The sequence below is a fragment of the Stenotrophomonas sp. YJH_SMC_106-19 genome (assembly GCF_059368375.1).
In genome coordinates, this window is the sequence record NZ_JCAFRQ010000001.1 from 1,093,480 (window position 1) to 1,149,129 (window position 55,650).

General features: G+C 67.1%; 51 protein-coding genes (1 of these 51 only partly in view). 16 read left to right on the forward strand and 35 right to left on the reverse strand.

Going from position 1 to position 55,650, the window contains the following annotated elements; all coding sequences use genetic code 11:
• Nucleotides 1-220: 220 nt before the first annotated feature.
• Complete coding sequence (locus AC5P5M_RS04830) at nt 221-628, reverse strand: ExbD/TolR family protein (protein ID WP_065181749.1); 408 nt, start codon at nt 626-628, stop codon at nt 221-223.
• Between the two features lie 163 nt (nt 629-791).
• Here AC5P5M_RS04830 and AC5P5M_RS04835 point away from each other — a divergent pair, with 163 nt between their 5' ends.
• Together AC5P5M_RS04835 and AC5P5M_RS04840 are read left to right on the forward strand one after the other, a co-directional pair.
• On the forward strand, nt 792-2,765 hold the full coding sequence (locus tag AC5P5M_RS04835) for a transglycosylase SLT domain-containing protein (RefSeq protein ID WP_065181802.1): 1,974 nt from the start codon (nt 792-794) through the stop codon (nt 2,763-2,765).
• Nucleotides 2,766-2,802: 37 nt separating this feature from the next.
• Nucleotides 2,803-4,023, forward strand: a complete 1,221-nt coding sequence (locus AC5P5M_RS04840) for a multifunctional CCA addition/repair protein (protein WP_495205619.1) — start codon at nt 2,803-2,805, stop codon at nt 4,021-4,023.
• Between the two features lie 208 nt (nt 4,024-4,231).
• Here AC5P5M_RS04840 and AC5P5M_RS04845 read toward each other — a convergent pair whose 3' ends face one another.
• Together AC5P5M_RS04845 and AC5P5M_RS04850 are read right to left on the reverse strand one after the other, a co-directional pair.
• Nucleotides 4,232-4,666, reverse strand: a complete 435-nt coding sequence (locus tag AC5P5M_RS04845; RefSeq protein ID WP_005411035.1) for an SseB family protein — start codon at nt 4,664-4,666, stop codon at nt 4,232-4,234.
• A gap of 106 nt (nt 4,667-4,772) precedes the next feature.
• Nucleotides 4,773-5,816, reverse strand: coding sequence for a S41 family peptidase (locus AC5P5M_RS04850; RefSeq protein ID WP_065181751.1), 1,044 nt, complete (start codon nt 5,814-5,816; stop codon nt 4,773-4,775).
• A 448-nt stretch (nt 5,817-6,264) separates the two neighbouring features.
• Here AC5P5M_RS04850 and AC5P5M_RS04855 point away from each other — a divergent pair, with 448 nt between their 5' ends.
• Entirely contained in the window at nt 6,265-6,702 is a 438-nt protein-coding gene (locus AC5P5M_RS04855) for a hypothetical protein (RefSeq protein WP_065181752.1), read from the forward strand.
• A 48-nt stretch (nt 6,703-6,750) separates the two neighbouring features.
• Here AC5P5M_RS04855 and AC5P5M_RS04860 read toward each other — a convergent pair whose 3' ends face one another.
• The 5 genes from AC5P5M_RS04860 to AC5P5M_RS04880 are packed head-to-tail and all read right to left on the reverse strand — an operon-like array spanning nt 6,751 to nt 12,395.
• The gene (locus AC5P5M_RS04860) at nt 6,751-7,818 is read right to left on the reverse strand and encodes an acyltransferase family protein (RefSeq protein WP_065181753.1); all 1,068 of its coding nucleotides are present in this window, start codon (nt 7,816-7,818) and stop codon (nt 6,751-6,753) included.
• Nucleotides 7,818-8,966, reverse strand: a complete 1,149-nt coding sequence (gene nagA, locus AC5P5M_RS04865) for an N-acetylglucosamine-6-phosphate deacetylase (RefSeq protein WP_065181754.1) — start codon at nt 8,964-8,966, stop codon at nt 7,818-7,820. Before nagA ends, AC5P5M_RS04860 begins: the two co-directional genes overlap by 1 nt.
• Nucleotides 8,966-9,994, reverse strand: coding sequence for an SIS domain-containing protein (locus AC5P5M_RS04870; protein WP_053519280.1), 1,029 nt, complete (start codon nt 9,992-9,994; stop codon nt 8,966-8,968). The genes nagA and AC5P5M_RS04870 overlap by 1 nt, the downstream gene beginning before the upstream one ends.
• Before the next feature lie 7 nt (nt 9,995-10,001).
• Nucleotides 10,002-11,069, reverse strand: coding sequence for a LacI family DNA-binding transcriptional regulator (locus tag AC5P5M_RS04875; protein WP_049466708.1), 1,068 nt, complete (start codon nt 11,067-11,069; stop codon nt 10,002-10,004).
• A 39-nt stretch (nt 11,070-11,108) separates the two neighbouring features.
• Complete coding sequence (locus tag AC5P5M_RS04880) at nt 11,109-12,395, reverse strand: sugar MFS transporter (protein WP_495205620.1); 1,287 nt, start codon at nt 12,393-12,395, stop codon at nt 11,109-11,111.
• A 375-nt stretch (nt 12,396-12,770) separates the two neighbouring features.
• Here AC5P5M_RS04880 and AC5P5M_RS04885 point away from each other — a divergent pair, with 375 nt between their 5' ends.
• From AC5P5M_RS04885 to AC5P5M_RS04895, 3 genes are all read left to right on the forward strand, one after another.
• Nucleotides 12,771-13,787 (forward strand): glucokinase family protein, encoded by a 1,017-nt coding sequence (locus AC5P5M_RS04885; RefSeq protein WP_053519284.1) that lies wholly within the window; start codon nt 12,771-12,773, stop codon nt 13,785-13,787.
• A gap of 143 nt (nt 13,788-13,930) precedes the next feature.
• Nucleotides 13,931-16,591 carry a TonB-dependent receptor gene (locus AC5P5M_RS04890; protein ID WP_053519286.1) on the forward strand — a complete coding sequence of 887 codons (2,661 nt, stop codon included), beginning with the start codon at nt 13,931-13,933 and terminating at the stop codon, nt 16,589-16,591.
• Between the two features lie 111 nt (nt 16,592-16,702).
• Nucleotides 16,703-19,060: a family 20 glycosylhydrolase gene (locus tag AC5P5M_RS04895; protein ID WP_495205621.1), complete on the forward strand. Its 2,358-nt coding sequence runs from the start codon at nt 16,703-16,705 to the stop codon at nt 19,058-19,060.
• A gap of 56 nt (nt 19,061-19,116) precedes the next feature.
• Here AC5P5M_RS04895 and AC5P5M_RS04900 read toward each other — a convergent pair whose 3' ends face one another.
• Together AC5P5M_RS04900 and AC5P5M_RS04905 are read right to left on the reverse strand one after the other, a co-directional pair.
• A complete protein-coding gene (locus tag AC5P5M_RS04900) occupies nt 19,117-19,491 on the reverse strand; it encodes a VanZ family protein (RefSeq protein ID WP_065175153.1) in 375 nt (124 codons plus the stop codon).
• A 14-nt stretch (nt 19,492-19,505) separates the two neighbouring features.
• A complete protein-coding gene (locus AC5P5M_RS04905) occupies nt 19,506-20,690 on the reverse strand; it encodes a class I SAM-dependent methyltransferase (protein WP_495205622.1) in 1,185 nt (394 codons plus the stop codon).
• Between the two features lie 59 nt (nt 20,691-20,749).
• Between AC5P5M_RS04905 and AC5P5M_RS04910 the strand changes: the two genes are divergently transcribed.
• A complete protein-coding gene (locus AC5P5M_RS04910; protein ID WP_481526527.1) occupies nt 20,750-21,487 on the forward strand; it encodes a pteridine reductase in 738 nt (245 codons plus the stop codon).
• A gap of 55 nt (nt 21,488-21,542) precedes the next feature.
• Here AC5P5M_RS04910 and folK read toward each other — a convergent pair whose 3' ends face one another.
• Nucleotides 21,543-22,028, reverse strand: a complete 486-nt coding sequence (gene folK, locus AC5P5M_RS04915) for a 2-amino-4-hydroxy-6-hydroxymethyldihydropteridine diphosphokinase (RefSeq protein WP_065175155.1) — start codon at nt 22,026-22,028, stop codon at nt 21,543-21,545.
• A 90-nt stretch (nt 22,029-22,118) separates the two neighbouring features.
• Here folK and AC5P5M_RS04920 point away from each other — a divergent pair, with 90 nt between their 5' ends.
• On the forward strand, nt 22,119-22,868 hold the full coding sequence (locus AC5P5M_RS04920; RefSeq protein WP_476340410.1) for a proteasome-type protease: 750 nt from the start codon (nt 22,119-22,121) through the stop codon (nt 22,866-22,868).
• Nucleotides 22,869-22,900: 32 nt separating this feature from the next.
• Here AC5P5M_RS04920 and AC5P5M_RS04925 read toward each other — a convergent pair whose 3' ends face one another.
• The 4 genes from AC5P5M_RS04925 to AC5P5M_RS04940 all read right to left on the reverse strand — a co-directional run bounded on the left by AC5P5M_RS04925 (nt 22,901) and on the right by AC5P5M_RS04940 (nt 27,266).
• Nucleotides 22,901-24,412 (reverse strand): ATP-binding response regulator, encoded by a 1,512-nt coding sequence (locus AC5P5M_RS04925; protein WP_065175156.1) that lies wholly within the window; start codon nt 24,410-24,412, stop codon nt 22,901-22,903.
• 4 nt (nt 24,413-24,416) lie between these two features.
• Nucleotides 24,417-24,857 (reverse strand): response regulator, encoded by a 441-nt coding sequence (locus AC5P5M_RS04930; protein ID WP_053519303.1) that lies wholly within the window; start codon nt 24,855-24,857, stop codon nt 24,417-24,419.
• The gene (locus AC5P5M_RS04935) at nt 24,854-26,671 is read right to left on the reverse strand and encodes a sensor histidine kinase (protein ID WP_495205623.1); all 1,818 of its coding nucleotides are present in this window, start codon (nt 26,669-26,671) and stop codon (nt 24,854-24,856) included. The genes AC5P5M_RS04930 and AC5P5M_RS04935 overlap by 4 nt, the downstream gene beginning before the upstream one ends.
• 208 nt (nt 26,672-26,879) lie before the next feature.
• On the reverse strand, nt 26,880-27,266 hold the full coding sequence (locus AC5P5M_RS04940) for a BON domain-containing protein (RefSeq protein WP_053519307.1): 387 nt from the start codon (nt 27,264-27,266) through the stop codon (nt 26,880-26,882).
• Nucleotides 27,267-27,440: 174 nt separating this feature from the next.
• Here AC5P5M_RS04940 and AC5P5M_RS04945 point away from each other — a divergent pair, with 174 nt between their 5' ends.
• Nucleotides 27,441-28,484: an oxidoreductase gene (locus AC5P5M_RS04945; RefSeq protein ID WP_495205624.1), complete on the forward strand. Its 1,044-nt coding sequence runs from the start codon at nt 27,441-27,443 to the stop codon at nt 28,482-28,484.
• A 56-nt stretch (nt 28,485-28,540) separates the two neighbouring features.
• On the opposite strand, the gene gnd is transcribed toward AC5P5M_RS04945, so the two are convergent.
• The 7 genes from gnd to AC5P5M_RS04980 all read right to left on the reverse strand — a co-directional run bounded on the left by gnd (nt 28,541) and on the right by AC5P5M_RS04980 (nt 35,962).
• Nucleotides 28,541-29,446: a phosphogluconate dehydrogenase (NAD(+)-dependent, decarboxylating) gene (gene gnd, locus AC5P5M_RS04950; protein WP_053519312.1), complete on the reverse strand. Its 906-nt coding sequence runs from the start codon at nt 29,444-29,446 to the stop codon at nt 28,541-28,543.
• Nucleotides 29,447-29,456: 10 nt separating this feature from the next.
• A complete protein-coding gene (locus AC5P5M_RS04955; protein WP_414487952.1) occupies nt 29,457-30,695 on the reverse strand; it encodes a hypothetical protein in 1,239 nt (412 codons plus the stop codon).
• Nucleotides 30,696-30,712: 17 nt separating this feature from the next.
• Nucleotides 30,713-31,315: a DUF2242 domain-containing protein gene (locus AC5P5M_RS04960; protein WP_414487947.1), complete on the reverse strand. Its 603-nt coding sequence runs from the start codon at nt 31,313-31,315 to the stop codon at nt 30,713-30,715.
• A 194-nt stretch (nt 31,316-31,509) separates the two neighbouring features.
• Nucleotides 31,510-33,687, reverse strand: a complete 2,178-nt coding sequence (locus AC5P5M_RS04965) for a carboxy terminal-processing peptidase (RefSeq protein WP_053519630.1) — start codon at nt 33,685-33,687, stop codon at nt 31,510-31,512.
• Nucleotides 33,688-33,956: 269 nt separating this feature from the next.
• The gene (gene lipA, locus AC5P5M_RS04970) at nt 33,957-34,967 is read right to left on the reverse strand and encodes a lipoyl synthase (protein ID WP_262101461.1); all 1,011 of its coding nucleotides are present in this window, start codon (nt 34,965-34,967) and stop codon (nt 33,957-33,959) included.
• An 18-nt stretch (nt 34,968-34,985) separates the two neighbouring features.
• Nucleotides 34,986-35,696 (reverse strand): lipoyl(octanoyl) transferase LipB, encoded by a 711-nt coding sequence (gene lipB, locus AC5P5M_RS04975; protein ID WP_053519632.1) that lies wholly within the window; start codon nt 35,694-35,696, stop codon nt 34,986-34,988.
• A complete protein-coding gene (locus AC5P5M_RS04980; RefSeq protein ID WP_053519645.1) occupies nt 35,684-35,962 on the reverse strand; it encodes a YbeD family protein in 279 nt (92 codons plus the stop codon). The genes lipB and AC5P5M_RS04980 overlap by 13 nt, the downstream gene beginning before the upstream one ends.
• Before the next feature lie 274 nt (nt 35,963-36,236).
• Here AC5P5M_RS04980 and AC5P5M_RS04985 point away from each other — a divergent pair, with 274 nt between their 5' ends.
• On the forward strand, nt 36,237-37,295 hold the full coding sequence (locus AC5P5M_RS04985; protein WP_181452106.1) for a lipid A deacylase LpxR family protein: 1,059 nt from the start codon (nt 36,237-36,239) through the stop codon (nt 37,293-37,295).
• A 95-nt stretch (nt 37,296-37,390) separates the two neighbouring features.
• Here the strand turns inward: AC5P5M_RS04985 and AC5P5M_RS04990 are convergent, their stop codons facing one another.
• From AC5P5M_RS04990 to AC5P5M_RS05030, 9 genes are all read right to left on the reverse strand, one after another.
• Complete coding sequence (locus AC5P5M_RS04990) at nt 37,391-38,608, reverse strand: D-alanyl-D-alanine carboxypeptidase family protein (RefSeq protein ID WP_053519634.1); 1,218 nt, start codon at nt 38,606-38,608, stop codon at nt 37,391-37,393.
• A 98-nt stretch (nt 38,609-38,706) separates the two neighbouring features.
• The gene (locus AC5P5M_RS04995) at nt 38,707-39,969 is read right to left on the reverse strand and encodes a septal ring lytic transglycosylase RlpA family protein (protein ID WP_253120110.1); all 1,263 of its coding nucleotides are present in this window, start codon (nt 39,967-39,969) and stop codon (nt 38,707-38,709) included.
• Nucleotides 39,966-41,111: a lytic murein transglycosylase B gene (gene mltB, locus AC5P5M_RS05000; RefSeq protein ID WP_053519636.1), complete on the reverse strand. Its 1,146-nt coding sequence runs from the start codon at nt 41,109-41,111 to the stop codon at nt 39,966-39,968. The genes AC5P5M_RS04995 and mltB overlap by 4 nt, the downstream gene beginning before the upstream one ends.
• A gap of 235 nt (nt 41,112-41,346) precedes the next feature.
• Nucleotides 41,347-41,535 (reverse strand): hypothetical protein, encoded by a 189-nt coding sequence (locus AC5P5M_RS05005; protein ID WP_197572726.1) that lies wholly within the window; start codon nt 41,533-41,535, stop codon nt 41,347-41,349.
• Between the two features lie 105 nt (nt 41,536-41,640).
• On the reverse strand, nt 41,641-42,753 hold the full coding sequence (gene rodA, locus AC5P5M_RS05010; protein WP_053519637.1) for a rod shape-determining protein RodA: 1,113 nt from the start codon (nt 42,751-42,753) through the stop codon (nt 41,641-41,643).
• The gene (gene mrdA, locus AC5P5M_RS05015) at nt 42,750-44,828 is read right to left on the reverse strand and encodes a penicillin-binding protein 2 (RefSeq protein ID WP_065175165.1); all 2,079 of its coding nucleotides are present in this window, start codon (nt 44,826-44,828) and stop codon (nt 42,750-42,752) included. The genes rodA and mrdA overlap by 4 nt, the downstream gene beginning before the upstream one ends.
• 3 nt (nt 44,829-44,831) lie before the next feature.
• Entirely contained in the window at nt 44,832-45,317 is a 486-nt protein-coding gene (mreD, locus tag AC5P5M_RS05020) for a rod shape-determining protein MreD (RefSeq protein WP_053519639.1), read from the reverse strand.
• On the reverse strand, nt 45,314-46,381 hold the full coding sequence (gene mreC, locus AC5P5M_RS05025; protein WP_197600924.1) for a rod shape-determining protein MreC: 1,068 nt from the start codon (nt 46,379-46,381) through the stop codon (nt 45,314-45,316). The genes mreD and mreC overlap by 4 nt, the downstream gene beginning before the upstream one ends.
• Before the next feature lie 121 nt (nt 46,382-46,502).
• Nucleotides 46,503-47,549 (reverse strand): rod shape-determining protein, encoded by a 1,047-nt coding sequence (locus AC5P5M_RS05030; RefSeq protein ID WP_005411077.1) that lies wholly within the window; start codon nt 47,547-47,549, stop codon nt 46,503-46,505.
• 283 nt (nt 47,550-47,832) lie between these two features.
• Between AC5P5M_RS05030 and AC5P5M_RS05035 the strand changes: the two genes are divergently transcribed.
• Entirely contained in the window at nt 47,833-48,771 is a 939-nt protein-coding gene (locus AC5P5M_RS05035; RefSeq protein ID WP_128989981.1) for a carbohydrate kinase family protein, read from the forward strand.
• A 188-nt stretch (nt 48,772-48,959) separates the two neighbouring features.
• On the opposite strand, the gene AC5P5M_RS05040 is transcribed toward AC5P5M_RS05035, so the two are convergent.
• From AC5P5M_RS05040 to ubiE, 4 genes are all read right to left on the reverse strand, one after another.
• Nucleotides 48,960-49,580: an HAD family hydrolase gene (locus tag AC5P5M_RS05040; protein ID WP_164150710.1), complete on the reverse strand. Its 621-nt coding sequence runs from the start codon at nt 49,578-49,580 to the stop codon at nt 48,960-48,962.
• The gene (locus AC5P5M_RS05045; RefSeq protein WP_164150675.1) at nt 49,580-50,311 is read right to left on the reverse strand and encodes a hypothetical protein; all 732 of its coding nucleotides are present in this window, start codon (nt 50,309-50,311) and stop codon (nt 49,580-49,582) included. Before AC5P5M_RS05045 ends, AC5P5M_RS05040 begins: the two co-directional genes overlap by 1 nt.
• A gap of 92 nt (nt 50,312-50,403) precedes the next feature.
• Nucleotides 50,404-52,332, reverse strand: coding sequence for a M1 family metallopeptidase (locus AC5P5M_RS05050; RefSeq protein ID WP_111186200.1), 1,929 nt, complete (start codon nt 52,330-52,332; stop codon nt 50,404-50,406).
• A 247-nt stretch (nt 52,333-52,579) separates the two neighbouring features.
• A complete protein-coding gene (ubiE, locus tag AC5P5M_RS05055; RefSeq protein WP_053520441.1) occupies nt 52,580-53,341 on the reverse strand; it encodes a bifunctional demethylmenaquinone methyltransferase/2-methoxy-6-polyprenyl-1,4-benzoquinol methylase UbiE in 762 nt (253 codons plus the stop codon).
• Nucleotides 53,342-53,421: 80 nt separating this feature from the next.
• Here ubiE and AC5P5M_RS05060 point away from each other — a divergent pair, with 80 nt between their 5' ends.
• The 5 genes from AC5P5M_RS05060 to AC5P5M_RS05080 all read left to right on the forward strand — a co-directional run.
• Nucleotides 53,422-53,874, forward strand: coding sequence for a nucleoside deaminase (locus AC5P5M_RS05060; protein WP_065175170.1), 453 nt, complete (start codon nt 53,422-53,424; stop codon nt 53,872-53,874).
• Nucleotides 53,875-54,071: 197 nt separating this feature from the next.
• A complete protein-coding gene (locus tag AC5P5M_RS05065; protein WP_065175171.1) occupies nt 54,072-54,332 on the forward strand; it encodes a hypothetical protein in 261 nt (86 codons plus the stop codon).
• Between the two features lie 74 nt (nt 54,333-54,406).
• Nucleotides 54,407-54,733, forward strand: coding sequence for a hypothetical protein (locus tag AC5P5M_RS05070; protein ID WP_065175172.1), 327 nt, complete (start codon nt 54,407-54,409; stop codon nt 54,731-54,733).
• Between the two features lie 69 nt (nt 54,734-54,802).
• Complete coding sequence (locus AC5P5M_RS05075) at nt 54,803-55,225, forward strand: low affinity iron permease family protein (RefSeq protein WP_053520445.1); 423 nt, start codon at nt 54,803-54,805, stop codon at nt 55,223-55,225.
• Nucleotides 55,226-55,434: 209 nt separating this feature from the next.
• Nucleotides 55,435-55,650: the 5' portion of an REP-associated tyrosine transposase gene (locus AC5P5M_RS05080; protein ID WP_197572522.1), read on the forward strand. The gene runs 237 nt beyond the window's last position; 216 of the gene's 453 nt are visible here — the first part of the coding sequence; the start codon lies at nt 55,435-55,437; the stop codon falls past the right edge of the window.

A 55,650-nucleotide genomic window follows, 5' to 3' on the forward strand; every position in this document is an offset into this window, starting at 1 on the left:
AAACAAGTAGTCAAAATCACGGCGTGATGACCGACACCCTTTCACGCGGGCTTGACGCGATTGACGGGCAATCGCATCAGATAGCGACAGATTGTGTGTCGTGTTCCAGCCTTGGCGCGCTGACCACGCGCCTGTTGCGACAGCAGGTGCCGGCATCCGCGGAGTGCTCCAAAGCACTCTTGGTGGAGGGGCTGTCCATCGACAGCCCCTCATCCGCTGCTCAGCGCACGAAGGCAATGCGCTCCATGCCGGTGGCCTCGGCCGCCGCCAGGATCCGTGCCATCCCTTCGTACTCGGCCGCCGGATCGGTCGCGATGCGCAGCTCCGGCAGGTTGCCGGCGTACTTACCCGCCTGCGCCTGCAGGCGCGACTGCAGATCGGCAATGGCCAGAGGCTGGCCGTTCCAGCTGAGCTGGTTGGCTGCATCCAGACGCAGTTCGATCGGCGGCGGCGGGTCCGGCCGGGCGACCATGCGATCGGTCGCCTGCGGCAACTGCACTGCGATCGGCCGGGCCACGATCGGTGCGGTCACGATGAAGATGATCAACAGCACCAGCATCACATCCACCAATGGCGTGACATTGATCTCCGCCAGCGGGCCATTCCTTCCTGCGCTACTGAACGCCATGTGCCGCTCCCTGCAGCCGGGCGGTTCGCCCGGCTCTGACGTTACGCCGGCATCCCGCCGTTGCGGCAGAGGCTGCATGCACCTGCATTCAGCCGCCGTTGCCTTTGTCTGGCGTGCACGCGATGCGAAACTGAATTCAGCCAGTGCCCGCTATGCTGGCGCCATGACCCGACGCTCTTCGACCGCCCTGTCCCTGCTCCCGCTGGCCTCCCTGCTGCTGATCGGCTGCGCCGGTGCCCAGTCCCTCGATGCCCAGAACGCGCAGCTCAAAGCCGCCATCGCAGCTGCCGAACGCGGCCAGTTCGATCCCGGCCAGGCCGCCGCGCTCAGCCGCCATCCGGCCTATGGCTGGCTGGAGTACGCCAATCTGCGGCGCAACATCGACACGGTCGACACTGCGCAGGCGCAGGCCTTCCTCAAGCGTTACGAGGGCCAGGCCGTGGCCACCACCTTCCGCAGCGTGTGGCTGCCTTCGGTGGCACGCCGGCAGGACTGGCCCACCCTGCTCGCCAACTGGGCGCCTACCGACAATCTGGGCCTGCGCTGCGCGCAGTTGACCGCGCGACAGGTGACCAGCGGTGTGGATCCGCAATGGATCAGCGACGCCCAGGAGCTGTGGCGCCGGAACGGCAAGTCACTGCCCGACGGCTGCGATGCGGTGTTCGCCGTGCTGCAGGCCCAGGGGGGCCTGAGCGACGCACTGCGCTGGGAGCGCATCGACGCGGCCGCCGACGCGCAGCAGCCGGCGGTGATGCGCAGCGCCGCGCGCGGACTGCCGGCTGCCGACCTGGCGCTGGCCAACACCTATGCTGCGTTCGTCGACAAGCCCAATGCCAGCGCACTGAACTGGCCGCGCAATGATCGCAGCCGGCGCATCGCCACCGATGGCCTGGTCAAGCTGGCCAAGGCCGATCCGGATGCCACCGAGCAGCAGCTGCCGCAGTACGCGCAGGCCCTGGGCCTGAGTGCCGAGCAGCAGGCCCAGGTGCGCTACCAGATCGCGCTGTGGACGGTTGCCTCCTACCTGCCTGATTCCGCGCGGCGCCTCAATGCAGTCCCCGACGCCGCCTACGACGAGCGCCTGCATGAATGGCGCGTGCGCGAAGCGATGTCGCGTGGCGACTGGCCGGCGACCCTGGCGGCCATCCGCAAGATGGGGCCGAAACAGCGCAATGATCCACGCTGGCGCTATTACGAAGGACGCATGCTGGAGAAGACCGGGCAGGCACAGCAGGCACAGTCGCTGTTCCGGGAGGCCGCGCGCACGCCCACCTTCCACGGCTTCCTCGCGGCCGACAAGCTGCAGCAGGGCTACACGCTGTGCCCCTGGAAACCCAACGACAGCGAACAAGCCAAGGCCGCAGTGGCTCGCGATCCTGCCATCCAGCGCGCAGTGGCGTTGTTCCAGATCGATCGCGCCGGCTGGGCGGTGGCCGAATGGAACAGCGCGCTGTCGCGCTTCGATGACACCCAGCGCCGACTGGCGGTGCGGGTGGCCCAGGACAATGGCTGGTTCGACCGCGCGGTGTTCTCCCTCGGCAAGCAGCCGCAGGAGCAGCGCCTGTATGACCTGCGCTTCCCCCTGCACCATGACGCCACGATCCGCCGCGAATCGGCGCGCAATGCCATCGACCCGGCCTGGGTCGCTGCGGAAATCCGCGCCGAAAGCATCTTCACTCCGCGCGCGCGCTCGCCTGCCAATGCGATGGGCCTGATGCAGGTGCTGCCGGCCACCGGTGCCGCCGTGGCGAAGTCCATCGGCCTGACCGGCTACGGCGGTGCCGACAGCCTCTACGACCCCGACACCAACATCGCCATCGGCACCGCCTACCTGCGCCAGCTGATGAACAAGTACGACGGCCTGCCCTATGTGACCATCGCCGCCTACAACGCCGGTCCGACGCCTACGGCACGCTGGCAGAGCCAGCGCCCCGGTTTCGATCCCGACCTGTGGATCGAGACGATCAGCTACAAGGAAACGCGCGAGTACGTCGCGCGCGTGCTGGCCTTCAGCGTGATCTACGACTGGCGCCTCAACGGTGACGCCCTGCCGCTGAGCGACCGCCTGATGGGACGCCTGGTCGACAAGCGCAAGAGCTTCAGCTGTCCGGCGGACGCGGGTCAGGGCGGCGACTGATTCGGCTCTGCGCGCCGGGCATGCCATCATCCCCGCCATGAAGATCTATCTTGTCGGCGGCGCCGTGCGCGACCGCCTGCTGCAGCGTCCCGCCGGCGACCGCGACTGGGTGGTGGTCGGTGCCACGCCCGCGCAGATGGAAGCGCAGGGCTTCAGCGCCGTGGGGCGGGACTTCCCGGTGTTCCTGCATCCGCAGACCGGTGAGGAATACGCTCTGGCCCGCACCGAGCGCAAATCTGGCCGCGGTTATCGCGGTTTCGTGGTCGATGCCGATCCGGCGGTCACGCTGGAAGAGGACCTGCAGCGCCGCGACTTCACCATCAATGCCATTGCCTGCGACGAAGACAGCGGTGCGCTGGTCGATCCTTACGGCGGCGTGCGTGACATCGAGCAGCGCGTGCTGCGCCACGTCGGTCCTGCCTTCGTTGAAGATCCATTGCGCGTGCTGCGCGCGGCCCGCTTCATGGCCCGCTTTGCCCCGCTGGGGTTCACCGTTGCCCCCGAAACCATGGCGCTGATGCGCGAGGTCGCTGCCAGCAGTGAGCTCGACGCGCTGGTACCAGAGCGCGTCTGGCAGGAACTACGAAGGGCGCTGGCAAGCGAACGGCCTTCGGCGTTCCTGCGCACCCTGCACGAGGCGCACGCACTGGGCCCGGTCCTGCCCGAGCTGGAAGCGCTGTATGGCGTTCCGCAGCGTGCCGAGTTCCACCCGGAAATCGACACCGGCCTGCACCAGGAGATGGTCAGCGACATGGCAGCGGCACTGGCCCCGGGCGATGACCTGGTCGGCTTCGCCGCGCTCACCCACGATCTCGGCAAGGGCCTCACCCCGCCAGAGGAATGGCCGCGCCACATCATGCACGAGCAGCGCGGCATCACGCCATTGAAGGCGCTGTGCGCCCGCTTGAAGGTCCCCATCGAACACCAGCAGCTGGCAGAAGCGGTCTGCCGCGAGCACTTGAACGTGCACCGCATCGACGAGCTCCGCGATGCCACCGTGCTGGAACTGCTCGGTCGCTGCGACGCGCTGCGCCGGCCCGAACGCATCGCGCGCATCGCAGTGTGCTGCGAGGCCGACAAGCGCGGACGGCTGGGATTCGAGGACAGTGACTACCCGCAGGGCGAAACGCTCAAGCGCCTGCATCAGGCGGCGCTATCGGTACAGGCACGGGATCTGGATACGACGCACTTGAAAGGCCCGGCGATTGGTGAAGCATTGGCCAGGGCGCGGGTGAAGGCGATTGCGGCGGCACGCTGACGCTGGAGTGGGGGCTGAGGTGCCTTGAAGCTGGTCCATGCCAGGCGTTTGGCTGGAAGACCCCACGCCGAGACTCACGCACAGCAATGCCAATTCTCTGTCGATGAAAACCTCAAAGTGATCGTCGAATCACTTCTCAGCGGCAAACCCGGTCCTTATGCGACACCACATGTGAGCGCATCCGGATCTACCACCGGCATCGGTGTGGTCAGTGCGCCATGCCCCGCGTGATCGCAGCAGCGCGCTGCTTCAACTGCGCCACGGCATCGGGAATCATCTCCATGCCCACGTCCAGGCCGGGGTTCAGCACCAGGCCGACACCGTCGCCGATTCCGGCCAGCAGCGCATGCACCGCGATCGGCATGGCATGCGCGAACTGCGGCAGCTGTTCGTGCCACAGGCCGGCACGCTCGGGGGCGGTGAACACCGCGAACATCGGCTCGCCACTCTCGCTGGTCAGCACCAGGGGCGAGATGCTCTCATCCCATGCGCCGTCTTCGCCGATGGCCTTGTCCAGCAGCACGAACGCCGTCGAGGTCAGCAGCCCATCGAGGAACTGCGACGCGGTCAGCGTGCCATCCTGGGCCTGCAGCAGGCGCACCTCGAGGTCGTTGAGGGGTTCGAACGGGGTGTCGTGGTCCATGGTCGCTTCCGCTACGTGATTGCAGGAGAGACTTTAACAGGCCGGGCCCTCGAGCGATGAACCGGTGTCAGCGGCGCCTCCCACGGCTCACCTTCCTGCGTGCAGATCAACGCCCCGAGCAGGCGGGCTGGGCCAGCAGCCAGTCCTGCGCGGCCTGCAGACCGGACGCTCCGGGGGCGGTGGGCTGATCCGGCTGCAGCTGGCGACCGTCACCCTGCCCCTGGCGGTCGGTCATGATATTGACGGTCAGCAGCAGCATGCTGCCATCCACCAGGGGCACGGGTTGATTGCCGGTGGAATAGCCTGCACTGGGCTGGCCGAAACTGCGGCTGCCGGGCTGGCCGCGGAAGGCCAGCGCCACGGCCTCGCCCGAACTGGCGGTACGGGGGCCGAACACCACCGCAACCGGTGCGGAACCGCCGCGCAGCACATAGGCCGCCTGGCGCGAGCGAAGCCGCGAATTCGCGCCATCCAGGACCTCTCCGTCGCGTTGTCGCCACGGCCGTTGCCCTTCGGCGCTGCGGAAGCCGCCGATCACGGCCCCTTCCTTATCCGGGGTGCCCTGCAACAACGGCAGCAGGCCCAGCAGCATGGGCCACATGTTGCCGCCGCCATTGCCGGACAGATCCACCACCCAGCCGCACCGCGTGCCGTCATCCAGGGTCACGATGCGGTGCTGCAGCGCCAGCGCGTAGGTTCTGCGAGCGTCATACCGTGCTTGCTCGCCCGCCTGAGGATCGTCCAGGAACGGGCTCACCTGCAGTACACCGACGCGCGCATCTGCCTGCCACGGCATTGGCGACGCCGCATCCTGGCCGGCCTTCAAGCGTTGCGCACGCCCGGAACGCTGGCGTTGCAGGCTGGGCGGAATCCAGCGGCCATGGCCGCCCGTGCTGCGGGTAGCGGCGTCATCCAGCAATTGGCGCCGGCCAGCATCATCGGTTGCGGCGGCCAGCGTCGCGCGTACACCGGCCCAATCGACACGGTCGCGATACAGCGCGCGCGCCTCCAGCAGCTGCAGCATCTGCACCTGCGCCTCCGGTGAGGGCAGTTCAACCGCGGATGCCGAGGCCGTTGCGGCCATCGTCTGCGCAGCCCAAAGCACGACCACCGTCGCACCCGCGCGCCGCACTCCGTTGCAGATCTGCATACGACGTTCCTTGCCGTTGAGTCAGGCGCCCAGCATAGCGGGTTGATGATCGGCACGGCCATCGCGCAGGTTGTCGCATCTGGACTGGCTGGCAGCGCAGGCATTGCGCGATGCCGACACAGCGCTCCGGGCGCGAGGAAGGCAGCCGATACGAACACACACATTGCAACTTTGCCCATGTCATCGCGCTGTAGACCGCGCGACGGTGGCATCTGCCAGCGCCCCCGTGCTGGCCGGGATTGGCGTCCCGAATGAAGCTTTTCAGCGGCGGGCTTGCGACAACATCGCGGGCCCGAATAGTGCACCCTCCGTCGTTCTGCGGCGGGCGGTGCGTGGGGATCTCCGGATCCGCCGGCTTTTTCTCCGTTGAAAAGCTTCACCGGCACGCCAACCCGCACCGCCCGCCACCTTGCGTCCTGCAGGTGGACTTGCCTGAGAGGTTGCTGCCATGACCCTGCCCCATCCCACCCATCCCCGCCTGCACGCGCTGCTGGGCGACGCCCTGCCTGGGCTGCGGCTGCCCGCCGCTGCCGCCGACATCCTGGAAGATGCGCTGGCCGCAGCCCACGAGAACGTGCCGCAGCCTGCATTCTTCGCCCGGTTACGCAGCATCGCGCGCGGCGACGGTGCCAACGGCCAACCTTGGCCCGAAACGCGGATCACGGAAGCGAGGGCGCGTGATCTGGCCGGCGCTACGCGCTGCCTGGCCGCAGTGTCTTCCTGCGCAGGACTGCTGCTGGCCGCGCAGGCGGCGCGGGAGATGGACGATGCCCGAGCGCACTGCCCGCCGCAGGTGGAAGAAGGGCTGCTGCACGCGGTACAGGTGCTGGCCGATCACGCGGGGGCGCTGGTGGAGCCCGCAGCGGCAGTCCCCGGCCAGCAATGAGCCGAGCTGGCCCTGCTCCACCGCAGGTGCGTCCATACCCCGGCGCTGTCAGATCTTGAGATAGATCCTGCGCCGGTCCAGCCACCACGCGACGCCCCACCACAGGGTGACGAAGGCCAGGGCCTGCAGCATCGACGCCAGCTCCAGCGCACCCGGCATCGCCGCCGCCAGCTGCTGCCAGACCCAGCCCCAGGCGCCGGTTGCCAACAATGCCACCGACATCACTGAGGCCCCCAGGTACGCGGTGATCGCGTTGACCCCAAAACGACGGCCCCACGCGGGCCAGCCCTTCTGGTCGATCAGCACATGCGCCAGCCACAGGGCCAGCGCCGCAAGACCTCCGGTCCACAGCACGTAGCTGGGCGTCCACAGCTGCTTGTTCAACGGCAGCACAATGGCAAGCAGCAGGCCCAGCACTGCCGTTGCGGCGCCCAATCCTGCCAGCGCCACAGCGCGACCTCTGCGCAGCAGTGCGCCGGCCAGCAGGCCCAGGGTGGTGCTGGCCAGCGCGCCCAGCGTGCTCAGCAGCCCTTCCGGGTCATGCCCAAGCCCGGTATCGGCGTGCCACTGGTAGATCCACGGGGCGAACAGAGCGGTATCCAGACGGCTGGCCGGGTTGGTCCATGGCGACAGATCACCGAGGCCGAGCAGCAGCACTGTATAGCCCACCAGCAGCCCGACAAGCACTCCGACCTGCACGTGCAGCCGCGCATACACCGCCAGCAGGCCAACCAGCGCCGCACACACCGCGATGCGTTGCAGCACGCCCCAGATGCGGAAGTGATGCGTATCCAGCGCCCACCAGATCAGCAGATGCAACAACGCGCCGGCTACCAGGATGCGCAGCGCGCGCTCCAGCACGCCACGCGCCAGTGTGGGTCGCACCGACGCATCGAGCGCGCGCGGTGCCACGCTGAAGGCCATCGACACGCCGACCAGGAACAGGAAGAACGGGAACACCAGATCGGTGGGCGTGCAGCCATGCCAGTCCGAATGACGCAGCGGTGCGAACACCGCACTCCAGTCGCCCGGGTTGTTGACCAGCAGCATCGCCGCCACGGTGATGCCGCGCAGGGCATCGATCGAGCCCAGGCGCGCTGACGGCGCAGCACTCATCAGGCGGCCTCGTACTGTCCGGCAATCCAGGTGCCCCGCACCTGCAGGGCATCGTCCAGCAGCACCAGGTCGGCCTGGTAACCCTCGGCGATGTGGCCCAGCCGGTCGTCCACATTGAGGAACTGCGCCGGATAGGTCGAGGCCATGCGCGCCGCTTCGGCAAGCGGCTGGCCGAGCATCTGCACGGTGTTGCGCACGGCCGTGGCCATGTCCAGTGCCGAGCCGGCCAGCGCGCCAGCTGCGTTGCGCACCACCCCATCGACGGCAGTGATGGTCTCGCCATACAGCACATAGGTGGGATCATCGGCGCCGACCGGCGGCATCGCATCGGTCACCAGCAGCAGGCGACCGCGTGGCTTGGCCGCCAGCGCTACCCGCAGGCTGGCCGGATGCACGTGCACGCCGTCGACGATGATGCCGATCCAGCTGTCGCGATCTTCCAGCGCGGCACCCACCGCACCCGGCTCCCGGCCCTGCAGCGGCGACATCGCGTTGTACAGATGGGTGAAGCCGCGCACACCGGCATCCAGGCCGGCGCGGATCTCTTCGTACGTTCCAGCGGTATGTCCAGCCGCGACGATCACCCCGCGCTCCACCAGCGCGCGGATCGACTCCAGCGGTACCCGTTCCGGCGCAAGGGTGAGCAGGGTCACGCCATTGTCCAGCGAGGCGGCCAGCGCGATCTCCTCCGCATCGGGCACGCGGAACTTGCTGGCGTCGTGGGTGCCCTTCCGTGCCGGGGCGATGTACGGCCCTTCCAGATGGATGCCGATGACACCGGGTACGCCTTGAGCGATGGCTTCGCGCAAGGCGGCGATCGCCTCGCGCATCACCGCCACGTCATCACTGATCAGCGTCGGCAGCATCGCGGTGGTGCCGAAACGGCGGTGCGCCTGCGCGATGGTGCGCAGGGCCGCCACGTCCGGCGTGTTGTTGAACAGCGCGCCGCCACCGCCATTGACCTGCACGTCGATGAAACCCGGCAGCAGCCAGCCGCCGCCGAGATCGACCTGCTCGGCCGCCTGGCCCACCTGCGGCGCGGCATCGGGGAGCAGCGCGCTGATCTTCCCGTCCTCGATGAGCACTGCCAGGTCATCGCGGAAATCATCCCCGACCAGGATGCGGGCATTGCGCAGCACGGTTGCCATCACACGGTCTCCGTGACCTTGTTCAGATGCGGCGGCAGGTCCGGGTTGAACCCGCGGCGCAGCGCCAGCGCATTGATCGCACGGTAGAAACTCTGCACGGTGAGCAGCGGAGCGCACAACGGATGCGGCGCGGCAGCCACCGGCAGGTTGCCTGCGGCGCCGGCCATCCATACCTGCGCACCACGCGCTGAGAACTCCTCCACCACGGCACGTGTGCCCGCGCCGGTCTCATCGGGCTGGGCGAAAGCCAGCACCGGGAAGCCGCGGCCGACCAGCGCCATCGGGCCATGCTTGACCTCGGCCGAGCTGTAGGCCTCGGCATGCAGACTGCAGGTTTCCTTGAACTTCAGCGCCGCTTCCTGCGCCGCGCCAAGCCCAAGCCCACGCCCGAGCACGAACAGGTTGGTGGCGTCCACCAGGCCATCGGCCAGCGCCGTCCAATCGCACTGCCATGCCTCGCGCAACGCATCAGGCAGCAACTCCAGCGCAGCGCGCAGGCCACTGTCCTGCTTCCAGTACGTGGCCAGCTGCAGCAGTGCCGCAAGCGACGCCAGGTAGCTCTTGGTCGCGGCCACACTCTTCTCCGGGCCCGCATGCAGCGGAATCACCGTGTCGGCCAGCTGCGCCAACGGCGAATCCTCGACATTGACCAGTGCGACCACGCGCGCACCGGCGGCCTTGGCCGCTTCGGCATTGCGCAGCAGATCCGGACTCTTGCCCGACTGCGAGATGACGATGAACAGTGCACCGCGCAGCTGCAGCGGCGCGGCATACACCGAGCCCACAGACGGCGAGGCGGAGGCGACCACCAGGCCCAGCTGGGTTTCCAGCAGGTACTTGCCATAGGTGGCGGCATGATCGGAGCTGCCGCGCGCGCAGGTGACCACGAACGGGGGTGGCGCGGCGCGCAGGCTGGCAGCCAGCGTCTCCATCGTGGCGTGGTTGCGCGAGAACTGGCGGGCGACGACGTCGGCCGCTTCAGCGGCTTCGGCGAACATCAGGGTGGAGGTGGGGTCGGACAGCGACATGGCGGGCTCAGGCAGGATCGGAAGGGAGTGGGCGGGCGCCGGCGGGACGCATCGGCGCAGTCGACCCGCGCACTACCAGCTGCGGCACGAAGCCCTGGTTGTGCAGCGGTGCAGGCGCGTCGTCATAGGCATCGCTGCGCAGCTGCGCGATCAGCAGGCGCGCGGCGTGGCGTGCGATGTCCTCGGTGGCCTGCTTGGCGGTGGTCAACGGCGGCCAGGACTGGCGCGAGAACGGGCTGTCCTCGAAGCCGGCAATGGACAGGTCGTAGGGCACGTTCATCCCCGCCGATTTGGCAGCGGCCAGCACGCCCGCAGCGATTTCATCGTTGGAACCGAAGATGGCGGTGGGCGGTTCGCGCAGCGCCAGCAGGCGGCGCGCGCCCCGGAAACCGTCGTCGAAGGTGTAGTCGCCCTGCACCACAAGATGCTTGTCCACGGTCATGCCGTAGTCCTTCAGCGCCGCTTCGTAGCCGGCATAACGTTCGCCGGAAGAGCGGTGCGAACTGCCCCCCCACAGGAAGCCGATGCGCTGATGGCCCAGCTGGATCAGATGCTCGGTGATCTCGTAGGCCGCTTCGCGGTCGTCGACGAACACGCAGGCTCCGTCCGCCGGGTCCTCGGTCGCCGCGATGATGCGCACCAGCTTGATGCCACGTGCGGTCAGCGCCTGCACCAGATCGCGGCGCTCGGACATCGGTGCGGTCAGCACCAGGCCGGCCAGGCGCGAGCGCTGTACCCAGTCGGCCAGTTCATCGGCCAACAGGGGCGAGCTCGAGTCGCAGGGATGGATCTGCAGGCCGAAGCCGGTCTCCCGGCACGCGGCCAGCACGCCGTTCTGCACGCCGATGATGTGGTACGGGTTGGGGTTGTCGTAGACCAGCCCGATCACGAAAGTGGTCCCGCTGCGCAGGTTGCGCGCGGACGGATCGGGCTCGTAGTCGAGCTCGGCGATCGCCCGCAGCACCCGCGCACGGGTGGCCTGCATCACGGAGGGCTCGTTGTTGATCACCCGCGAGACGGTCTTCAGAGAGACCTTGGCCTTCTCCGCGACGTCCTTGATGGTCGCTCTGCGCATGGGTTTTCCCTGGGGTTGGCTGCCGTCCATCATCGCCTATCAGCGCTCCTGCGGCAGGCCGGCGCGGTGGCCGATGACCGAGTAGAACAGGATGTACAGGTAGCACGGCACCATCAGCAGCACGAACACCAGCTGGAAATCGATGTGCTGCTTGAGCACGGCGAACAACTGCGGAATGATCGCGCCACCGGCGATACCCATCACCAGCAGCGCCGAGCCGGTCTCGGTGAAACGGCCCAGGCCACGGATCGCCAGCGGGAAGATGGCCGGCCACATCATTGCGTTGGCAAAGCCCAGCAGGGCCACGAAGGCCACCGAAACGTAGCCGTGGGTGGCCCAAGCACCGAGGCAGAACACCACGCCCAGTACCGCCGAAACGGTCAGGTAGCGCGACTGCGAAACCACCCGGGGAATCAGCAGCAGGCCCACCACGTAGCCAGCCAGCATCGCCGCCAGGGTCAACGAGGTGAACATCTTGGTCTGGTCCAGCGGCAGGTCGAAGCCGTGGCCATAGGTACCGATGGCATCACCGGCCATCACTTCCACGCCGACATACACGAACAGGCAGAGCACGCCCAGCCACAGGTGCGGGAACTGGAAGATGCTGCTGCGCTCGGCTGCGCCGACGGCCATCGGGGTGGCGTTGGCCTCGGAGGACTTGATCTCCGGCAGCGGCGAGAACAATACGGCGACGGCCAGCAGCACCAGCAGGCCGGCCATCGCCAGGTACGGCGCATGGATCTTGGCGGCGAACTCATTGAGCAGGGCTACCTTGGTGACCGCGTCGGCCGCCTGTACCTGCTTGTCCAGGTCACCGATGCCATGCAGCACCAGGGTGCCGATCAGCACCGGCGCCAGCATGCCGGCGATCTTGTTGCAGATGCCCATCAGCGCGATGCGACGCGCTGCGGTCTCGATCGGGCCGAGGATGGAGATGTAGGGATTGATCGCCGTCTGCAGCAGGGCCAGGCCGCTGCCGATCACGAACAGCCCGCCCAGCGCGCCGGGGTACCAGCGCTGCGTCGCGAATTCACCGAAGAGTGCCGCGCCGCCGGCCATCACCAGCAGGCTCAGGCTGAGGCCCTTCTTCATGCCGGTGCGCCGCAGGATCCACGACGACGGCAGGGCCAGGAAGAAATAGGACAGGTAGAACACCATCAGCACCAGGAAGGCGCCGACCTCGCTGAGCTCGAAGGCCAGCTTGACGAAGGTGATCAGCGGGCCGTTGAGCCAGGTGAAGAAACCGATCAGGAAGAACAGGACGCCGACGATGGCGATGGAGGTGGCCACGTTCGGGCGCGCGCTTGCAGCGGGGACGGCGGACATCAGGAGGGCTCCTGCGGCGACGGTCGCAGAACGCGGCGTCGGAGAGTGGCTGGGAACAACGTTGTCACATTCTTTCGATGGACAACGGCGGTTTGTCAACTTCCCTGCGCGGGGCAGCGCAGGCCATGCTGCATCGCGCAACCGCCGCGTGCGGTCGCGTGCTGAATGCGCTGGAGCCGTTGAGCCCCGTGCAGCAAGGGCTACGGCGTGAAGGCGCTGATCACGCCATGGAAACGTTTACCGCACACCCCATTCGTTGCGCCGCAGCAACGAAAGTGTCACGAACTCGTTGACATCGTTGTCAGCGGGGTTACAGACTCCGCCCAACAGCCGGCCTCACCCTCGGATCCGGCCCCCTCTTCAGCAGGAGCCCGCGTGACCGCCAGCCATCCCGCCCCGGCCCATGTCCTGTCCCGCGTCGCGCCCTCGTTCCTGGCCGCCGACGTCGGCGGCACCCATGTGCGTGTCGCCCGGGTCCAGGCCAGCGGCGATGCCGCCCATCCGGTGCAGGTGCTGGAATACCGCAAGTATCGCAATGCCGACCACGCCGGCCTGAGTGCGATCCTGTCCGACTTCCTGGGCGACGGCCCGCGCCCGGCGCATTGCGTGGTGGCCACGGCCGGTTATGCGCGCGAAGACGGGACGGTCATCACTGCCAACGTGCCCTGGCCGCTGTCCGCGCGGCAGATCGAGGCCGACGTCGGCGTACAGCAGGTCCACATCGTCAACGACTTCGAAGCGGTGGCCTATGCCGCGGCACAGGTCGACGCCAGCGGCGTCCTGCACCTGTGTGGGCCGGAAAGCGCCCCGCGCGGACCGACCCTGGTGGTCGGTCCGGGTACGGGCCTGGGTGCGGCACTGTGGATCCCGACCGCCCATGGCCCGGTCGTGCTGGCTACCGAAGCCGGGCAACCTACGCTGGCCGCCAGCACCGAACTGGAAATGGCCATCGTCCGCCACATGCAGCGCGAGCGCGCTCACGTGTCGATCGAGCACGCAATCTCCGGCCCCGGCCTGATGAACCTGTACCGCGCGGTGTGCGCCCTGCAGGGACAGCAGCCCACCCTGGCCAGTCCGGACGCGGTCACCGCCGCGGCGATGGCCGGCACTGATGCGCACGCACGCAAGGCGCTGGATGTGTTCTGCGGCCTGCTCGGCAGCACCATCGGCGACATGGCCCTGTTCTACGGCGCCCATGGGGGCGTCTATCTGGCCGGCGGCATCCTGCCGCAGATCCGCGAGTACCTGCGCACCAGCACCTTCGTCGAGCGCTACCTGCAGAAGGGGCCGATGGGCGAAGCACTGGCACGCATCCCGGTGAAGGTGGTCGAGCACGGCCAGCTGGGCGTGGTCGGTGCTGCCAGCTGGTACCTGCAGCAGTCGGCCGCCTGACACCGCAACAGGCTTCAACGCAATCGCAGCACGCAGTACGTGGCACGCCAATGCACGGGACATCGCCGCCGCCCCGCGCACGTCAACGCAACCGCAACCGAACACCGCCGCCGGCACCCAATCGAGTGATGAGGAGAGACATCATGAACACCCGCAAGACCCTGCTTTCGGCCGCCATCGTCAGCTGCCTCGCTTTCAGCGCACATGCCCAGCAGGCTGCGCCGACCGCAACCGACCTGGACACCGTGACCGTCACCGGCATCCGTGGCTCGATGGAGAAGTCGCTGGATACCAAGCGCGAAGCCAACGCGCGCGTGGAAGTGGTGACCGCCGAAGACGTCGGCAAGCTGCCGGCGCACAATGTGGCCGACACCCTGCAGCGCCTGCCCGGCGTCAACATCAGTTCGTCCAGCGCCGACGAAGGCGGCTTCGATGAAGCCGACCGCGTCAGCCTGCGTGGCACCAGCCCGAGCCTGACCCAGACCCTGATCAACGGCCACACCGTCGGCTCGGCCGACTGGTTCGTACTCAGCCAGGGCAACAACGTCGGCCGCAGCGTCAGCTACTCGCTGCTGCCCTCCGAGCTGGTGAGCTCGGTGGAAGTGAACAAGTCCTCGCAGGCCAAGCTGCAGGATGGCGGCACCACCGGTACCGTCAACATCATCACGCGCAAGCCGCTGGAGTTCGCCAAGCCCTTCAGTGCGGAAGCCTCGGTAGGTGCGGTCCGTTCGGACCAGGCCAAGTCGACCGACCCGCAGTACTCGGCGCTGTTCAACTACAAGAATGACGCCAACAACTTCGGCGTGATGCTGCAGGCCTTCTACCAGAAGCGCGAGCTCCGCCGCGAGGCGCAGGAAATCCCGGGCGGTTTCACCCGGATCGGCGCCGATGATCCGGTGGCCCTCACCAATCCGGACCTGATCGGCGTGGCCGTCCCCGGCCTGCTGGGTTCGACCCTGTTCGAACAGACCCGCGAACGCAAGGGCGGGCTGGTGACCATCCAGTTCAAGCCGACCGATACGCTGAACCTGTCGCTGAGCGGCTTCTCCTCCAAGCTGGAAGCCAACAACTACAACCGCAATTTCATGCTGTGGGGCGGCAACTTCGCCAAGTCGCAGGCGCCGAACCCGGGCTACACCGTGACCGACGGCGTGCTGAGCAATGCCACCTACGCGGGCGTCCCGGGCACCAACTACGGTGTCTACGACATGATCTACCGTGAAGCCACGGCCAAGACCAACTACGTCACGTTCGACGCCGACTGGCAGATCAACGACACCCTGGACATGAAGTTCCAGGCCGGTACCACCAAGGGCACCGGTGAAACCCCGCGCCAGTTCATTGCTGAAGTCACGCTTGGCCAGGGCGGCGGTGCCAGCTGGGCAACGCACGGCGCCGGTTCGCCGGTGGACTGGAACATTGGCGGCGACATCAGCCCCAGCGGCGTCACCAGTTTCGGCACGTGGGGCAACCAGCTGGTCCGCGCCGAAGACAAGGAAGACTGGGCCACGCTGGACTTCAGCCAGTATTTCGGCACCGGCGTGCTGAACTCCGTGGACTTCGGCGTGCGTTTCGCCGACCACGAACGCGAAGCGCTCTCGCCGGAAGGTGCGACCCCGGGTGACATCTGGTCCGCACTGCAGGGCAGCGCCACCGCCAACTATCCCAGCGGCTTCGCCGGTGATGTCGGCGGCACCTTCCCGCGCAACATCTGGTACTACACGCCGGATGCACTGAAGAACGCGATCATCAACAACTCCACCTGGCTGGCCGGCAACGATGGCCCCACCGGCCGCCACAACTACGGTGCCGAGTGGAAGGTGAAGGAGAAGAACTTCGCCGGCTACGTGCAGGCCAACTTCAGCGGCGACTGGTGGAGCGGCAACGTCGGCCTGCGCTACGTCAACATCAAGCAGGACATCGACACCTACAACGCGGTCAGCAATGCCGCCGATGCCGATGTGAGCAGCCTGTTCGGCATGTGGGAGCGCACCGCCTTCCAGAACAAGCGCAACCGCGTCCTGCCCAGCGCCAACATCAAGTTCGACCTGGACGACAGGCTGGTGCTGCGCGTGGCCGCGTCGCAGACCCAGACCCTGCCGGATTATTCGGCCCTGGGCGCTTCGTCGTGGGGTTCGGACCTGAACAAGACCGGCGGCGGTGGCAACCCGAACCTGAAGCCGACCCTGTCCACGAACTTCGACGCCAACCTGGAGTGGTACTTCATGCCGCGCGGCCTGCTGTCGGTCGGTGCGTACCACATGGACATGAAGGACTACATCGCCTTCGACGTGGTCTCGCGCCAGCTGTACAGCGAACTGACCAACCAGCTCGAGACCTACCAGATCTCCACCCCGATCAATGCCGACGGCAAGGTCACCGGCGTGGAAGTGGCCTATGAGCAGCCGATCGGCGAGTACTTCGGCATCAACGCCAACTACACCTACGCCAACGGCACCACGGCCCACACCTGGTCCGACGGTTCGCACAACCTGCTGGGTACCTCGAAGAACACCTACAACGTGGGGGCCTACTTCGAGAACGAGCGTTTCGGAGCACGCGTCAGCTACACGCACCGCTCATCGTTCCTGATCAGCCTGTCGGGCACCAACCCTTACTACCAGGATGATTTCGGCACGCTGTCGGCCTCGTTGAGCTACAAGGCCACCGACTGGCTGAGCATCAGCCTGGATGCGCTGAACCTCAACAACCCGACCTACAAGTACTACCAGACCGCGGCCATTCCGACGTCGTTCTACAGCAACGGCCGCCAGTACTACCTCAACTTCCGCTTCAAGTACTGATCCATCGGCCGCGTCATCGCCGAGTCGTGCACGCACGCCGGGCCTGGGTCATTCCGGGCCCGGCGTTTTTCATGTATAGCGTTCATCGCACCGTTTCAAGGAGTCGTTCCGATGGTCAAGCCCTTCCACGCCAGGATGCACGGCGCACTGCTGCTGGGCAGCCTGTTTGCCCTGCTGCCGGCCCTGCCGGCCTTCGCCGCCGATCCGGTGCCCGCCGCTGAAGCTCCTGGCCCGCAGCTGCGCGCCAACAGCCTGATGCTGATTCCTGCCCCCGCCAGCGTGCAGCCCGGCCAGGGCAGTGGCATCACTGTGTCCGCCACGACCGCGCTGTACGCAGACGGCGAGGCCGCACAGCGGGTCGCCACCCAATTCGCCGACCTGCTGGCGCGCAGCGGCGGCCCGCGCCTGGCGCTGGCTACCGGCAAGGCTGCGGCCAAGGCAGGCGGCATCCGCTTCCAGATCATTCCCACCTTCCGCGACAGCGGCGAGAGCTACACGCTGGACAGCACCGCGCAGGGCGTGCTGGTGCAGGCCGGCAACGAGACCGGCCTGTTCTACGGCGCCACCACGCTGGCCCAGCTGGCCACCGGCGGCAGCCAGGGCGCGCTGCCGGCCGTGCAGATCCAGGATGCGCCGCGTTTCCCCTGGCGGGGCTTCATGCTCGACTCGGCACGGCATTTCCAGAGCCTGGACGAAATCAAGCGCGTGCTTGATGCGATGTCCGCGCACAAGCTCAACACCTTTCATTGGCACCTGACGGATGACCAGGGCTGGCGCATGGAGATCAAGCGCTACCCGAAGCTGACCGAGGTCGGCAGCTGCCGCCTGCCGGCCGGCGATGGCGGCATCGATCCGGTGACCAGACAGGAGTACCCGTATTGCGGTTTCTACACGCAGGAGCAGATCCGTGAAGTGATTGCCTATGCAGCCAAGCTGCACATCCAGGTGATCCCGGAAATCGACGTGCCGGGCCATGCCACGGCCGCGATCGCCGCCTATCCGGAGCTGGGCTCGATCAGCACGCCGCTGAAGCCGATCAGCGAATGGGGCGTGTTCCCCAACCTCTTCAACGTGGAAGACAGCACCGTGACCTTCCTCGAGAACGTGCTGGAGGAGGTGATCGCACTGTTCCCGGCGAAGTACGTGCACGTGGGTGGCGACGAGGCCGTAAAGGACCAGTGGGAGGCGTCCGCGCAGATTCAGCAGCGCATGCGCGAGCTGGGCATCAAGGATGAGATGGCCATGCAGAGCCACATCATCAAGCGCCTGGAGACATTCCTGGAGGAACACGACCGGCGCCTGATCGGCTGGGACGAAATTCTCGAGGGCGGGCTGCCCCCCCAGGCTACGGTGATGTCCTGGCGCGGTACCGAAGGCGGCCTGGCCGCTGCCAGCGCCGGCCATGACGTGATCATGTCGCCGGTCGGCTACCTGTACCTGGACTACCTGCAGACCGCCTCGCCCAATGAACCGCCGGGCCGCCCCACGCAGGTCAACCTCGGCAAGCTCTACAACTTCGAGCCGGTGCCGGACGAACTGCCCGCCGACAAGCGCGGACACATCCTCGGCCTGCAGGCGAACATGTTCACCGAGCACACCCGCAGCTATGCGCGGCTGCAGCACAACCTGTTCCCACGCCTGGCGGCGGTGGCCGAGACCGGCTGGAGCCCGCCCGGGAAGCGTGACTTCCGCGACTTCCTGGCACGCCTGCCGTCACAGCTGCAGCGCTACCGCGCATGGGGACTCGCCTATGCACAGACGCCGTTCGAAGTGGGCGTGGCGTACCACGATGATCGCGCCGCAGGCACGGTGACGGTGTCGCTGGCCAACCCGCTGGGCTACGAGGTGCGCTACAGCACCGATGGCCAGCCGGTGACCGCGCAGTCGCCGCTGTACCAGCAGCCGCTGACCGCGAAGGTGCCCGCCACGGTACAGGCCGCAGCGTTCTACCAGGGCCGGATGCTGGCCGCAGAGCCCATCGTAGCCGCGTTCACTCCGCAATCGCTGCTCGCCCGCCGTAGCGACGAACTGCTCAGCTGCGTTGGCAACAAGGGCCTGGTACTGCGCCTGGAAGACGATGGCCCGCGCGAGGGCGCACGCGCGGTCTTCAACGTGGACATCTTCCAGCCCTGCTGGCGCTGGCCACAGGCGCAGCTGGACGGCATCGGCAGCGTGGAGGTTCGCGCCGGTCGCATCCCCTACTACTTCCAGCTGGCGCATGACGAGCCGAACCGTCGCTTCGAGAAGGCCAGGCGCGCGCACGGCGAGATGCTGATCCGCCGGGGCAGCTGCACGGGCAAGGTGCTGGCCGAAGTCCCGCTGCCGGCCACGCCTGATGCCGATGGCTTCGTAAGCCTGCGTGCGACGCTGCCGAAGGGCACGCATGGCACCGACGACCTGTGCATCAACTTCACCGGTGATACCCGCCCGGCGATGTGGGTGCTGGACGAAGTGACGCTGCAGAAGTAACCGGAAGGCTGTGGAGCCGGGCCATGCCCGGTTCCACTTCAACCAGGGAAGGCGTGTCAGCCCCGCCAGCGCAGCAGGAGGTCGCGCAGCGGGGTCAGCGCGAGGCCCAATCCGGCAAGAACGCCAACCGTGTTGGCGAGGGCGTCCATCGGGTCGGCCATTCGGTCGCGTGTCAGCGCCCCCTGTGCGAACTCGATCCCGATTCCCATCAGCACCAGGCCCAGCCCGACCCACAGCAGCGGACGTCCTTGCCGGAACAGCTGCACGGCACTGCCGGACAGAATGAAGTACGCCAGGAAATGCTCGACCTTGTCGCCGTTCTCCGGCACGGGAATCGGTGGCGGCGGAATCAGGCAGACCACGATCACGAACAGCACGGCCAGCACCCACAGCGCAGTCCATAGCCGCGGCCGCCGCAGCGGCTTGATCATGCGCGCCGTCGCGCTCACAGGCGCCAGCTCAGATCGCCCAGCGCGAACGCCGGCTCGAAGTCGATTCCACGCTGCAGGCCGATCGCCTGGAAGCGCTCGCCCATGCCGGTCGGCAGGGTCAGCTTCTTCACCTGGTCGCGCAGCTGGATGCGCCCCACCTCATCGGTACGCTCCGCGGCCAGGCTCAGCACCTGGTCCAGGCCATTGCCGATCAGGAAGCTGGCCTGGCTGCAGTACCCCGCCAGTTCGAAGCCACCGTGCAGGCCCGCTTCGGCCATCGCGGTGAAGTCCACCGAGGCCGTGATGTCCTGCAGGCCCGGCCAGCGATGCACGTCGTTATGCACGTGGTGGCGGTAGAAGGCGCGCACCGTGCCGTCGTCGCGATCGTGCTGGTAGAACTCGCTGCGGCTGTAACCGTAGTCGATGAACAGCATCGCGCCGCGTTGCAGGCCACCCGCCACTGCCTGCAACCAGTACGGCAGCTGCGGCAGCACCTCCGAGCGGTATCCGTCGGCGAAGGGCCTTTCGAGATAGCGTTCGATGTGCCGCACGGCGCCGTTGAGCAGAACATCGGCCGGCTGCGCGCCACGGATGAAGTTGCCCTCCGCGTCCAGTTCCACGGTCTCCTCGTAGACCTCGCCGTCCCTGATCAGGAAGCGCGGGGTCGGAAGTGCGTCGATCACCTCGTTGGCGAACACCACACCTTCCCAGTCCTCTTCGAACGGACGCTCGATCCAGTCCACGCGCGTGGCCAGCTCTGCCGGCAGCGCCTGTTGCAGGCGCTGCTGCTGGCGCTGGCGCAGGTCGGCACTGGGTTCAAGGATGGCATAACGCGAAGGCACCGCATCCAGCTCGGCGAGCCGCAGCAGCACGGCTTCGGCGAAGGCACCGGTGCCGCCACCCAGTTCCAGCATCCGCGACTGCGCACCGAGCTGGGCGAACACCGGCGCCAGCGCATTGGCCACGCTGCCGGCGAACAGGCCGCCCAGCTCGGGCGCGGTGGTGAAGTCACCACCGCCACCGAACTTGCTGGAACCGGCGCTGTAATAGCCCCACCCGGGTGCGTACAGGCACAGTTCCATGAAGCGGGAAAACGGCATCGCGCCCCCCTGGGCGAGGATTTCAGCGCGCAGTGCGGCGGCCAGCTGGTCGCTGTGGGCCAGGGCGTCGGCATCGGGCAGAGGGAAGGTAGGCTGCATGGCGTCTTCGAATGCGGTGACAATGGTGCACAGGATAGCCGAGCCTTGGAGGACCCTCGATGAGCGAAACCGCCCCCGTGGCCCTGATCACCGGCAGCGCGCGCCGGATCGGCGCCGCCATCGCACGCCAGTTCCACGCCTGTGGCTGGTCGGTGGTGCTGCATGCCAACACGTCCAGCGCCGAGCTGCAGCAGGCCGCCTTCGACCTGGACAACGTCCGTCCGGGCAGTGTGCTGGCCCTGCAGGCCGACCTGCGCGATGCCGGCACCCTGCCCGATCTGGTCGAACAGGCCGTGGCCCACTTCGGCCGCCTCGATGCGCTGGTCAACAACGCGTCCAACTTCTTCCCCACCCCGCTCGGCCAGGTGACCGCCGAAGCGATGGATGAGCTGTACGCGGTCAATGCGCGTGCACCGCTGCTGCTGTCACAGGCGGCCGCGCCGTACCTGCGCCGCCAGCAGGGCTGCATCGTCAATCTGACCGATCTGCACGGCACCGACCCGATGCGCGACCATGTGGCCTACACCATGGCCAAGGCCGCACTGGAGATGGCCACCCGGTCACTGGCGCTGGAACTGGCGCCGAAAGTGCGGGTCAATGCGGTCGCCCCCGGTGCGATCCTGTGGCCCGAGCAGGGAAAGGACGATTTCGCCCGCGAGGCCCTGCTGGCGCGCACGCCGCTGGCACGCACCGGCACGGTCGAGGAGATCGCCGAGGCGGTGTACTGGCTGGTGGCCGAGGCCAGCTTCGTCACCGGCCACACCCTGCGCGTGGATGGCGGACGCACGGTGAGTTGAAGTCCGCCGGGCATGGCCCGGCGCTACCGATCTACGTAGGCGAGCGCAGCGGCCCTCATTCCAGGTCAACCACCTCGAATGCCTCGCCAAACTGAGCGTGTGCGCGCCACAGCGCCGCCAGGGCCAGGCCGCTGACCGGGTCGATGAAGTCCGGCGCGATGTCCGCCAGCGGCTTCAGCACGAAGGCGTGCTTCAGCTCGGGGCGCGGAATGCGCAGATGGCCCGGGCCTTCCACGATGTGGTTGCCGTAGAACACCACGTCGATGTCCAGGGTACGGTCGGAGAAGCGCGGACCACTGCGATCACGACCGTGGGCGTCTTCCAGTGCGTGCAGCCAATCATCCAGCGCCTGCAGCGGCAGATCGGTCTGGATCAGCACGCCATTGTTGAGGAAGGCCGGGCCATCGAAGCCGACCGCGGCCGTGCGGTAGGCCGGAGACACCTGCAACGCGCCGAAACGCTCGCGCAGGGCCGCCACCGCGGCGTGGAGATGGCGGCGGGGCTGGACGTTGCTGCCCAGGCTGAGGAGCACGGTGGTCATGCGGTTCAGGTGACGGGTCTGGGGGGCGTGGGCATGCCGTCGTCACGGCGGCCTGCCTACAATCCGGGACGCACATGATAGGGCACCGACATGACCTATTGCGTTGGAATCGAGGTGGACCAGGGCCTGGTCTTCGCCGCCGACACCCGGACCAATGCCTCGCTGGACGATGTGCGCGTGCACCGCAAGCTGCACGTGTTCGAGTATCCCGGCCAGGCGGCCTACGTGTTGATGGCGGCTGGCAACCTGGCCACCACCCAGTTGCTGGTCTCGCGCCTGACCCGGGACGCCGGGGAACTGCGCACGCCCAACCTGCGCGACATGACCCATCTGTTCGAAGCGGCGGCCTATGTCGGTCGCCTGCTGGTGGACAGCCAGGTGCACGGCGGCCACAGCGAGCACGGCCATGACGGCGTCAACACCCAGGCCACGCTGATCTTCGGCGGCCAGGTCGCCGGCGAACGCCCCGGCCTGTACATGATCTACCCGCTGGGCAATGCCATCGCCGCCTCGCCGGAGACCCCCTACCTGCAGATCGGCGAGTCCAAGTATGGCAAGCCGATCCTCGACCGCATCCTCAGCCCGGCCACGCGCCTTGAGGACGCCGCGCGCACGGCGATCGTGTCGCTGGATTCGACCATCCGTTCCAACCTCTCGGTCGGCCTGCCGATCGATCTGGCATTGCTGCGCGACGGCGAGCTGCGGATCGCCCAGCAGCTGCGGCTGGGCGCGGACTCGCCCCTGTACGCGGACATCCACCAGAACTGGTCACGGCGGCTGGAACAGGCCGTGGACAGCCTGCCACGCTTCCCGTGGGAGACCCCGGAACGGCCGGCGTGACCTGCCGCCGGGCCATGCCCGGCGACGCAGATTCAGCCCAGTGCCTCTGCCACAGCGCGGAACACCTGCTGCATCTGCAACGGCTTGCGCAGCACATGCACCTCGATGCCATCAGGGAATGCATCGGCCGGAACGTCCACTGACGCGTCTTCCAGCACCAGCGCCGGCCCGCGGTAACCCAGTCCGGCCATTTCGCCCAGCAGCTGGCTGGCCGGCAGCAGTTTGGAGCCGGCATCGGCGATCACCAGCGCCGGCATCGCCTCCTGCTGCATCCAGCGCAACGCCGCCGGGCCATCGGAAGCCAGCTGCAGCTGATATCCCTGGCTGGACAGCGCGTTGCCCAGCAGCGACAGGCGCGTGGCTTCGCCATCGACCACCAGGATCGACTGGCCACTGCCGAGTGCCACCAGCTGCTCGATCGGCTCGCCGCTCTCGATGGCGTCACGCATCGGCAGGCGCAGCTCGAAACAGGTGCCCTGCCCGGGCTGGCTGGTGACCGTGATGCTGCCGCCAGCACCTTCGACGATGCGCTTGCAGGAAATCAGGCCCAGGCCGGTACCGTCCGCCTTGGTGGTGAAGAAGGGATTGAACAGATGCGAGAGCGTATCGGCATCCATGCCAATGCCTTCATCGGCCACGGCGATGCGCATCCAGTCCACACCGTCGCGCTCGCCGGCATGGCTTGCGGTCAGGCTCAGGCGGCCGCCGCTGGGCATCGCCTGGATCGCATTGAGTGCCAGGTTCAACAGCACCTGCTGCAGCTCGGTGTAGTTCGCATCGACCGCCAGGCCCTCATCCTCCACCTGCAGGTGCAGGCGCACCGCATCGGGCACGTTGCTGCGCAGCAGCAGCGCCACCGCGTCGAACAGGCCGTCGATCTGCACGCGTTCGCTGGGCTTGCGCGAGCCACGGACGAACGACAACATCGATTCCGCCATTTCATGACCGCGGCGGCCGCACTCGGCGATCACATCCGCAAGGTGGTGCAGCTGCGGATCATCGGTGCGCGCCTTCAGCAGGTCCGGCATGATCAGAAGCGGCTGCAGGATGTTGCGCAGGTCGTGGCTGAGGCCAGCGGCGAGCAGCGAAAGGCTTTCCAGCCGTTGCGCGCGCATCAGCTCGGTCTCCACGCGCGAACGCTCCACCGCGCTGCGCGCCTCGCGGATCGCACGGGCCACCGCCGACGGCAGGCGCGCCGGCTGGTGCTTGATGATGTAGTCGTTGGCGCCCTTCTGCAGCGCCGCCACTGCATTCTCCTCACCCATCGTGCCCGAGACGAAGATGAAGGGAACATCCGGCGCCGTCTCGCGCACGATGCGCAAGGCATCGTCGCCGGAGAAACCCGGCATGCTCAGGTCGGACAGCACGATATCCGGCTGGAAGGAGGCCAGCGCCTGGCGCAGTTCCGCCTCGCTCTCAACGCGCTCGAAGCGGGCTTCCAGGCCCGCATCCAGCATCTGTTCGGACATCAGCTCGGCGTCTTCAGGCGAATCCTCCACCAGCAGGATGCGCAGTGCCCCGAGGGAGGGACCGGTCAGGGGCATGGGCTTACTCGAGTTCCGGTGCCTGGTTGATCAGTGCCCAGAACTTGCCCAGGGTCTGCACGGCACCGAAGAACTGGTCCACGTCCACCGGCTTGACCACGTAGGCGTTCACGCCCATGTCCCAGCTGCGGGCCAGATCGCTCTCTTCGCGCGAGGACGACAGGATCACCACGGGAAGGCGCTTGAGCTCCTCGTGCTCACGGATCTGCCGCAGCACTTCCAGGCCGTCCATGCGCGGCATCTTGATGTCCAGCAGCAGCACCGCCGGCAGGCCCTCCTCGCGGCTGGCGAAGGTACCGCGCCGCAGCAGGTAGTCCATGACCTCCACGCCGTCCTCGACGTGCACGATGGGATTGGCCAGGCGGGCTTCCTGCAGGGCGTCGATCGCCATCTCGGCATCGGCCGGGCTGTCTTCGGCAAGAAGGATGGTGCGCAGAGTCGTCATGCGGAGGGACCTTGTTTGTCCGCGTCGAGCGCGGGAGGCAGGTAGAAGTGGAAGGTTGCGCCGGCGTCCGGCTCGGCTTCGGCCCAGACCCGGCCTCCATGACGGGTCAGCACGCGGCGTACGCTGGCCAGGCCGATGCCGGTACCGGGGTAATCACTGGCCTTGTGCAGGCGCTGGAACACGCCGAACAGCTTTCCGGCATAGGCCATGTCAAAGCCTGCACCATTGTCGCTGACCGTGAACTGATGGCCGCCATCAGGCTGCGGCTGGTAATCCACGCGGATCTTCGCCGGTTCGCGGTTGCTGGAATACTTGACCGCGTTGCCGAGCAGGTTCAGCCACACCTGGCGCATCATGTTCTCATCGGCCACCACAATCGGCAGCGGTGCGATGTTCCATTCGACGTGATGGACCTGGCCACTGCTTTCAGCCTCGGCCTGCAGGTTGGAATCGAGCATCGCACGGGTATCGGACACCAGCGACTGCATGTCCACTGCCTGCTGGCGCATCGCTGCGCGCCCCAGCCGCGAATAGACCAGCAGATCGTCGATCAGCGTCGCCATGCGCCGCGCCGAGCTGGAGATCACCCCAAGGTAATGCAGGCTCTTCTCGTCGGCGCTCTCGCCCAGGTGGCGCGACAGCTTGTCGGAGAAGCCGGCAACGTGGCGCAGCGGCGCGCGCAGGTCATGCGACACCGAATAGCTGAATGCTTCCAGCTCGCGATTGACCTCCGAGACCTGCGCCACCTTGCCTTCCAGCTGGCGGTTCAGTTCCTCCACACGCGACTGCACGGCGCGCTGCACGGTGACATCGCTGACGGTCAGCAACACCACTTCATCGTCGGTATCCGGCAGCGGCATGCGCCGCGCGTTGAGCAGCATGTAGCGCACCACGCCCTCGGAGGTGCGCTGTTCGTGCTCGAAGTCCCACAGCTCGCGCCCGCGCAGCAGCACATCGACCAGGCGCTGGCGCACGACGGCGTCCCGCCAGGCGCCGTCGCCGACGTCATCCAGCAGCAGGCCATCGGCACGTTCGTCCTGCAGGCCGTACAACTCGGCAAAGGCCGGATTGTGCAGCTGCACGCGCAGCTCGCGGTCGAGCAGCACGATCGGCTCACGCACGGTCTGCAGTACTGAGGCAGCGCGCGCGGCCGAGCGCAGCGACTGCCGTTCGGCCTGCAGGCGCCGACCGATCTGCCGCTGCAGCAGCCAGAGCACCAGGCCGAGCAGCGCCAGCTGTACCACCAGCGAGCTCCACGAGACGAATTCGGTCTGCCTGCGCTGCCGCGCAGCCTGTTCGGCCCGCTCGGCCAGCAGCGCCTGCTCGCTGTTCTGCAGCTCTTCCACCACGCTGCGGATGGGGTAACGGGTGCTCAGGTCCTGTACCAGCGCACGCTGGTCACTGTTCGGTTCGGCCTTGGCCAGCGCGCGCGCCACCGCCAGCCGCCCTTCCAGCATGGACTCGATGCGACCGATGCGGATCAGCTGCTCAGGATTATCGCGTGTCATCCGGCCCAGCTCTGCGAGTCGGTCGGGAATCTCGTTGGCCTTGGCCATGCGCTCGCGCAGGCCGGGCGCGTCCACGCCCTTGGACAGCGTCAACGCCGCCGACTCGACATCGCGCACATCGGCCTGCAACTGTTGCAGCGCCACGCCAACCGCCTGCGTATGCGTCACCCAGGCCATGGCTTCTTCGTTCTCACGCTGAAGCTTGCGCTGGGTCAACCACGGCACGACGATGATCGCGGCGGCGGCCAGCGCCAAGGCCGGCAATCGCCAGCGATCCCAGATGTCGTCACTGAACACCAGCGCCATAGTTCCTCATCAGCACGGCCGCAGAGGGATGGGCCCGGACAGGCCCAGCTGCGGCGGAACCGGCAATATAGCGCAGGCGGTCACACCTCTGGAACGTCTGGCCCCGGCAGCTGAACGCTCCAGAAAACACCATGGGTGGAGCCGGGGCTGGCCCGGCTCCACCGTCATGCAGCTGTACTGCGGCGCCCCGGCGGGGCGGCGCACGGGATCAGCGCTTGGCCGCCGCGTTGACCTTCAGCGCGCTGGCATCAACGCGGGTGACGCCCTTGATGCCCTTGGCCGTAGTGACGGCCTTGTCATGCTCGGCCTGGGTCGCCACCGTGCCGCTGAGGCTGACGACGCCATTCACGGTTTCCACCTTGACCTCGGTGCCCGGCACATTGCTGCTGGCCAGCAGGTCGGCCTTCACCTTGGTGGTGATCCAGGTGTCGGTCACCGGCTCGTTGGAGTCGTGGCGATCGGCGTGGGTCATCGCCGAATGGTCGGTGGCAGGCGGACTCTTGGCTGCCGGATCCTTGGCGAATGCAGCCGAGGAGGACAGCGCCAGGCCCAGGGTGAGGGCCGAAGCAATCAGCGTACGGGTCGGGTTGTTCATCGTGTGTTACCTCCTGCGGAATGTGGGGTCAGTGTGGCCGCAGCGCCGTGCAGCAGGCGTGGCGCTGCGGTCATGCCGCCGTGAATCGCGCCGGTTTTCAACGCAACCGTTCAGCTTTGGATCCTGGCCCCCCCGTCGTTTACCCTGCATGCCTGATCTGCGCGGAGCACTGCCATGCGCCCTGACCTGCAACTGGCCCTGATCGGGTACGGCCTCGCCGGCCGCGTTTTCCACGCGCCGCTGATCCAGCACACCCCGAGACTGACCCTGCACAGCGTGGTCAGTTCGCAGCGCGACCTGCTGCTGCGCACGTTCAGCGATGTACATGTGCGCGCGGCACCCCGGGACGTATTCGACGATCCGGCGGTGGACGCGGTGGTGATTGCCACGCCGAATGACCAGCACGCACCATTGGCGATGGCAGCGCTGGCCGCAGGCAAGCATGTGCTGGTGGACAAACCCTTCGCACTGGACGTGGCCGAAGCCGAAGCCATGCTGGCGGCGGCGCGCGATGCAGACCGCATCGTCACGGTGTTCCAGAATCGCCGTTTCGACGCCGATTTCCTGACGTTGCAGGCCTTGCTGGCCGAAGGTGCGCTCGGCGAAGTCGCCGAATGCCATGCGCATTTCGATCGCTACCGCCCCCACGTGCGCGAGCGCTGGCGGGAGCAGGAGGGGCCTGGCAGTGGCCTGTGGTATGACCTTGCACCGCATCTGCTGGATCAGATGCTGGTGCTGTTCGGCTGGCCGCAGGCGATCGACGCGGACCTGGCGGTGCAGCGCGAAGGCGGCAGCGGCATCGATTACTTCCATGCGGTGCTGCATTACCCGAGGCACCGCGCGATCCTCCATGCCGGTTCGCTGGTGGCGGCACCGACGCCTCGGTTCGCCGTGCACGGCAGCCGCGCCAGCTGGATCAAGCAGGGCCTGGACGTACAGGAAGCACAGCTGCGCCGCGGCGTTGCGCCGGGCGCGCCGGGCTGGGGCATCGACCCGCGTCACGGCGAGCGGGTGTACTGCGATGCCGAGGACAACGTGCAACGCAGCACGGTCGACAACCTGCCGGGCGACTATCGCCGCCTGTATGCCCAGTTCGCTGCGGCGATGCAGGGTGACGGTGAACCCACGGTCAGCCCATTGCAGGCGCTGCAGGTAATGCGCTTGCTGCAGGCTGGCAGGGACAGCGCTTACGAGGCCCGGCGCATCGCACTGAACTGATCGCGGTCCGCGGCCCGGAACCCCACGGCAGCGCCGAAGGGCTCCGTTCCTGGCGCTTACGACTTCTTGATCGCATGCCCACCGAACTCGTTGCGCATCGCCGCCAGCAGGCGGTCAGTGAACGAATTCGACTCGCGCGACCGCAGGCGTTCCAGCAGCGAGAGCGTGATCACCGGCGCCGGCACATCCAGCGCGATCGCTTCGGCCACGGTCCAGCGGCCTTCACCGGAATCCTCCACGTAGGGGGCGATGCCATCCAGCGACGGATTGCGCTTGAGCGCCTCGGCACTCAGGTCCAGCAACCACGAACGCACCACGCTGCCATGGCGCCAGACCTCGGCAACCTGCGCCAGGTCCAGCTCCATGTCCTGCTTGCGTTCCATCAGTGCGAAGCCTTCGGCGTAGGCCTGCATCATTCCGTACTCGATGCCGTTGTGGACCATCTTGGTGAAATGGCCCGCACCGGGAGGACCGACGCGTGCCCAACCCCGATCCTCCGCCGGCGCCAGTGTGCGCAGCAGCGGCGCAACCTGCTCCACCACCTTCGCCTCACCGCCGACCATCAGGCTGTAGCCCTCCTGCAGGCCCCAGATGCCGCCGCTGGTGCCGCAGTCGACGTAGCCCAGATCGTCCTCGGCCAGCGCCTTGGCGCGGCGGATCGAATCCTGGTAATTGGAGTTTCCGCCGTCGATGACGATGTCACCCTCGGCCAGGTGCGGGGTCAGCTGGCCGAGCGTCTGGTCGACCGTTTCGCCCGCCGGCACCATCAACCACAGCACGCGCGGCACCGGCAGCGCGGCGACCGCGGCGGCCAGCGAATCGACTACTTCGATGCCGGCCTCCGCGGCGCGCTGGCGGGCGCCTTCGCCCGGGTCGTAGCCGACCACGCGGTGGCCGCCGCGATGCAGGCGCTGGGCCATGTTGGCGCCCATGCGGCCAAGGCCGATCATTGCAATATCCATTGTTTCACCTTCAGTTGGGGTCTAGGGTCAGGCTGCCTGGCCTGCCGGTTGACGCACAGTGGCGCAGCTGCGCCTCGCGCCAACGCCGGTAGAGCGTGGTATGCAGATTGTGCACCGCCAGGTCGATCGAAAACGGCGTCCGTGGATTGCGGTCGAGCAGCCGGGCGATGTGGTAGCCGATGGGACGTATACCGCGCGGATGCACGTAGATCACGAACTGCTGGTAGAACGGATCGTCCAGCACCTGGTCCATGCGTGCCAGGCGGGCGTGGTAGCGCGCTGGAAGGCGCGCCCGCAGTCCGGGGTCGCGTTCGAACAGGAGCCGCTCGAAATAGCGCCGCCCCACCCGCGGCAGCCCCTGCGCCAGTTGCCACAGCTCGGCATTGCGCTGGTCGTACCAGGCCAGGCCTCCGTGGCGGGCAAGCGCCTGTGCTGCATCCGGCCCGACGTCGACCACGACGAAGTTCTCGGCCTGGTTGCTCAGATCGTCCAGCGTGCTCTTGTCGTACACGTGTTCGATGAAGCCGGGCAGGCCCGCGAAGGCCTGACGTCCCCTCGCCGAGGTGCGCACGGCTTTGCCGTCGGCAAGGAAGTCGCCCGCATGCGCACCGAGCAGGACACTGTCGGTGCCGTGCAGCGCGATGAAAGTGCCGATCGACAGTTCGCCTGCGGTGAACTCCGCGTCGAACGCAGCATCGCCATACAGCTCACGCTGCGTTGCCAGCTGCGCGACCTGGCGGCCGACACCGCATTCGGCACGCACCGCACCGCCGTAGAACGCCTGCAGCGCGCGACTGTTGCCATCCACGGGAACGTAGCCGCGGCCGAAGCTGCGCACGCGTTGCCACCCCTGCGCCCGTGCGCCCTGCATCCCGAAGCCGATCCAGCCCAGCTGTGCGCCGGAGAAGCGGAACTGCGGGTTGCCCTGCAGCGACGTGGCGGCCCGCCGGGTCGCCGCGCCCAGTTCGAAGGCATAGGCACAGACCGTGGCAGGATCCTCCAGCAGCTGCTGCAGCAGCGCCTCGCGCTGCGCCCCGTCCAGCGTCTGCGGCCATCGCACACGCAGATCACCTGCGGCCTGCGCCTCGACCAGCGATGCCCGGGTGCACACCGGGCCACCCTGGATCTGCGGCGCACTGACCGCAGCCACTTCAAACCGCCAGCCCAGCCGCTGCAGCAGGCCCTGCGTGCAGTCCGCGGCCGCCGCGGCGCTGCCTGCCGGCGAAGCCAGCAGCAGGGCCATGACCATCAGCCCACGCCGCACGCTCAACCCTGATCCGTCGCCGCCGCCGCCTCCGATACGGGGGGAGCGGGCAGCCGTTCCGGAACCGGCGGCGCCTCACCGGGGGCGGCCGGCAGGTACTGCTGCAGGCGCTGGAAGAACCGGCGGTAGAAGTCGGCATCGGTGATGGTGCTGCTGGCGACCTTCACCAGGGAATCGTCATTGCTGCCGAACGGCAGCGATACCGAACCCAGCGCGCCCACGCCCACGCTGGCCGAGGTCGGGCTCTTCTTCAACGCATAGCGGTCCTGCACCGCGCTGACGAACACCAGCGACTGGCTGCCACGCGGCGCGCAGGAGATGCGGAGTACCAGTTGCTCGTGATCGTCCTCGCGTGGCTGGAAGTTCTTGCTCCCCTCCACCTGCGCGTCATCGACGCGGGCGATCGCATAGCCCTGGCTGAGCAGGGCCCGTCGCGCCGCTTCACAGGCATCGGCCGGGCGGCTGTCGACCGTCCGGGAGAAGGTGTCGCCGGAATCGAAGGACTCGCGCAGCACGGTGCTGTCGGCGGCGCGGCCACCGCAGGCCGACAGGATCAGGGCACTGGCAATACCGACGGCAACGCTGCACAGAGGGGAGACCCGCATGGGAACTCCTGCGAGAAAGGTAGCTGCTAGGGTAGTCCCGCCCCCGTGTGCGGCAGGTCGACAGCACCGCTGGCGGCACACGCTGTTGCTCCCGGTTCATGCACCGGCAGCGCCGGGCATGACCCGGCGCTGCCCGTCAACGCAGACGGGGCCGGCATTGCCGGCCCCGTGGGGTACTTCATGTCACGCGTGGCTCAGTCGGCCCAGCGACCGGCCCCGGTGGACTGCGGCAGCACCTGCGCCGACAGCGGGCGATCATTGGCCAGCAGATTCACCGCATCGGCCAGGATCGCAGCGGATTCACGCAGCAGCGGGTCCGGTCGCTTCTCGGCGGCCTTCTCACGGGCGGCATCCTTGACGATATCGCGCTCGTTGCCGGTCAGGCCGTCATCGCTGCTGTCATCGGCCAGCGGATCCAGGGCCAGGCCCAGCTCCTTGCGCATGATCTGGCGCTCCTTGCGCTGGGTGTCCTGGCGTTCCCGCTCGGCACGACGCGTCGCTTCATTGAGCGAGACATACTTCTTCGCCGCTTCGGCACGGAACTGCTCGACATCCTCGTTCCACCACACGAATTCCTTGTCGGTGGCGATGCGTGCCTCGTGGCGGGTTTCCAGCTTCGGCAGCAGCGGCGCGAAGTTCCCGTACTGCGTATGCGGCACCGCGGCGATGCGGGTCCACGGCAGGGCATTGTCGTAGGTGCTTTCGCCGAACTCGGTGGCATCGACGCTGGCGGGGAACGCCAGGTCCGGCACCACGCCCTTGTGCTGGGTGCTGCTGCCGCTGATGCGGAAGAACTGGGCGATGGTCAGCTTGACCTGGCCGAAGCGCTGCGTTTCGCCGCTCGGCCAGCGATCAAGGTCGACGATGTTCTGCACGGTGCCCTTGCCGAAGGTGGTCTCGCCGATCACCAGGCCGCGGCCGTAGTCCTGGATGGCACCGGCGAAGATTTCCGACGCCGAGGCCGAACCACGGTTGACCAGCACGGCCAGCGGGCCGTCCCACGCCACGCCCTGATTGCGGTCGCTGTTGACGGTGATGCGGCCGCCCGATTCACGCACCTGCACCACGGGGCCCTGTTCGATGAACAGCCCGGTCAGTTCGATCGCCTCGTCCAGCGAGCCACCACCGTTGTTGCGCAGGTCCAGCACGACGCCGTCGAGCTTGTCGTTCTTGAAGCCCGCCAGCAGCTTGGCCACATCGCGCGTGGCCGACGCATAATCGGCGGCATTGCGGCGGCGGCCCTCGAAGTCCTGGTAGAAGGTCGGCAGCTTGATCACGCCGATCTTCCGCGCCGGCTCGCCATTGGCGGCCGGAATGGTCATGGTTTCACCCTTGGCGGCCTGCTCGGCCAGGCGCACCTTCTGCCGGGTCAGGACCAGGGTGTGATGCTTGCCATCGGCGCCCTCCTCGGCCGGGATGAACTCCAGCTTGACCTGGGTATCCTTGGCACCGCGGATCTTGGCCACGACATCGTCGATGCGCCAGCCGATCACATCCTCGACCACGCCCGACTTGCCCTGACCGACGCCGACGATGCGGTCACCCGGCTTCAGGGTGCCATCCACGGAGGCCGGTCCGCCGGCGATGATCTCGCGGATCACCACCATGTCGTCCTGCCGCTGCAGCTGCGCACCGATGCCTTCCAGCGACAGCGACATCGCCTGGTTGAAGTTCTCGGCGGTACGCGGAGTGAAGTAGTCGGTGTGCGGATCGACCGCACTGGTGTAGGCGTTGAGGAAGAACTGGAAGACATCCTCGCCCTTCAGCTCGTTGACCGACTTCTCCAGCGTCGCGTAGCGCTTGTCGAGCGTCTTGCGGATGTCGTCCGGCTTCTTGCCGGCCAGCTTCAGGCGCAGCCAGTCATTCTTGACCGACTTGCGCCACAGTTCATCCAGCTCGGCATTGCTGGCCGCCCACGGCACCTTCTTGCGGTCGTACTCAAAGCGCTCGTCGGTGGTGAAGTCCGGCTCCTGCCTGAGCAGCTTGCGTGCGTAGGCCACGCGCTCGCCTACGCGCTGCTTGTACACCGCGAAGACCTGGAAGGCCGGCTCAAGTTCACCGCCACGGATGGCATTGGCGATGTTCGCCTCGAAGGGTGCGAAGCGCGCCACATCGGCCTGGGTGAAGTACTGCTTGCCGCCGTCCAGGGTCTCCAGGTAACGCTTGAACACATCCTTGGAGGTGGCTTCATCGAGCGCACGCGGACGGTAGGCGTACCGGCTGTCGGACAACAGGCCGTACACCAGCTTGGAGGTGGTCACCTGATCGGCGGTCGCCGCAGCCGGCAGCGCCGGCGAATCGGCCTTGGCCGACAGCGCCAGCGGCGCTACCAGCGCCAGGGCCATCAGGAATGCGGGGGCTTTGAATTTCATGAACGTGCTCGAAGGCGCCTTGCCAAGGGGGAGACTGCGTGGTGTTCAGACATCACGACAGTGCCGAAAGTTGCCGGGTTTGTCACCCGCCCGCATCCGGTGGAAAACCAGCCTAGCGGGGCCGGTGTAGCAAATTGTGAATGCAGGCGAAGGCGTGCGGACCAACGGTCCGCGCCCACCACGGTGGTAGGCACGCCCATCGGTAGCGCCGGGCCATGCCCGGCGAGCGCAGCGGGAAAGAACCGCCGGGCATGGCCCGGCGCTACCGGTCAGGAAACGCCGGCGCCCTTGGCCTGCACGTCGGCGTGGTACGAAGAGCGCACCATCGGGCCGGAGGCGACGTGGCTGAAGCCCAGCTCATAGCCGTAGTCTTCCAGCGCCTTGTAATCCTCGGGCGTCCAGTACTTCAGCACCGGGTGGTGGTGCGCGGTCGGCTGCAGGTACTGGCCGATGGTGATCATGTCCACGTCGTGGGCACGCAGGTCACGCATCGTCGCCTTGATCTGCTCGAAGTCCTCGCCCAGACCCAGCATGATGCCGCTCTTGGTCGGCACGTGCGGGTGCTGGGCCTTGAAGTTCTTCAGCAGCGTCAGCGACCACTGGTAGTCCGCGCCCGGGCGCACGTTGCGGTACAGGTCCGGCACGGTCTCGATGTTGTGGTTGAACACGTCCGGCGGGTTCTGCGCGAGGATGTCCAGCGCGCGCTCCATGCGGCCCTTGCCGCGGAAGTCCGGGGTCAGCACTTCGATGCGGGTACCCGGCGACTTCTCACGGATGGCGGTGATGCAGTCGACGAAGTGCTGGGCACCGCCGTCGCGCAGGTCATCGCGGTCGACACTGGTCACCACCACGTACTTCAGGCCCATGTCGGCCACCGTCTGGCCGAGGCTGGCCGGCTCGTTGGCATCCGGCGGCTTGGGCCGGCCGTGGGCGACGTCGCAGAACGAGCAGCGGCGGGTGCAGACCTCGCCCAGGATCATGAAGGTCGCCGTACCGTGGCCGAAGCACTCATGGATGTTCGGGCAGCTGGCTTCCTCGCAGACCGTCACCAGGCGGTTCTCGCGCAGCTTGGCCTTCAGGTTCTGGACCGCATTGCCCGAAGGAATGCGCACGCGGATCCAGGAGGGCTTGCGCAGCACCGGTGCATCGGCGAACTGAACCGGCGAACGGTTGATCTTGTCCCCGCCCAGCTGCTTGACGCCGGCCTGCAACGGTGCGGCGGTCGGAATGTCGCCCTGCACGATCTGCAGGGGAATGGTGCGGGCGGTGGTTTCAGTCATGGCAGTTCCGGGGAGCGGTCACGCGGCCGCAGAGAGATCAGGCAGTTCGGGCACGTGCTGCAGCCGCAGGCCGAACTGGCGGGCCAGCTGTTCCAGCAGCACCGTCTTGACGGCATCCATCCCGGACGGCCCGCCCAAGTCTACCACCGAGGTCACCTGCAGCCCCTGATAACCACAGGGGTTGATGCGGTGGAAGGGTTCCAGGTCCATGGCCACGTTGAAGGCCAGGCCATGGAAGGTGCAGCCACGGCGCACGCGGATGCCCAGCGCGGCAATCTTGGCATTGCCAACGTAGACGCCCGGGGCACCTTCGCGGCGTTCGGCACCGATGTTCCATTCGGCCAACGTATCGATGATGGCCTGCTCGATGCGGCACACGTAGTCGCGCACGCCGATGCCCAGGCGCGGCAGGCGCAGCAGCGGGTAGATCACGATCTGCCCCGGCCCGTGGTAGGTGACCTGGCCGCCGCGGTCCACGTGCAGCACCGGGATCGCCCCCGGGGCCAGCACATGCTCGTCCTTGCCGGCCTGGCCGAGGGTGAACACCGGATCATGCTCCACCACCCACAGCTCGTCGGTCGTCTCGTCAGCGCGCTGATCGGTGAAGCGCTGCATCGCCCGCCAGACCGGCTCATAGGCCTGGCGGCCAAGGTCGCGCACCAGCGCCGGACGCGGCGGGCGGTTTTCCGGAGCGGCGTCGGCCGGGCAGCTGTCGGCTACAGCGTCCACTTCACTTCCGGGTGATCGCGCAGCGCCCGATGGGCGGCGTCGTACTGTTCGCGGGTCTCGGCCTTGAACACCAGCCGGACCGACACGTACTTGCCATTGGACGAATGCTTCCAGCTGATGCGCTCGTTCACGACGTCCAGGCCTTCGGCCTGCAGCAGTCGGGGAAGCTCATGCTCCAGGCCGCGGTTGGCCGGGCCCATTGCGCTGAGCTCGAACTGGCCGGGGAACTGGAAGCCGTGGTCGGGGTTGTCGGACTTGATTTCCATGGACCCATTATCGGGCCGCAGGGCAACAAACCCAAGAGTATTCATCCAGGTCAACACGGACACCGGCAGGCCGCTGCGTTGCACCTGAATTCCCATTCAGCTTCCTGTTGCGCGGGGGCGCGGCACGCCCCGGCGCCGGTTGTCGTCACGAGACAATGTCGTTTTCGGAACAGACAAGTGACCGGGACGCGCTCGTACCGTCACGCGGGCCGGGGTACCGTGTCGTTGCATATAACGACAGACGACCACCCCTTTCCCCATGAGCATTCCATCCATGCGTAGCGTCGCAGCCCTCGGGCTGTCCGGCCTCCTGGCCGCCGCCCTCCCCCTTGCCGCGCAGGCCGCCGAACAATGCGGCCCCGATGCCATGCGTGAGCACCCGCCGCAGATCAATTTCCGCGTTGACAACGACCTGTTCGGCGGCCGCCACCAGGACCAGGGGTATACCAACGGCGCCGAACTGACCTTCGTATCACCGAACCTCGTCGATTACACCGACGATCCCTGCCTGCCGCGCCTGGCGCGCTGGGTCAACGGCTATCTGGAGCGCCTGCACCCGGGCCGGTTCGAACAGCAGAACATGATCTTCAGCATCGCCCAGGGCATCTTCACCCCGACCGACTTCACCCGGAAGGACCTGATCAAGGATGACCGCCCCTACGCGGGCGTGCTGATCGCCAGCTTCGGCTACAACGCGCGCAGTGGTGATCGGCTGCAGACCACCCAGCTGACGCTGGGCGTTGTCGGTCCGTGGGCCCAGGGCAAGCAGGTGCAGAACGCTGTGCATGAGGTGCTGGGCGACGAGAAATTCCAGGGCTGGGACAACCAGCTGCACAACGAGCCGCTGGTGATGCTGACCCATGAGCGGATGCGTCGTTGGCCGGGCGATGCCAGCGTCAACGCGGGCGGCTGGGGCTGGGACGCGATCAGCCACTACGGCGGCTCGGTCGGCAACCTGGCGACCAAGGCCAACATCGGTGGCGAGGTGCGCTTCGGCTGGAAGCTGCCGGATGACTTCGGCAGCACGCCGCTGCGTCCTGCCGGCGAGAACACCGCGCCGACCCGCAGTGGCAGGCCGAGCGGCTGGTCATGGCACCTGTTCGCTACCAGCGATGCTGCCTGGGTGATCCGCGACATCACCCTGGACGGCAACACCTTCCGCAACAGCCACAGCGTCGACAAGCGCCACATCGTGGCCTACGGCGGCTACGGAATCGCGGTGATGCGCGGTCGCTGGAAGTTCGCGGCGGCGCGCTACCACAGCACCCGCGAGTTCAACGGCCAGCGCGAGGCACCGGTGTTCGGCAGCTTCACCATCAGCCGTTCGCTCTAGAACAGTGCGGACATCTGGTCCGCACATTGGTTGCAACGGAAAAGGCCGGCATGCGCCGGCCTTTTCCTTTTCACGTCATCGCATGGCGCCGCGGATCATTCCGATTCCCACCACATCCAGAAGCTGTCCCACAGGCGCTTGAAGAAGCCGGCCTGCTCGACGGCAGCCACCGCCACCAGCGGCGCTTCGGCCACCACCTTGCCATCCAGGCTCACCTTCACCGTGCCGATCTGCTGGCCGGCCGTGAACGGCGCTTCCAGGGTCTTGGGCACATCGATGCTCGGCTTCAGATCGTTGTAGCGGCCACGCGGCACGCTGACCAGCATCGGCTGCGCCACGCCCAGCTGCACCTTGTCACTGGTGCCCTTCCACACCTTGTGCTCGGCGACGGCCTTGCCCGGCTCATACAGGCGGTGCGTTTCGAAGAAGCGGAAGCCCCAGTTCAACAGCGCCAGGCTGTCATCGGCGCGCTGCTTCTCGGAGGCGCCACCCAGCACCACCGCGATCAGACGCTGGTCGCCGCGCTGCGCCGAGCTCATCAGGCAGTAGCCCGCCTCGGAGGTGTGCCCGGTCTTGATGCCATCGACACTGCCGTCGCGCCACAACAGCAGGTTGCGGTTGGGCTGCTTGATGTTGCCGACCTGGAATTCCTTGATCTTGTTGTACGCGTAGGTTTCCGGGTAATCACGCACCATCGCCCGTCCCAGCAACGCCAGATCATAGGCGGTGCTGTGGTGGCCCGCGGCGGTCAGGCCGTGGGCGTTGACGAAGTGCGAGTTCTTCATGCCGATCTTGGCGGCGTAGCTGTTCATCAGCGAGGCGAAGGCTTCCTCGCTGCCCGCCACGTGCTCGGCCAGGGCGATCGCGGCATCGTTGCCGGACTGGATGGCCATGCCCTTTTCCATGTCTTCCAGGCGCGCGGTCTGGTTCACCGGGAAGCCGCTGTAGCTGCCGTCGGTACCCGCACCGCCTTCGCGCCAGGCGCGCTCGCTCATCATCACCTGGTCATCCGCACGGACCTTGCCGTTCTTGACCTCGGCGGCGATCACGTAGGAGGTCATCACCTTGGTGATGCTGGCCGGCGCCAGCTGCTCGTGGATGTTCTCGCCCGCCAGCACCTGGCCGGTGGCGTAGTCCATCAGGATCCAGGCCTTGGACACACTCGGCACCGGGGCCGGTGGCGTGGCCACGGTGGCCGGAGCCGCAGCGGCGGCAGGTGCAGGTGCGGCCGGGGTCGGCAGCGGCGTCTGGGCAGAAGCCAGGCCCACCACCAGGGTGGCGGCCAGGGCGGTGGCGGCGGAACGGAAATTCATTGGACAGCGGGCTCCAGGGACGGCCGGGAATGGAGGGGGAACAGAATGGCCATTGTAGGCCGGGGGGGCCCGGGCCGGCAGCACCGACCCGGGCGGGATCAATCCTTGACGATCTGCGGCGATCCAAGGCCCAGACCGGCGATGCGGCCGACAAGTTCCGCGGCACTGGCATGGTCGCTGGCGGGTACGCGCAGACGGAAGAGCGTGCGGCCACCGGCGGCGATGTCGCTGATGGTCGCGCCGACGATGCCGGCCGCATTGAGCTGGCCCATCGCACGATTGGCATTGTCACGGTTGGAGAAGCTGGCCACCTGCACCATCACCGCACCCACCACCTGCTGCGACAGCGTGGGGCTGCTGGCCGGTGCCGCGGAAGCGCGCGGCGCCGTGGCGGCGACCCTCGCCGGCGCAGCGGCAGGTGCCGCAGTGCGGACGCCCACTGCACTCGGCGGCAGGCTGCTGACCGCCACGTCCGGCGGCGTGCTGACCACCGCCTGCGTGGTGGCCGGCTGGCCCCGCGTCGGCACCGCATCGGCAGGCAGGCGTTTGACCAGGCGGTCGATGTCGCTGTCGGCCGCCGGGCGCGTGGCGACAGTGCTCGCCATCGTCGTCGCCGCACCGGCAGCGGCGGCGGCTTCGGCCGCCCGGCGCTCGCGGCGCGACGGCTTCTGCGCCAGCAGATTGCCCTCACCCGGCTGCAGCGCGCGCACCTCCACATTGCCGGTTCCGCGCTGGGTGATGCCCAGGCGTACCGCAGCGGCATAGCTCAGATCGACCACGCGGCCATCATGGAACGGGCCCCGGTCATTGACCCGCACGATCACCGACTCGCCGTTGTCCAGATTGGTCACGCGGGCGAAGCTGGGCAGCGGCAGCGTCTTGTGCGCAGCGGTGAACTGGTACATGTCGTAGACCTCCCGGTTCGAGGTCAGGCGGCCATGGAACTTGGCGCCGTAGTACGACGCCGTACCGCGCTCGACATAATCGCGGGTATCGTCGAGCACCTTGTACGACTTGCCCAGCACCACGTACGGCGACTTGTTGCCGATGGCCGAACGTGTTTCAGCCGTCACTTCCGGCTCGGGAATGCAGGCCACGTTCGGAATGTAGCTCGGCGTGCTGTCTTTCACGCCCGGCCGGTACAGGCCGCCGGCGGTGTAGTTGCCCCGCGTGTTCGGGTCTTCCTTGGCCGCCGCATAGGGCGATCCCTCCGGACAATGCGCCGGGCGCGTGCCCCTGCCCTGCACCACCGTACCGGAAGGCGTCCCACCGTGGCCGGCGGTGGCCGGCTTCTTCGGAGCGCTGCTGCAGGCGGCCAGCGCGAGGACGATCAATCCAGGGACCAGCCATCTGATGTTCATGCCGGGGGCAGCTCCTGTCCGGCAATGGCCTGCGACAACTGGAACACGGCCATCGCATACATCTTCGAGAGGTTGTAGCGGGTGATCGCGTAGTAGTTCTGGAAGCCCAGCCAGTACTGCTTGCCGGTGCTGCCCTCGAGCGTAACCGGAGTGGCCGTCGCACCCGGCTGTACCGGTGCGGCAGGCTGATAGCCACGCTGGGCCAGATCGGCCAGCGACCAGGTCGGTGCCCACTCGGTCGGATTGAATTCCTCGCGCCCCGGAGCGAGTGTCGCCGGCACGGCCACCTGCCCGCCCCGGACCCAGCCTCCCTTCTTCACGAAGTAGTTGGCAATGGAGGAAAACACGTCGTCGTAGCTGTTGAACAGGTCACGGCGACCGTCGCCGTTGCCATCCACGGCATAGTCCAGGTAGCTGGACGGCATGAACTGGCCCATGCCCATCGCACCGGCATAGCTGCCCTTGAGCGTGGTGATGTCGAGTTTCTCCTCGCGGCCCAGTTCAAACAGCTTGGCCAGTTCATCACGGAAGAACAGCTCGCGGCGCACCTCGCGTTCCAGCTTCTCCGGATCGCCGCTGCGCGGGTAGTAGAAGGCCAGCGTGTACAGCGCATCGAGCACGCGGTGGTTGCCGGCATTCCTGCCATAGCTGGTCTCCACGCCGATGATCGCCACGATCACCTCGGCCGGAACACCGGTGCGCTGCTGCACGCGATCCAGCTCGGCGCGGTGTTCGGCGAGGAAGGCACGGCCCCCCTCGATGCGCGCCTTGCTGATGAACATCGGCCGGTATTCGTTCCAGGGTTTGACCCGTTCGGCAGGGCGCGACATCGCGGCGATGATCGGCTGGCGCACCTGCGCCTGGTCGAGCACGCGACGGATCTCGTCGGGCTGGAGTCCGTAACGCTTGGCGGTATCGGCGATGAAGGTGGCGCGCGCGGTCTCGAACGGAACCGGCGTGAGATCGACCGGCGGCGCGGTGGCGGCGGTGGCTTCCGGTGCGGCCTCGGCCGGTCCCTTGGGCTTGCTGGCCGGATGGCGCGGCGTGCTGCTGGCCTGCGGTGAAGACGGTGGAGATGTCGGCTGGGTCGCGCAGGCGACCAGGCCGAGGGTAAGCATGCAGGCCAGAGTGCGTCGAATCATCGTCGCAGGTTAGCAGGTCATGGATGAATTAAAACCCCTAACACCATGAATCACAACGATTTGCTTGCAAGCAGTCGAAATTGTGAAAACGATGTGAGCGATCCATCGCATTCAGTTGAGAGGTTGCCGGTTGCGTCCCCATCCCCGCAGACGCAACCGGCGACCGGATCCGGTCGATACGCGCGCGGCTGCCGCTCCCCAGTGGCAGTACCCCGCGCGCCCTGTATCCGTTGGATCAGTACTGCTTCCCGCCCGACGCCCCCTCGCGCTGCAACGATAGACGGCGCGCCGTGCCGAACGGGCCGCCATTGTGCAGGCCGATTGCGACAAGTCCATTGATCAAAATCAACGCAGCGTAAAAGTGTGAACTAGATAACGTTTTTTTAGGGCTTTGGTCAGCAGACCTGCTGTTGCGCGTCTTCATGGGAACGCTTCCATGAAGGGCGTTGCGCAAGCGTTGGACGGCCCCGGCCTTGCCCGAAACCGCAGAGGTGCCGCAACCCGCGTCGGCCGCGCGCTCCCGGAGGTGCTAGCCGTAGCCGCCGTGCACGGGATTGTGGCTGCGCACTGCCATCACCAGCCCGAAGCCGGCCAGCAGCGAGACGGCCGACGTACCGCCATAGCTGATCAACGGCATCGGTACGCCCACCACCGGCAACAGACCCGAGATCATTCCGCCATTGACCAGCACGTAGACGAAGAACGCCAGGCCGGTGGCACCGGCCAGCAGCCGCGAATAGGAGTCGCGCGACTGGCTGGCAATCCACAGGCAGCGCCCGATCACCACCAGGTACAGCGCCAGCACGACGGCCACGCCGATCCAGCCGAATTCCTCGCTCAACACCGAGAATGCAAAGTCGGTGGTCTGCTCGGGAATGAAGTTCAGGTGCGACTGCGAGCCTTCGCCCCAGCCCTTGCCGTCGAACCCGCCGGAACCGATCGCGATCTTCGACTGGATGATGTTCCAGCCCGCGCCCAGCGCATCCATTTCCGGGTCGAGGAACATCATGATGCGGTCCTTCTGGTAGGGCCGCAGCAGCCAGAACCAGGCCAGCGGCGCAACCGCGGCCACGCCGCCCACGCCCAGCCCCACCCACCACCATGGCAACCCGGCCAGCAGCAGCACGAACACGCCGCTGGCGGCGATCAGCACGCCCGTGCCGAAGTCCGGCTGCAGCATCACCAGACCGGTCGGCACGCCGATGATGACCAGCGACACCAGCACCGTATTGATGCGTGGTGGCAAGGGCACCCGGTGCAGGTACCAGGCCACCATCATCGGCAGGCTCACCTTCAGCAGTTCAGCCGGCTGCAGGTAGAAGAACTTCAGGTCCAGCCACTGCCGGCCGTATTTGCCGGTACCGAGCACGAACACCGCCAGCAACGGGATCATCGAGATCGCGTAGATCATCGGCGTCGCCGAACGGATGCGCAGGATCGGTACCCGCGAGATGGCCCACAGCGCGGCCATGCCCACGGCGAAGCGGGCGCCCTGCGCCATTACCAGGCTGTCGCCGCCCGCACTCTTCAGCGTGGCCAGGCCGATCATCATCAGCGCGCCCAGGGCAAGGCACAGCACCCAGTCCAGCGTGCTGAAGAAGCGCCGCAGCATGTCCCCGGCCCATCGCAGGAAGGCCTTCATCGCGTCGCCTCCGCAGCCGCCGGTGGACGCGGCGCGGCAGGCAGTGCCGGTGCCGGCGCAGCGGGTGTTCCCGGTTGCGGCTGGGGCTGCGGGACCGCAGCGCCGATCAGCACCGGATGCTCACCGACCTGTGCGGCGGCAGCATCCCCCGCCTGGCGGGCGCCCACGTCCTCGTTGTCGAAAGCGGTCGCACCGATGGCGGTGGTGCCGCGTTCACTGTCCAGCGGCTGGATGCCATCGGGCATCTTGCCCAGCAGCCAGGCATCGAACACCTTGCGTGCGATCGGCGCAGCTGCCGAGCCGCCGTAACCGCCGCCTTCCACCGCGATCGCCAATGCGATCACCGGCTGATCAGCCGGCGCGAAGCCAACGAACAGCGCACGGTGGCGCAGGTGCATCGGCAGGCTCTTTGGATTCACCGCTGCCGTGCCACGGCGGCTGACCACCTGCGCGGTGCCGGTCTTGCCGGCCATCACGTACGGCGCCCCGACCGCCACCCGCCAGCCGCTGCCGCCGGGCTGCATGGTCGCCATCATGCCTTCGCGCACGGCCTGCACGTTGTTCGGATTGGGGCTGACCGGCTTGCTGTCGCGTGCCGGCACCCCGGTCCACTCGCTGTCGAACCCTTCGCGCTGCTGGATGACCAGGTGCGGCGTGCGCAGCTGCCCGCTGGCCAGACCGCTGACGCCCCGCGCCAGCTGCAGCGGAGTGACCTTCCAGTCGCCCTGGCCGATGCTGATGTTGACCGTATCGCCGGGGTACCACGCTTCCTTGCGGGTCTTCCGCTTGTACGCCGGTGACGGCAGGATGCCGCCGATCTCGCCGGTCAGGTCGATGCCGGTCGGCTGGCCGAAACCGTAATAGTCCATGTAATGGTCGAAACGCTCGATGCCCAGGTCCAGCGCCAGCCGGTAGTAATAGGTATTGACCGAATTTGAGATCGACTTGCGCAGGTCGGTCCAGCCATGGCCGCCACGGTTGGCATCGCCCCAGCCGCGGCTGGTGCCGGGCAGGTAGAACATGCCGGTGGACAGGATCTTGTCTTCCGGGCGGCGCACACCGGCGTCCAGACCGGCCAGTGCGATCAGCGGCTTGAGCGTCGAGCCGGGGGCCACACCGCCCAGTACAAGGCGGTTGAACTGCGGGCGCGATGGATTGTCGTTCAACGCTTTGAAATCGGCGTGGGAGATGCCGTTGACGAACAGGTTCGGGTCGTACGATGGCAGGCTGACCATCGCCAGGACCTCGCCCGTGCGCGGGTCCATCGCGACCGCCGAGCCTTCCTGGTCGCCGAAGGCGGCAACCATCGCCCGCTGCAGGTCGGCGTCGATCGACAGGCGCAGGTCGACACCGGACTGCGCGGCAACGCGGCCGATGGTGCGGATCGCACGGCCCTGCACGTTGGTCTCCACCTGCTCGTAACCGACCTTGCCGCGCAGCTGCTGCTCGTAATAACGCTCCAGGCCCGACTTGCCGATGTGGGTCAACGCGGCATTGCCCTCGCCAAGGATCTCCAGATCCTTGTCATCGACACGACCGACGTAGCCGATGATATGCGCGAACAGATCGCCGTACGGATAACGACGGGTCAGGTAGGGCTCCAGCTCGACACCCGGGAAGCGCCAGCGATCGACGGCGAAGCGTGCCATCTCATCGTCGGTCATGCGCAGCTTGAGGGTGACCGGCAGGAACTTCCGGCGCGCCTTGCGCGACTTGTTGAACGCCTCCAGCTCTTCCGGACTGATCTCGATGATCTTTGCCAGTCCTTCCAGCGTGGCATCCATGTCCTTGACCTTGTCCGGGGTCACGTCCAGGCGGAAAGCCGGCACGTTCTCGGCCAGCAGGCGGCCGTTGCGGTCGTAGATCATGCCGCGCCCCGGCACCACCGGCCGCGGCTTGATGCGGTTGGCTTCCGAACGGGTGGCGTAGATGTCGTGGTCCAGCACCTGCAGCTTGAAGTACCAGCCCCCCAGCCCAAGCAGGCAGACCAGCACCCCCAGGAAACCCAGCGCCGCACGACGGCGGAACTGCTCGGCTTCGGCGTGCGGGTTCTTGACCTGGCGGCGCGGAATCATGGCTCAACGCCCGCGTTTGCCGAAACGCACCGCGTCCAGCAGCACGAATACCAGCGGCCACAGGCCCATGCCCAGCAGCGGCGCCCACCAGTACGACCACGGCAGCGTCGGCTCATCCACCACGATGTGCACCAGCGCGCTGACGATGCGGTCGTTGAACAGCAGGCCACCAATGGCGAGCATCTGCTGGGACATCGGGAAGAAGCGGATGCGGGCGCGGAAGCGCTGCAGGATGAAGGCCAGCATCACCAGGCGCAGCGCTTGTTCACCCAGCACCCCGCCATACAGCAGGTCGGCGACAACCCCACTGGCGAATGCGATGCCGAGACCAACGCGCTCGGGCGTTTCGATCACCCAGTACGCCAGCACCAGCGCCAGCCAGTACGGGCGCAGCGGCTGCAGCAGGGCCGGCAACGGCAGCAGGCCCAGCAGCAGGGCCACCACCAGACTGGCCGGCAGCACCCAGGGATTGTCGCGCAAGCGGCTCATCGCTGGACCTCTGCGGCGGCGGCCGGTCCGGTTGCCGGCTGCGGATCCGGGGCGGTCGAAGACGCCGGAGTGACGGCCGGCGCCGACGGCTGCCCTGCGCGGGTGTCTGCCGGTGCTGCTGACGGTGCTGCTGCCGGAACTGCCGGGACCGGCACGGTAACCGCATTGGCTGGCCCGCCCGGCGCGGTGTCCTCCAGCTGCAGGCGTACTTCTGGCGGGATGCGGATCGCTGCGCCCGGGCGCAGCAGCAGCACATCGCGGCCGCGGTCGAGCTGTGCGGCCGGCTTCAGCTCACCGACCAGGAAGGCATGGGTGTCATCCGGGCGCAGCGCGGTGATGGTGCCGACCGGGAAACCGGCCGGGAAACGGCCACCGAGACCGGAGGTGACGATCTCATCGCCCACTTCCACCCCGGCACTGAGCGGGATGTCGCGCAGTTCCAGCGTATCGCCGCGACCGTAGACGATCAGGCGGACACCGTTGCGGGCCACGGTCACCGGCACGGCATGGTCGGGGTCGGTCAGCAGCAGCACGGTGGAGGTGCCGCCGGTAACGCTGATCACCTGGCCCATCAGCCCACCGGCGTCGATCACCGCCTGGCCGACATGCACTCCCTCGCGGCTGCCTGCATCGAGTACCAGACGCTGTTTCACCGGATCCAGGTCGATATCGAGGATCGGCGCCAACTGCACGTCCAGTCCGCTGCGCTCGGCCACGTTCAACAGTTCGCGCAGCTGGGCATTGTCCAGCGCAGCGGTCTGCAGACGGGTCAGGCGGGCGTTGGCCAGCAGCAGCTGGTTGCGCAGCTCGCGGTTCTCGCTGACCAGCTGGCTGTGGCTGGCCGCGTTGTCCTTGACCTGGCTGCCCAGCTTGCCCGGCAGGCCTGCCAGGGCCCAGACCGGCTGCACCAGGGTGTTGGCCTGTTCACGCAGGCGCGCCAGCCAGCCGGCCTGGTCGTCGAGGACGATCAGGGTGATGGCCAGCGCGAGATAGGCCAGCAGCCGCAGCGGGCTGGCGGCATCACCGGATCGGGAAGCAACGGGAGGACCGGCGTAGGGCGGCACGGCAACGATTCAACTGGCAGAAGGCGGAGGGGAAACACGCGGACGCCCCGCCGGTGCCGGCCCGCCAACGCGACGGGCCGCACCCCGGAGGGGCGCTGCGGGCAGGAACGGCCGGGACAGCTTATTCCGGCGCAAAGAACTCGTTGCCGTGCATGTCGACCAGCTCCAGCGCACGACCACCGCCGCGGGCCACGCAGGTCAGCGGATCGTCGGCCACCTGCACGTGCAGGCCGGTCTCCTCGGAGATCAGGCGATCCAGGTCACGCAGCAGGGCGCCACCACCGGTCAGCACGATGCCGCGCTCGGCGACGTCGGCGCACAGTTCCGGCGGCGTCTGCTCCAGGGCCAGCTTGACCGCGCTGACGATGCCCGACAGGGGTTCGTGCAGGGCTTCGAGCACTTCGTTGGAGCTGATCTTGATCATCTTCGGCACGCCCTCGGCGAGGTTGCGGCCGGAAATCTCCAGCTCCTGCACCTCTGCCTGCGGGTAGGCACAGCCCAGCTCCACCTTGATGCGCTCGGCCGTGGCTTCACCGATCAGCATGCCGTGGTTGCGGCGCACGTAGTTGGTGATCGACTCGTCGAAGCGGTCGCCACCGATGCGGACGGAGGCCGAATAGACGATGCCGTTGAGGGAGATGACCGCCACTTCGGTGGTGCCACCGCCGATATCGATGACCATCGAGCCACGGGCTTCGGTGACCGGCATGCCGGCGCCGATCGCAGCGGCCATCGGCTCTTCGATCAGGTACACGTCGCGGGCACCGGCTTCCTCGGCCGATTCCTTGATCGCACGACGCTCGACCTGGGTCGAGCCGGCCGGCACACAGACCAGCACGCGCGGACTCGGGCGCAGCACGCGGGACTTGTGCACCTTCTTGATGAAGTGCTTGAGCATCGCCTCGGTATAGGTGAAGTCGGCGATGACGCCATCCTTCATCGGGCGGATGGTGGTGATGTGGCCCGGGGTACGGCCCAGCATCTGCTTGGCCTCGGCACCGACGGCTGCCACCGAGCGGGTGCCACCGATGGCACGGTCCTGGCGCACGGCCACGACCGAAGGCTCATTCAGCACGATCCCCTGCCCGCGCACGTAGATGAGGGTGTTGGCCGTGCCCAGGTCGATGGACAGGTCATTGGAGAACATGCCACGGAGTTTCTTGAACATCTGAGGAAGGAGTCCTGAGGGGTGTCGTGCCCGCCGCGGGATGGCGAAAAAATGGGCAGAAATCGAGGCCGACAAGCCTAGCAACCCGCCTGCCGCCGAGCAAGGAAAAATCCAGCTGAACCCGCGTCTTCACAGGCTTTGGGCCTGATCCGGCATCACCCGCTTCTGGCCCTGAGCGGCACCAGCGGGTAACCTTTGCGCCGTCGGGCGCCCAAGGGCGCCGTTTGCTTGCCCGTCGAAGCGGGCAGGCCCACCCCAAAATTCACCGCATAGGCTTACATCGATGTCCGCTCTGATCTGTGGTTCTCTTGCCTTCGACACCATCATGGTGTTTCCGGACCAGTTCAAGAATCACATCCTGCCGGACAAGGTGCACATCCTGAACGTGTCGTTCCTGGTCCCGCGGATGCGCCGCGAGTTCGGCGGCTGCGCCGGCAACATCGCCTACAACCTGCATCTACTGGGCGGCCACCCGATCCCGATGGGCACGGTCGGCTCGGACTTCGGCCCGTACCGCGAGTACTTCGATGGCCTGGGCATCGACCTGTCGCGCGTGCGCGTGATCGATGAGCTGTTCACCCCGCAGGCCTTCATCACCACCGACCACGACAACAACCAGATCACCGCCTTCCACCCGGGCGCGATGATGCGCTCCTACGAGAACCACGTGCGTGGCGTGCCGGGCGTGACCCTGGGCCTGGTCGGCCCGGACGGCCGCGAAGGCATGATCCAGAACGCGCTGGAGTTCCACGAGGACGGCATCCCGTTCATCTTCGACCCGGGCCAGGCCATGCCGCTGTTCAACGGACCGGAGCTGCGCCAGTTCATCGAGCAGGCCGACTACGTGGTGGTCAACGACTACGAGTCGAACCTGCTGCAGGAACGCACCGGCTGGGACGAGAAGGAAATCGTCAGCCGCGTGCAGGCCTACATCACCACCCGCGGCCCGAAGGGCGCGGTCATCCACACGCCGGACAAGAGCTACGACATCCCGCCGGCGCACGAGCGCCGTGTGGTCGATCCAACCGGCTGCGGCGATGCCTTCCGCGCCGGCCTGATCTACGGCATCCAGAAAGGCTACGACTGGCTGACCATCGGCCGCATGGGCAACCTGATGGGCGCACTGAAGGTCGAGCACCCGGGCACCCAGAACCAGCGCTTCACCTTCGATGAGTTCAACGAGCAGTTCAAGCAGCAGTTTGGCTACGCGCTGAACGCGTAAGCCGAACTGCCCGCGCATCTGCTCGGTGGGTGTCGACCTGGGTCGACACTGCCGGCCAGCGGCCGGCACCACCGGAACTTCCGACCGACACGTTGCCTGCTGTCTGTAGAGCCGAGCCCATGCTCGGCCTGCGCGCGCCAGCGCGATCTGACCGCAGAGCAGCCGAGCGTGGGCTCGGCTCTACACGGTCATGCGCCCTGCCACGCTGCCAACAGGGCGCGGCAATCGGCGAAGTGCCAATCCGCGCGGCCCGGCCACGGGTTGTCAGGCAGGTTGACCAGCACGGTATGGGTGCCGGCGGCACGGCCGCAGTCCAGATCATAGGCGTGGTCACCCACCATCACCGCCTGCGCGGCGGCAATGCCCCAACGCCGCAGGTGCTGCTGCAGGCCATCCGGCGAGGGCTTGGGCACCGCTTCTTCGCGGCCGATGATGTCGGCATCGTCGAACAGTTCCCCGACCCCGATCGCCTCCAGCGTCAGCTTCGCCAGCGCATGGTCGTTGCGGGTCAGGATGCCCAGCCGGCAGCCAGCCGCCGCCAGCGCGCGCAGCAGCTTCACCGCGCCCGGTGCCGGCAACGCCTCCTCGGCCAGCCCGCGCTCGTGGTCCAGCAACCACTCACGCTTGGCCTGAGCCGATGCGTCAGGCAGCGCCGCGATATGGTCGAGGATGTCTTCCTCGGCGGCGATCTCCAATGCGCGGCGGATCGCGGCAAAATCATGCACGGCGACGGTCAGCGTGCCGTCCATGTCGAACACCCAGTGGCGGATCGCGGGCAGCGCGTGCGCGGCCGTGGCCGCGCCCGGCATCACTGCCACCACGACGGCATGCGGCTTGCGTCCACGCCCCCGGTCTCGAACACCGCCGTGCGGGTGCCGCCGGCCTTGACCGGGAACTCGATGCTGATCGACTTGCCCTTGCGCGCCAGCTTCCACAGCGCCTTCTGATCGGTGATGAACAGCGCAATCGCCTCATCGGTCTGCGGCCGCCAGGCGGCCATCGACACCGGCTTGCCGTCGTCCACGGTCACCTTCACCGTACACTGCGGGCAGCGGAAATCGCCGGCCTGCAGCACCAGGTAGGCGTGCCGCTTCCACTCCGGGTGATCGCGGAACACCAGCTGCACCGGCTTGGCGCCGCTGCCATCCACGTCCACCCGTTCCTTGCTGTAGATCTGCGCCGACACCTGGTTGCCCTTGTTGCCGACCGGTATCTGGTTGTACTGCCACAGCGCCTGCATGCGGCGCAGGTCGCGCGCGGCATCGCCCTTGGCCTTGACCTCTTCGAAGCCTGCGGCGATGCGCTCGGCGGCGGCCGTGTCCTTGTACTCATCCAGCAGCGCGGCGCCATGCAGTCGCGCGCGCTCCCAGTCCTGCGCGGCGACGGCCATGTCGTACTGCCTGGCCACGTCCTCGGCCTTGGCTTCCTTCTGCGCCTGAACGGCGGCCGCGGCGGCTTCCTGCGCCTTGCGCTCTTCTTCGGGATTGCTGCAGGCGGCCAGGGCCAGGGTGCAGGCGGTGAGCAGGATCAGTCGTTTCATGGCAGAGGTCCTTCGTGTTTTTCGCATGCTTGCAAAGTCGCGCATGGCTCGACTCTACAAAAAAAGCGCCGGGCAGTGCCCGGCGCTTGTTCTTACTTGGCTTCGGCCTTGGCCAGCATGTCCTGCACCGAGGCAGTGGTGATCGGATGGTAGCCCGGCTTGGCCTTCTCGAAGGCCTGCTTGGCCAGCTCCAGCCCCTTCGGCGTCTTCACCAGTTCGGCGTAGATCGGCAGGATCAGCTTGCGACGGCCGACACGCTCGATGAATGCCGCCGCGGCCTCATTGGCCGGCTCGTAGCCGCTGCGGATGGCCAGCGGATACCAGCGCATGGCGATCTCGCCATTCGGCGTGCCCGTGAAGTGGAAGGCCTTGTCCAGCGTGGCCAGCGTGTCCAGCGGCTGGGTCGTGCCCAGGCCGTCGATGAAGCGCACCCACTCCTGGGTGCTCCAGTCAGCGATGACCTGGCTGCTGGGCACGGTGCCGGCGCTGGTGAAGGCGATGCGCGCGGTATCGACGCTGCTGAAGTTGCGCGACTGCGCCTTGGCCGCGAACGCCGGGATGCCCGGCTCGTCCAGCCATGCCTTCAGTTCGGCTTCCGTCACTGCCGACGGGTTCTTCGGCAGCAGGTTCTTCTTCAGGTACTCGACGAACTGGTCGGTATTCGCGCTCTGGAAGGCGTGGTCATCGAACCAGCCGCGCAGGAACGGATCGAAGGTCTCGCGGCCGAAACGCTGTTCCAGGAACTCCAGGAACCAGGAACCCTTGACGTAGGCCACCTGGCTCAGGGCTTCATCGGGGTCACGCTCGTTCAGCGGCGGCAGCGCCAGCGCCTGGTCGGCGGGGCTCATGTCCTTCACTTCCGCCAGCAGATCGGTCTGGTCGATCTGCCGCTCCATTTCGGCCATCTCCTTGCCGTACAGCGCTTCGGTGATGCGGCCCTGGACGTAGGTGGTGAAGCCCTCGTTGAGCCAGATGTCCTTCCAGCTGGCGTTGGTCACCAGGTTGCCCGACCAGCTGTGCGCCAGTTCGTGGGCGACCAGCGAAACCAGCGATTTGTCGCCGACGATCACGGTCGGGGTGGCGAAGGTCAGGCGCGGGTTCTCCATGCCGCCGAACGGGAACGACGGCGGCAGCACCAGCATGTCGTAACGGCCCCAGCGGTACTCGCCGTACAGCTTCTCGGCGGCACCGATCATCTTCTCGGTGTCCTCGAATTCCTTGGCCGCCTTGCCGACCATGGTCGGTTCGGCCCAGACGCCGGAGCGGCCGGAGATCGGCTCGAACACCAGGTCGCCGGCGGCGATCGCCAGCAGGTAGGACGGGATCGGCTGCGGCATCTTGAAGGTGTAGTCACCATCACGCGCGGCCTTGGGGTCGTTGTCGGCGCTCATCAGCACCATGACGTCCGGGCGCGAGACCACGTGCGCGCTGTAGGTGAAGCGCACGCTCGGGGTGTCCTGCAGCGGCACCCAGGAACGGGCATGGATGGCCTGCGACTGGCTGAACATGAAGGGCAGCTTCTTGCCTTCGGTCATCGACGGCGCCAGCCACTGCAGGCCCGAGGCGGTCGGCGCGGTGTGGTAGGTCACCTCGACCTTGGCCGGCTGCTGCGGGGCCTCGATGGTCAGCTTGCTGCCGAACACCTTGTCGGCCGCCGCCAGCTCGAACTTCAGCGGGCTGCGCGCGCCGTCAGCGGCAACGGCTTCGACCTTGGACACGGTCAGCTCGCGGGTGTCGAGCACCAGCTGCGTGGCGTCCTTCTGCTTCCATTCCAGGGTGTAGGTCGCGGTACCGCCGATCTGCTTCTGGTCGAAGTCCAGCTTCAGGTCCAGCGCGATGTCCTTGATGACGACCTTGTCCGGCTCGGCGTACGAGCTTTCGTCGTGGCTGCGGTTCTCGGCGTTCACGGGAGCGGCGGGGGCCTTTTCGGCAGTCGGGGCGGCGGCGGGCGCGGCCGCCTCCTGGGAGCAGCCAGCGGCCAGGGCCACGGCCAACGGAAGGAGCATCAGCGGATTGCGCATGAATCGGGACCGTTACGGGGAGCAAACCCCAATGGTACCTCCCTCCGGCCCCGCAGGCGTTGCGCGGTGCGGGGTAAGGCGGCCAAGGCCGATCCTGCGGCGGCGCCCTGGGTAGGTGCCAACCTTGGTTGGCACGGATCCATCAACGCATGTGGCAGGCCCGTGCCGACCAAGGTCGGCACCTACCAGAGCGGATGACCGCAGCGGCCGAGTGCCAACCAAGGTTGGCACCCACCAAGAGCAAGGCTTACAGCTTGTAGCCGGAGTGGATCGACACGATGCCGCCGGTCAGGTTCTTGTAGTGGCAGCGCTCGAAACCGGCCTCGCCCATCATGGCCTTCAGCTCGTCCTGCGGCGGATGCTTGCGGATGCTCTCGGCCAGGTACTGGTAGCTGTCCGAATCATTGGCGAACAGCTTGCCCAGCTTCGGCAGGATCTTGAACGAGTGGAAGTCGTAGATCGGCTTGAACCAGTCGGCGGTGACCTCGGAGAACTCCAGCACACGCGCCTGGCCACCGACCTTGAGCACGCGGTACATCTCGCGCAGGCCGGCATCCTTGTCGGTCACGTTGCGCAGGCCGAAGGCGATGGTGACCAGGTCGAAGCTGTTGTCCGGGAACGGCAGGGCCTCGGCATTGCACTGGACGTAGTCCAGGCCCAGCACCAGGCCGCGGTTGGTGAGACGATCACGGCCCACCGACAGCATGCCTGCATTGATGTCGCCCAGAACCACCGAACCTTCGGCGCCGACGCGCTCCTTCAGCAGGGCGGCAATGTCGCCAGTGCCCCCCGCGAGGTCAAGCACGCGGTCACCGGGCTTCACCTGCGCGGTCGCCACGTAGTAACGCTTCCACGCCCGGTGCACGCCCAGGCTCATCAGGTCGTTCATCAGGTCGTAGTTGCGTGCGACCGAGGTGAACACCTGCCCGACCAGCTTCTGCTTGTCCTTGGCGGCGACGTCGCGGAACCCGAAATGGGTGGTACCGGATTTGTAGGGGGATTCGCTCATGCCCCTATTATCGCACCGCCAGGGCCGCTGCGGGGGAACGGCGCCTTATCATGGCAGCCCATGACCTTCCGGAGCCCCGCATGATCACCACACCTGATTACCAGGCCCTGCTGCAGACCGCCATCGCCGAAGCCCGCCAGGGCTTGGCCGAGGGCGGCGTGCCGATCGGCGCGGCGCTGTACCACAACGACGGTCGCCTGCTCGGCTGCGGCCACAACCGCCGGGTGCAGGAAGGCGATCCCTCCGTGCACGGCGAGACCGACGCCTTCCGCAAGGCCGGGCGCCAGCGTCGCTACCGCGACACGATCATGGTGACCACCCTGGCCCCGTGCTGGTACTGCTCGGGACTGGTGCGCCAGTTCAACATCGGCACCGTGGTGGTCGGCGAGTCCCGCACGTTCCAGGGCGGCATCGACTGGCTGCGCGAAAACGGCGTCAATGTGATCGACCTCGACAGCCAGGAATGCGTCGACCTGCTCGGGGGCTTCATTGCGCAATATCCCGAGATCTGGAACGAAGACATCGGCGAATGAGTGCCGTGGACTGACCCCAGCCCGCGTTTAATGAATGCTTCATCCGCGGCAGGCCCTTGTGCAGTCAGCGTCTGCGGCGTTCGATGTGACGCGCTGCGCACTCCGTCGGCACGCATGCACACGCCGCGGTAACACCCCACCGCTCCGGCACGCCTACGGTGGGGTTACCGGGGCCCCCTACCCCGGCGGAGCCAGCCATGTGCGCGCACGCTGCAAGCCCCACGCCCAATCTGATCCTTGACGGAATCCGCGCCCGCCTGCGGAGCCAATATCGGTTGCATCGGCGCGGTGCCCTGTTCTGGACCGCTTATCAGAGCATGCAGCTGGAACTGGTGCGCGACCATCCACGCGACCACGTCCGCCTGTGCAACGCGATGGCGGACATCGCTGAAGACCTCGGCGTGGTCGAGCACGCCCAACTGATCGGCAATCGCAACGCTGTTTCCACATTGCGATGACACCGCTTCCACCGGTGATCAGGCAACACTGCGATTCCCCCCACTCCACGTCCACCTCAACCGATTGGATCGACATGCACACTGAAGTCCCTGCCATTCCCCCGGTCATCGACGTCGATGCGGAACTCGAGCACTGGCGCCGCCAGCATGCCGACGGTGCGCTGCCTCATAATTCGTTCGGTTCCTACGTACCCTGGATCAAGTTCGCCTGCGATTCGCTGATCACCCAGCCGCGCGCCAGCAACGAGCAGCGTGACGAGATGTTCCAGACCCAGTATGCGCTGCAGATCATGCCGCGGCTGAGCGAAGCACAGGCCCGCGAGTTCGTCGACCGCTGCTGGCAGCACGTCTACCAGGCCAGCCGCGTGCGCCTGCAGGACGCACCGCGGCTGCGCGCCTGAGCAGGCCTGCTGCACGCGGGCTGCACGGCCACGCGCCGATCATCACGTCACCCCAGCGGGACGACGACGATGAAAGCAAGAAACCTGTTCAATACCATCGCCAAGAAGGCCGCGGCCGCCACCGGCTCTCCGTGGACCTTTCTGGGTGCAGTAGCCATCGTGGTGGTGTGGGGCATCTCCGGCCCGGTGTTCGGTTTCAACGACACCTGGCAGCTGGTTATCAACACCGGCACCACCATCATCACCTTCCTGATGGTCTTCCTGATCCAGCACACGCAGAACGCCGATACGGCGGCGATGCAGATCAAGCTGGACGAACTGATCCGGGCCACCGCGGAAGCCAACAACGAGCTGCTGGATCTGGAAGAACTGGACGAACAGCGGCTGGAAGAGATCCGCGCCGAGTATGAGCGGATGGCACGCGAAGCCGGCGACGCGCTGGCCCGTGTGCGGGCCTGCCACACGGTGCGCCGTGATGACGAAGCGGTGTAGCCCTGACGCGACGACCTGCGAACGCCTGATCGAAGCGCCGCCGGGTATGACCCGGCGCTACCGGAATCCCGCCGACAGGTAGCGCCGGGCCATGTCCGGCGAGCGCGCAGCGCGGCTCCTCAAGGTGAAGCTGCAGCACGGCGGTTCCCCACCTGGTTCATTGGCAATCGCTGATAAACGCATGCATCCCTCCGGCACAGACTGGCCGCATGTCCAGTCGTCACCTAACGCGCAGCCGCGATTCGCGCATCGAAGGTTACTATGTGCTCACGACCGTCGTGCGGCAACGTCGGCGTGTTTTTGCGGATCCCCGTTGTGCTGCATGCCTTGTGGATTCGCTTCGCTACGTCGAACACATGGGACTCAGCCATTCATTCGCATGGGTCGTCATGCCCGATCATCTGCATTGGCTGGTGCAACTCCGT

What these genes read in the sequence shown, in the direction of transcription:
- AC5P5M_RS05040 (WP_164150710.1), bottom strand. Translation starts at nt 49,580, where the DNA reads ATGCCGGGCGCGGCCACGGCCGCGCACGCGCTGCCCGCGATCCGCCAC.
- AC5P5M_RS04895 (WP_495205621.1), top strand. Translation starts at nt 16,703, where the DNA reads ATGGTCAAGCCCTTCCACGCCAGGATGCACGGCGCACTGCTGCTGGGC.
- AC5P5M_RS04960 (WP_414487947.1), bottom strand. Translation starts at nt 31,315, where the DNA reads ATGCGGGTCTCCCCTCTGTGCAGCGTTGCCGTCGGTATTGCCAGTGCC.
- AC5P5M_RS04965 (WP_053519630.1), bottom strand. Translation starts at nt 33,687, where the DNA reads ATGAAATTCAAAGCCCCCGCATTCCTGATGGCCCTGGCGCTGGTAGCG.
- AC5P5M_RS05060 (WP_065175170.1), top strand. Translation starts at nt 53,422, where the DNA reads ATGATCACCACACCTGATTACCAGGCCCTGCTGCAGACCGCCATCGCC.
- AC5P5M_RS04855 (WP_065181752.1), top strand. Translation starts at nt 6,265, where the DNA reads ATGACCCTGCCCCATCCCACCCATCCCCGCCTGCACGCGCTGCTGGGC.
- rodA (WP_053519637.1), bottom strand. Translation starts at nt 42,753, where the DNA reads ATGAAGGCCTTCCTGCGATGGGCCGGGGACATGCTGCGGCGCTTCTTC.
- nagA (WP_065181754.1), bottom strand. Translation starts at nt 8,966, where the DNA reads ATGGCAACCGTGCTGCGCAATGCCCGCATCCTGGTCGGGGATGATTTC.
- AC5P5M_RS05050 (WP_111186200.1), bottom strand. Translation starts at nt 52,332, where the DNA reads ATGCGCAATCCGCTGATGCTCCTTCCGTTGGCCGTGGCCCTGGCCGCT.
- AC5P5M_RS05005 (WP_197572726.1), bottom strand. Translation starts at nt 41,535, where the DNA reads ATGAAGACGCGCAACAGCAGGTCTGCTGACCAAAGCCCTAAAAAAACG.
- AC5P5M_RS04935 (WP_495205623.1), bottom strand. Translation starts at nt 26,671, where the DNA reads ATGGCGCTGGTGTTCAGTGACGACATCTGGGATCGCTGGCGATTGCCG.
- AC5P5M_RS04955 (WP_414487952.1), bottom strand. Translation starts at nt 30,695, where the DNA reads ATGGTCATGGCCCTGCTGCTGGCTTCGCCGGCAGGCAGCGCCGCGGCG.
- AC5P5M_RS04990 (WP_053519634.1), bottom strand. Translation starts at nt 38,608, where the DNA reads ATGAATTTCCGTTCCGCCGCCACCGCCCTGGCCGCCACCCTGGTGGTG.
- lipA (WP_262101461.1), bottom strand. Translation starts at nt 34,967, where the DNA reads ATGACTGAAACCACCGCCCGCACCATTCCCCTGCAGATCGTGCAGGGC.
- AC5P5M_RS04890 (WP_053519286.1), top strand. Translation starts at nt 13,931, where the DNA reads ATGAACACCCGCAAGACCCTGCTTTCGGCCGCCATCGTCAGCTGCCTC.
- AC5P5M_RS04860 (WP_065181753.1), bottom strand. Translation starts at nt 7,818, where the DNA reads ATGAGTGCTGCGCCGTCAGCGCGCCTGGGCTCGATCGATGCCCTGCGC.
- mltB (WP_053519636.1), bottom strand. Translation starts at nt 41,111, where the DNA reads ATGATTCGACGCACTCTGGCCTGCATGCTTACCCTCGGCCTGGTCGCC.
- mreD (WP_053519639.1), bottom strand. Translation starts at nt 45,317, where the DNA reads ATGAGCCGCTTGCGCGACAATCCCTGGGTGCTGCCGGCCAGTCTGGTG.
- AC5P5M_RS04985 (WP_181452106.1), top strand. Translation starts at nt 36,237, where the DNA reads ATGCGTAGCGTCGCAGCCCTCGGGCTGTCCGGCCTCCTGGCCGCCGCC.
- AC5P5M_RS04925 (WP_065175156.1), bottom strand. Translation starts at nt 24,412, where the DNA reads ATGCCCCTGACCGGTCCCTCCCTCGGGGCACTGCGCATCCTGCTGGTG.
- folK (WP_065175155.1), bottom strand. Translation starts at nt 22,028, where the DNA reads ATGACCACCGTGCTCCTCAGCCTGGGCAGCAACGTCCAGCCCCGCCGC.
- AC5P5M_RS04945 (WP_495205624.1), top strand. Translation starts at nt 27,441, where the DNA reads ATGCGCCCTGACCTGCAACTGGCCCTGATCGGGTACGGCCTCGCCGGC.
- AC5P5M_RS04880 (WP_495205620.1), bottom strand. Translation starts at nt 12,395, where the DNA reads ATGTCCGCCGTCCCCGCTGCAAGCGCGCGCCCGAACGTGGCCACCTCC.
- AC5P5M_RS05075 (WP_053520445.1), top strand. Translation starts at nt 54,803, where the DNA reads ATGAAAGCAAGAAACCTGTTCAATACCATCGCCAAGAAGGCCGCGGCC.
- AC5P5M_RS05065 (WP_065175171.1), top strand. Translation starts at nt 54,072, where the DNA reads ATGTGCGCGCACGCTGCAAGCCCCACGCCCAATCTGATCCTTGACGGA.
- AC5P5M_RS05070 (WP_065175172.1), top strand. Translation starts at nt 54,407, where the DNA reads ATGCACACTGAAGTCCCTGCCATTCCCCCGGTCATCGACGTCGATGCG.
- AC5P5M_RS04835 (WP_065181802.1), top strand. Translation starts at nt 792, where the DNA reads ATGACCCGACGCTCTTCGACCGCCCTGTCCCTGCTCCCGCTGGCCTCC.
- AC5P5M_RS04900 (WP_065175153.1), bottom strand. Translation starts at nt 19,491, where the DNA reads ATGATCAAGCCGCTGCGGCGGCCGCGGCTATGGACTGCGCTGTGGGTG.
- AC5P5M_RS04850 (WP_065181751.1), bottom strand. Translation starts at nt 5,816, where the DNA reads ATGCAGATCTGCAACGGAGTGCGGCGCGCGGGTGCGACGGTGGTCGTG.
- AC5P5M_RS04875 (WP_049466708.1), bottom strand. Translation starts at nt 11,069, where the DNA reads ATGCGCAGAGCGACCATCAAGGACGTCGCGGAGAAGGCCAAGGTCTCT.
- AC5P5M_RS04840 (WP_495205619.1), top strand. Translation starts at nt 2,803, where the DNA reads ATGAAGATCTATCTTGTCGGCGGCGCCGTGCGCGACCGCCTGCTGCAG.
- AC5P5M_RS04830 (WP_065181749.1), bottom strand. Translation starts at nt 628, where the DNA reads ATGGCGTTCAGTAGCGCAGGAAGGAATGGCCCGCTGGCGGAGATCAAT.
- AC5P5M_RS04940 (WP_053519307.1), bottom strand. Translation starts at nt 27,266, where the DNA reads ATGAACAACCCGACCCGTACGCTGATTGCTTCGGCCCTCACCCTGGGC.
- AC5P5M_RS04920 (WP_476340410.1), top strand. Translation starts at nt 22,119, where the DNA reads ATGACCTATTGCGTTGGAATCGAGGTGGACCAGGGCCTGGTCTTCGCC.
- AC5P5M_RS04980 (WP_053519645.1), bottom strand. Translation starts at nt 35,962, where the DNA reads ATGGAAATCAAGTCCGACAACCCCGACCACGGCTTCCAGTTCCCCGGC.
- AC5P5M_RS04845 (WP_005411035.1), bottom strand. Translation starts at nt 4,666, where the DNA reads ATGGACCACGACACCCCGTTCGAACCCCTCAACGACCTCGAGGTGCGC.
- ubiE (WP_053520441.1), bottom strand. Translation starts at nt 53,341, where the DNA reads ATGAGCGAATCCCCCTACAAATCCGGTACCACCCATTTCGGGTTCCGC.
- AC5P5M_RS04995 (WP_253120110.1), bottom strand. Translation starts at nt 39,969, where the DNA reads ATGAACATCAGATGGCTGGTCCCTGGATTGATCGTCCTCGCGCTGGCC.
- AC5P5M_RS05030 (WP_005411077.1), bottom strand. Translation starts at nt 47,549, where the DNA reads ATGTTCAAGAAACTCCGTGGCATGTTCTCCAATGACCTGTCCATCGAC.
- AC5P5M_RS05045 (WP_164150675.1), bottom strand. Translation starts at nt 50,311, where the DNA reads ATGAAACGACTGATCCTGCTCACCGCCTGCACCCTGGCCCTGGCCGCC.
- mrdA (WP_065175165.1), bottom strand. Translation starts at nt 44,828, where the DNA reads ATGATTCCGCGCCGCCAGGTCAAGAACCCGCACGCCGAAGCCGAGCAG.
- AC5P5M_RS04910 (WP_481526527.1), top strand. Translation starts at nt 20,750, where the DNA reads ATGAGCGAAACCGCCCCCGTGGCCCTGATCACCGGCAGCGCGCGCCGG.
- AC5P5M_RS05035 (WP_128989981.1), top strand. Translation starts at nt 47,833, where the DNA reads ATGTCCGCTCTGATCTGTGGTTCTCTTGCCTTCGACACCATCATGGTG.
- AC5P5M_RS04930 (WP_053519303.1), bottom strand. Translation starts at nt 24,857, where the DNA reads ATGACGACTCTGCGCACCATCCTTCTTGCCGAAGACAGCCCGGCCGAT.
- AC5P5M_RS04905 (WP_495205622.1), bottom strand. Translation starts at nt 20,690, where the DNA reads ATGCAGCCTACCTTCCCTCTGCCCGATGCCGACGCCCTGGCCCACAGC.
- gnd (WP_053519312.1), bottom strand. Translation starts at nt 29,446, where the DNA reads ATGGATATTGCAATGATCGGCCTTGGCCGCATGGGCGCCAACATGGCC.
- AC5P5M_RS04870 (WP_053519280.1), bottom strand. Translation starts at nt 9,994, where the DNA reads ATGTCGCTGTCCGACCCCACCTCCACCCTGATGTTCGCCGAAGCCGCT.